The organism is Pseudomonas sp. 43NM1, assembly GCF_002836905.1.
Classification (GTDB): Bacteria; Pseudomonadota; Gammaproteobacteria; order Pseudomonadales; family Pseudomonadaceae; genus Aquipseudomonas; species Aquipseudomonas prosekii.
Map to the genome: position 1 here is coordinate 1 of NZ_MKGS01000025.1, position 57671 is coordinate 57671.

A 57671-nucleotide genomic window follows, 5' to 3' on the forward strand; every position below is an offset into this window, starting at 1 on the left:
TGGCAACGGGGCGGGTAACGGAAGTCAAGGGCGTAGCGTCCAGGAAAATGTGATGCGCAAGGGCCGCGCATTCTACCCGTTGACGCACTGGTCAGGAAAACAGCTGTGTTGGGGATTTGTAATCGTCTTTTGAACGCCACGGGATTCCCGATGGTGAGGTTGTTTCCTGGGACCAAGCTTTCGTTTGATGAGGTTTTTGCCGGGAGAAGGATTCCCTGTAGTGAGGTTATTTGCTGGGACAAAGCTTCCGTTTGATGAAGTTTTTGCCGGGAGAAGGACTCACTGTAGTGAAGTCATTTGCTGGGACGAAGCTTCCTGTGGCGAGGGGGCTTGCCCCCGTTGGGTCGCGAAGCGGCCCCAGCGTCCTTTCAGAAACCGAGGGGTTTGAATCAGCGACTGCTGCGCAGTCGAACGCGGGCAAGCCCCCTCGCCACAGCAAGCCCTCTTCTCCACAGCAAGCCTCCCTCGCCACAGGTGTGGATGCAGTCTTTGCAGATCCGCAATGCTTGCTGGCTCAGCATGGTCTTCTGCAACTACACTGCCGATCCGCCTAAGGAGCCTCGCCATGCTGATTGTTGCCGACGAAAATATCCCGCTGCTCGATGCCTTTTTCCAGGGTTTCGGCGAAATCCGCCGGGTGCCGGGGCGTTCCATCGACCGCGCCACGGTCGAGCAGGCTGACGTTTTGCTGGTGCGCTCGGTGACCAACGTCAACCGCGCATTGCTCGAAGGCAGCAACGTCAAGTTTGTCGGCACCTGCACCATCGGCACCGATCACCTCGATCTGGATTACTTCAAACAGGCCGGCATCACTTGGTCCAGCGCTCCCGGCTGCAACGCCCGCGGCGTGGTCGATTACGTGCTCGGCAGCCTGCTCACCCTCGCCGAAATCGAAGGCGCCGACCTGACCCGCCGCACGTACGGCGTGGTCGGCGCCGGCGAGGTCGGCGGGCGTCTGGTCAAAGTGCTGCAAGGCCTGGGCTGGAACGTGCTGGTCTGCGATCCGCCACGACAAGCGGCGCAGGGTGGCGATTTTGTCAGCCTCGAGCAGATCATCGAGCAGTGCGACGTCATCAGCCTGCACACGCCGCTGAAGAAACACGGCGCGCAATCGACGTGGCACCTGTTCGATCACGCACGTTTGAATCAACTCAAGCACGGCGCCTGGCTGATCAACGCCAGCCGTGGCCCGGTGGTCGACAACGCGGCGCTGCGTCGCGTGTTGCTCGAACGCGAGGACCTGCAAGCGGTGCTGGACGTCTGGGAGGGCGAGCCGGAAGTCGATGCGGCGCTCGCCGAGCTGTGCGTGTTGGCGACGCCGCACATTGCCGGTTACAGCCTCGACGGCAAACAGCGCGGCACGGCGCAGATTTATCAGGCGTATTGCGAGTTTCTCGGTCAGGCGCCGCAGGTCAGCCTCGCCGATTTGCTGCCGGCGCCATGGTTGTCGCAGGTGACTGTGCACGCTGACAGTGATCCGGCGTGGGCGCTGGCGATGATTTGCCGTGGGGTCTACGACCCGCGCCGCGATGACGCGGATTTCCGGCGCAGCCTGGTCGGCACGGTGAGCGAGCAGCGCGCGGCGTTCGATGCGCTGCGTAAACATTACCCGGCGCGCCGGGAGATTGATGGGTTGCAGGTGCGGATTGAAGGCGATTCGCCGATGTTGCGCCAGATGGTGGCGGCATTGGGTGCAACGGCTGTCTGAGACCGGGTTAGCCCAATCGCGGGCAAGCCTCGCTCCCACAGGTTTTGCGCTGTAGGAGCGAGGCTTGCCCGCGAACGGCCGCACCACAATTCCCAATGTCCACCCATAAAAAACCCGGCCAACCTGGGCCGGGTCAAGAAGACGTTGGCTACATCACTTTTATTCGGCAGGCTTGATCACTTCTGTTCGGCAGGCTTGACTAAGCGCTTTTCCAGTTCGCGGCACGCGTCCTGGATCATGCCTTCAGTGATCGGTACTTCGCGGCCCTGCTCATCGATAATCGAGCAACCCAGAGACTGGTCGGGCTGTGTGCGGATCACTTCAATCTTGTCTTCGCTGCAGTGTTGCAAGGACATGGCCTGTCTCCTCATCAGGTTGTGTGCTTACTCTAAAACCGCCAAGTGACCGCGCTGTGACAACTCCCTGCGGTCCTTCCAGAGCGGCATTGACAGTCCACCAGAAATGCTCCGGCGTTACCACCGGCACTTTAGACCGATAGCATCTAGCCGCTAGCGTCGGCGGGCATAATTAACCTGACTCATTGTGATTTACAGAGTTCCACCTAATTAATAGTTCCGCCTAATTGATAGCTGCGCCTGATTGATAGCTGCTCCTGATTGATGGTCCTTAGGAACTGTATGTAACCGCTGGCCCCTGAAACCGCTGCAACCGCGAATCTGGATAACCCAATGCTCTCTTCCCGTCACCGCCGCGCACTTCGCCTGACCAGTCACTTCCTCGCGCCGTATCGCTGGCCGGCGGTTGGCGCGTTGCTCGCGCTGATCGTCACGGCCGGCATTACCTTGTCGATGGGGCAGGGCATTCGCCTGTTGGTCGATCAGGGGTTCATGACGCAATCGCCGCACCTGCTCAACCAGTCCATCGGCTTGTTCATGGTCTTGGTTGCAGGGCTGGCGGTCGGCACATTTGCACGGTTTTATCTGGTGTCGTGGATCGGCGAGCGAGTGGTCGCGGACATTCGTCGTCAGGTGTTCAACCATTTGGTGTACCTGCATCCGGGCTTCTATGAAGACAACCGCAGTTCCGAGATCCAGTCGCGGCTGACCGCCGACACCACGCTGTTGCAATCGGTGATCGGCTCCTCGCTTTCGCTGTTTCTGCGCAATCTGCTGATGGTGATCGGCGGCATCGTGCTGCTGTTTATCACCAATCCCAAGCTCAGCAGCATCGTCGTGATCGCATTGCCGTTGGTGATCGCGCCGATCCTGATCTTCGGCCGGCGGGTGCGTAGCCTGTCGCGCGAGAGCCAGGACCGGATTGCCGATGTCGGCAGCTACGTTTCCGAAACCCTCGGCCAGATCAAAACCGTGCAGGCCTACAACCACCAGGTTCAGGATGAAAAACGCTTCGCGCTGACTGTGGAAGAAGCGTTCGCCACGGCGCGCAAACGCATCGTCCAGCGCGCCTGGCTGATCACGCTGGTGATCGTTCTGGTGTTGGGCGCGGTCGGCGTGATGCTCTGGGTCGGCGGCATGGACGTGATCGCCGGGCGCATCTCCGGCGGTGAACTGGCGGCGTTCGTCTTCTATAGCCTGATCGTCGGCAGCGCCTTCGGCACCCTCAGCGAAGTCATCGGCGAGTTGCAGCGAGCCGCCGGTGCGGCCGAGCGAATCGCCGAACTGCTGCGCTCGGAAAACATCATCCAGCCACCGAGCACGGGGCTGGTGACGTTGCCCGAACGCGTGCAAGGCAATCTGCAACTGCAAGAAGTGCGCTTTTCCTACCCGTCGCGTCCCGAAAGCTTCGCCGTCGACGGCTTGAATCTGACCATCAATGCCGGCGAAACCCTTGCGCTGGTCGGGCCGTCCGGCGCCGGAAAATCCACCGTTTATGATCTGCTGCTGCGATTTTATGACCCCGCCGAAGGACGCATCCTGCTCGACGGCGTGCCGCTGACCCAGCTCGATCCACTCGACCTGCGCCGCTGCTTTGCGCTGGTCTCGCAAAACCCGGCGCTGTTTTTCGGCAGCATCGAAGAAAACATTCGTTACGGCAACCCGTCCGCCAGCCTCGCCCAAGTCCAGGAAGCGGCAAAAATCGCCTACGCCCACGAGTTCATCGAGCAAATGCCTAACGGCTACCAGACCCACCTCGGCGACGGCGGCCTCGGTCTGTCCGGCGGCCAGCGCCAACGCCTGGCCATCGCTCGCGCGCTGCTGGTCGACGCGCCGATCCTGCTGCTCGACGAAGCCACCAGCGCGCTCGACGCACAAAGCGAACACCTGATCCAGCAAGCCCTGCCAAGCCTGATGAAAAACCGCACCACACTGGTCATCGCCCACAGACTGGCCACCGTGAAGAACGCAGACCGCATCGCGGTAATGGACCACGGGAAATTGGTGGCGGTGGGCACGCATCAGGAGTTGGTGGCGAGTAATGCGTTGTATGCGCGGTTGGCGGCGTTGCAGTTCAGTGATGGTCGAGATGCGCAGCCCGACCCGCTAGCGACCAAGTAACCGACCAAGTAACCGACCAAGTAACCGTCTAAGTAACCGTCTAAGTAACCGACCAAGTAGCGCCAGAAACAAAAATGCCCGCATCAACCGATGCGGGCATTTTTTTGCGTTGCCGCGTCAGATCAAAACATCATTGATCGTCGAAGTAGCGTTCATGCCAATCCACCAGCGGCTGCGGCGAGTTGAGTTTCTGGCCGTAGATCACTGAGTACGACAACACGTTTTGTACGTATTGGCGGGTTTCGTCGAACGGAATGCTTTCCACCCAGACGTCGAAGCTCAGGTGGTCGGCGCCGCGCAGCCATTGGCGCACGCGGCCGGGGCCGGCGTTGTAGGCGGCGGAGGCGAGGACGCGGTTGCCGTTGAATTGGCTGTGGACCTGGCTCAGGTAGGCGGCGCCGAGCTGGATGTTTTTGTCCGGGTCGAGCACTTGCTGCGGCGAGGCCAGGGGAATGCTGAACTTGCGCGCGGTTTCCTTGGCGGTGCCGGGCATTAGCTGCATCAGGCCGCTGGCGCCGACGCCGGAGCGGGCGTCGTCCATGAAGGCACTTTCCTGGCGAGTGATGGCGAACACCCAGCTCGAATGCAAACCACGAACCTTGGCTTCACGCACCAGTGTTTCGCGGTGAGCCATCGGGAAACGAATATCGAGGTCGTCCCAATACTGCGCCTGACTGATGGTACGGATCGCCGGGAAATACCATTTCAGGTCGTAAGCCAGTTTGGCCTGCGCGACCATCTCGTCACGGTTGAAATGACGGCTGACGTGATACCACTCGCGACGGCCATCGACGATCTGCCCGCGCGCATGGAACTCCAGCGCGCGACGCACGCCCGGCGTATTGCGCACTTTATTGATCAGTGCCTGGCTGAGCACCAGCGGCTTGTTGTTCAGCGAATAAGACGATTGCGAGCGGTCGGCGGCGAGGAAACCGTAGAAATCACGTTCGCGCGCCAGGCCCTTGTACAGCGTCTGCGCTTCCGGGTTTTGCGGTTGCGCCAATTCCAGACTGCGGGCCTGCCAGTAGCGCCAGCGGTTGGTCGTGGCGAGGTCTTGCGGCAAGCGCCGGGTCAACTGATAAGCGTCGTCCCAGCGGGCGAGGCGCAGCAGCAGGCGCATGCGCCATTCGGACACGGTGTTGTCGCGCAGTTCCGGGTCGTACTTGGTCATCATGTCCAGCGCGCGCGGGTCGAAACGCTTGGCCAGGGTCAGGCCGATTTCCCGGGCGATCGCGACTTTCTCGTCGCGGGAGAAATGCATGCTGCTGGCATAGCCGTCGAGCATGGCCATGGCTTTGTCCGGATCCTGGCGCGCGAGACGGCGCAAGCCGAGGCTGACAATGTCGGACATCGGCTCGTCGGCCGGGATAAAACGCGAAGGCTGATTGAGCTGTTCCGGTTTTTGCGCCACGTCCACCAACAAGCGTCCGCGCGGGGCGAGGGTGGTCAGGCCGCTGACCAGGCTGTTGGCCAACGGATAGTTGCGTGCCTGAGCGGCAAGCTTGGTGCGTTCCCAGCGTTTCTGTTCAGTCAGTTGACCTTCGGCGGCCCAGATGCCGAACAGGCCATCGCACGCGGCGGGCAGCGATTTGCCGGTCAGCCAGAGTTTTTCGGCATTGGCATAACCAGCGGTTTTCTGGTTATGGCCAATCTGATACTGCGCGTTCAGGCAGTCGAGCTCGGTGAAGTTGAGCTTGGGATCGTAATACTTGACGAAGGTCGCCCAGTCGCCGCGATCGGCCAGCCAGCGCAACCAGCGCAGCTTCATCCAGTTGGCCTGGGGCAGGTCACCGTGCTCGGCGAGGAATTTCTCGATTTCGGCGTTGCTCGCCGATTTCAGGCGCGCCGTCAGTTCGTCATAGGCCAGGTACGGCTCAAGCGGATAATCGCTGAGCGCCTGGCTGTAACGGAAATACGGGCCTGTGTCGCCCTTGGCCAAGGCACGCTTGGCTTCATCGTAATACTGGCGTTGGGTTGACAAATCCACGGCCTGGACTGATTGGGCGGCAGTGGCGGAAAGAAGCAAACACGAAAAAAGACTGAAAAGGCGACTGCGCATGAGACATCCGGGCAGAAAAATCATGACAAGTGCCGACATCATCAGCACTGAATAATCTGTAGCTTAGCCTTTTGCCAGCAACGGGCGAAAGCTTTGCTGGCCTGTCAGCGCAAGATCGCAACATTTGTTATGCAGAGTGCTTCGAAGGTGAAATTGCCGGCCTTCTGAAGCCTCAAGTCAGGTAGAATGCGCGCCCGGTTTTTGGAGAAGCTCATGACCCTGCTCAAATTCAGCGATGTGTCCCTTGCTTTCGGCTCTACGCCGTTGTTGGACAAGGTGTCCTGGCAGATCGCCCGTGGAGAGCGGGTGTGCATCATCGGCCGTAACGGCACTGGCAAGTCCAGCATGATGAAGCTCGTCAAGGGCGACCAGAAGCCCGATGACGGCTCCGTTTGGCGCGCACCCGGCCTCAAGATTGGCGAATTGCCGCAAGAATTGCCGGTAGCCGACGAGCGGACCGTGTTCGACGTAGTGGCTGAAGGCCTGGACGGTGTTGGCGAACTGCTTGCGCAGTACCACCACCTGAGCCAGAACATCGTCACCGACGCCGATCTGGACAAATTGATGCACGTCCAGCACGACCTCGAAGCCCGCGACGGCTGGCGTTTGCAGCAATTGGTCGACAGCACTTTGAGCCGTCTGCAATTGCCTGCCGACAAGACCCTCGCCGAATTGTCCGGTGGCTGGCGTCGTCGCGTCCTGCTGGCGCAGGCGCTGGTTTCCGAACCTGACCTGCTGCTGCTCGACGAACCGACCAACCACCTCGACATCGGCGCAATCGCCTGGCTCGAAGAAGCGTTGAAGGATTTCCAGGGCGCCGTGCTGTTCATCACGCACGACCGTTCCTTCTTGCAGAACCTCGCCACGCGCATCCTCGAACTGGATCGCGGCGGCCTGATCGACTGGAACGGCGACTACGCCAGTTTCCTCGTGCACAAAGAAGCCTCGCTGGCCGCTGAAGACACCGCCAACGCGCTCTTCGACAAAAAGCTGGCCCAGGAAGAAGTCTGGATCCGCCAGGGCATCAAGGCGCGCCGCACCCGTAACGAGGGCCGCGTCCGCGCCCTGAAAGCATTGCGCAATGAGCGCAGCGAACGTCGCGAGCGCACCGGCAAAGCCAATATTCAGCTGGACACTGCCGACAAGTCCGGCAAGCAGGTCATGGTCCTTGAGAACGTCAGTTTTGCTCATCCGGGCGGCCCGTTCCTGATCAAGGATTTCTCGATGGTCCTGCAGCGCGGCGACCGTATCGGTCTGCTCGGCGCCAACGGCACCGGCAAGACCACCTTGCTGAAACTGATGCTCAATGGTCTGCAACCGACCAGCGGCACAGTGGAAGAGGGCACGCGCATCGACGTCGCTTACTTCGACCAGTTGCGCCATCAGCTCGATCTGGAAAAAACCGTGATCGACAACGTGGCTGAGGGTCGTGACTTCATCGATATCGATGGTCAGAGCCGTCACGTGTTGAGCTACCTCGGCGACTTCCTGTTCAGCCCGCAGCGTGCCCGCACGCCGGTGAAAGCCTTGTCCGGTGGTGAGCGCGCGCGTCTGTTGCTGGCCAAACTGTTCAGCAAACCGGCAAACCTGCTGGTACTCGACGAACCGACCAACGACCTCGACGTGGAAACCCTCGAACTGCTGGAAGAGGTCTTGCTGACTTTTAACGGCACTGTGCTGATGGTCAGCCACGACCGGGCATTCCTCGACAACGTGGTCACCAGTACTCTGGTCTTCGAAGGTGAAGGCAAGGTTCGCGAATACGTTGGTGGTTATCAGGACTGGCTGCGTCAGGGCGGTTCGCCGCGTCTGTTGGGCGTCACCGAGAGCAAATCCGGCAAGGCTGACTTGAACTCTGCAGTGGTCACGGCCGAAGTGGCGCCGGTGCCTGCAGTGGAAGCGCCAGTGGCGAAGAAGAAGCTCAGCTACAAGTTGCAGCGTGAGCTGGAGATGTTGCCGGCGCAGATCGAAGCAATGGAACAGCAGATTGCGGCGGTTGAAGCACAGATGGCCGATGGCGGTTTCTACCAGCGCCCGGCCACCGAGACAGCGGCAGTGATTGCTCAGCTTGAGCAATTGCAGGCTGAACTCGAAGTCATGGTCGAGCGTTGGGCCGAGCTGGATGCCTGATTGACCCTGCAATAAAAAAGCCCGGCGTTCAGAGATGAACGCCGGGCTTTTGCTATGCAATGCGATCTACAGGAAGAACATAGATCCAATGTAGGAATGAGCCTGCTCGCGATGAGGCCTGACAGTCAATTTGGTGTTGACTGTCAAGACGCCATCGCGAGCAGGCTCACTCCTACAGGGTTTAGTGTTATCAGCTTTTGACCAGGCGCACCGCGAGCACATCGCAAGGCGCACCGTGCAGCACGTCGTTGGCGGTGGAGCCAAGCAGCAAGGCCAGGCCGTGTCGCCCGTGGCTGCCGACCACGATCAGGTCGCAGGTCTGTTCCTTGGCCAGGTGATGGATTTCCTGGCGCGGCTGGCCGTAAGTCAGGTGGCTGTACTCTTTGGACAGTTCCGGGTATTTCACGATCAGCCGGTCAAGGCGTTCCTTGGCCTGATCGAACTGTTGCTGTTGCAGTTGTGACAGGTCCATAGGTACGTCGCCGCCGAAGGCCATCGCCATCGGCTCGACAATGTGCACCAGGGACAATTTCGCGCCGTTGCTTACCGAGAGCTCGCGAGCGCGGTGGATTACAGGATCGCACTCTTCGGTTAGATCTACGGCGACCAGAATATGGTGGTAGGGCATGAGGTGCTCCTCCTGAGGATTGCAATGTTGGTAAGTATGGCTGGTTTCAAGCGCAATGGTTCCAAAGTGACACATCGCGCTCATCAAGAATCGGGAGTACAGATATGACGGTCTGGATAGTGGTGTCAATCCTGCTGGTAGTACTGAGTCCGCTGGCATGGTTGCGGCCGTCCCGCCATCAGAGCGGCCGCATGGCGTTGCGCATGGAAGCGCGGCGCATCGGGCTGGCCATGCAACTGGCGCCGCAGGAGTGGCCGCACTGGCTCAGCCAGGAGCCGCCGAGCCCGTGCGCGCAGTACCATCGGCCGCGGCGAGGCAACCATCCGAAGTGCTGGAGTTATTGGCAGAAAGCGCCGGGCGTGTGGGTCAATCAATGGCAGGAAGCTTGTGAAGATCCGCTGCTGCTCAATCATTTCGAAAAATTGCCGGACAACGTCTACAAGGTCGAAGCCGACAAGCAAATGATCACGCTGTACTGGGGCGAGAAGGGCGAAGCCGAGGTGTTGCAGCACATCGATGCAACGCTGAAAGCCCTCGCCTGACACCGTCGCAATCTGTAGCAGCTGCCGAGCCTGCGAGGCTGCGTTCGGCTGCGCAGCAGTCGTCATCGTGTTCTGAGATTACGACGACTTCGTCGCCGAACGCAGCCTCGCAGGCTCGGCAGCTGCTACAGGGTTTTGTCCATTTAGTGGGCAATAAAAAGCCCGACATCATCATCGGGCTGGGTTGGCCAGGCAGGCCGGAAACCTTTTTGTGGCGCTGATCTTGTGCCAGGCATTCGCCATTCGCGCTCAGTTTTTGCTGATCGTCCCGCCAGCGTAGCTGCTTCCTCACCGCTTGCCGCGAATTAGGGCGACTTTTCTAACTATTGATTCTATGAATGGCTTGGCATGCGACAGGCTGTCGCAGACGCTGCGGTTGTGGAAGTGACCGGAAAGTCGCGTTTCAACCCGCATTTTGGGCGATTGACAATTGCCGGAAATTCCGTGAAGGTGGCGTACCCAAATCAAACGGGCGTATGAATTGAGCGTTTGTCTGTCAGAGCGCTCCTACAGAATCCCGACTATCGCGTTGGCGGGTGTGCCGGGTGGATTGGCGTTAGCATCGACGAAAAGCGTCCTGCCAAGCCATTCGCCTGCGTCCGACGTGTACTGTTCAGCTTCCATATCGTGGAGATCAGTTGATGATTTACGAAGGTAAAGCCATCACGGTTAAGGCTCTTGAAAGTGGCATCGTCGAACTGAAGTTCGATCTCAAGGGTGAGTCCGTCAACAAGTTCAACCGTCTAACCCTGAATGAATTGCGTCAGGCCGTAGACACCATCAAGGCAGATGCTTCGATCAAGGGTGTGATCGTCAGCAGTGGCAAGGACGTGTTCATCGTCGGCGCCGACATCACCGAATTTGTCGAGAACTTCAAGCTGCCTGATGCAGAGCTTGTCGCTGGCAACCTCGAAGCCAACAAGATTTTCAGCGATTTCGAAGACCTCAACGTCCCGACGGTCGCCGCGATCAACGGTATCGCCCTCGGTGGCGGTCTGGAAATGTGCCTGGCGGCGGACTACCGCGTCATGTCGACCAAGGCCAAAATCGGTCTGCCGGAAGTCAAACTGGGCATCTACCCAGGCTTCGGCGGCACTGTGCGCCTGCCGCGCCTGATCGGTGCCGACAACGCCATCGAGTGGATCGCCGCCGGTAAGGAAAACCGTCCTGAAGACGCGCTGAAAGTTGGTGCCGTCGATGCCGTGGTTGCTCCTGAGAAATTGCAGGAAGCCGCTTTGGAGCTGATCAAACGCGCCATCTCCGGCGAGTTCGATTACAAAGCCAAGCGTCAGCCAAAACTTGAAAAACTCAAGTTGAACGCCATTGAGCAGATGATGGCCTTCGAAACCGCCAAAGGTTTTGTGGCGGGTCAAGCTGGCCCGAACTACCCGGCGCCGGTTGAAGCGATCAAGACGATCCAGAAAGCTGCCAACTTCGGTCGCGACAAAGCGCTGGAAGTTGAAGCCAACGGTTTTGTGAAGCTGGCCAAGACCTCCGCCGCGCAGAGCTTGATCGGCCTGTTCCTGAACGATCAGGAGCTGAAGAAGAAAGCCAAGGTCTACGACGAAATCGCCAAAGACGTGAAGCAGGCTGCCGTATTGGGCGCCGGCATCATGGGTGGCGGTATCGCTTATCAGTCGGCCTCCAAAGGTACGCCGATCCTGATGAAGGACATCAACGAGCACGGCATCGAGCAGGGTCTGGCAGAAGCCGCGAAACTGCTGGTGGGCCGCGTTGATAAAGGTCGCATGACCGCGGCGAAAATGGCTGAAGTGCTCAACGGCATTCGTCCGACCCTGTCCTACGGTGACTTCGGTCATGTCGACCTGGTTGTTGAAGCCGTTGTCGAGAACCCGAAGGTCAAGCAAGCCGTACTGGCCGAAGTTGAAGACAAGGTCAAAGAGGACACCATCCTCGCGTCTAACACCTCGACCATTTCCATCACCTTGCTGGCCAAAGCCCTCAAGCGTCCGGAAAACTTCGTCGGCATGCACTTCTTCAACCCGGTGCACATGATGCCGCTGGTTGAAGTGATTCGTGGCGAGAAGTCCAGCGAGTTGGCCGTTGCCACCACCGTTGCCTACGCGAAGAAAATGGGCAAGAACCCGATCGTCGTCAACGACTGCCCGGGCTTCCTGGTCAACCGCGTGCTGTTCCCGTACTTCGGCGGTTTCGCCAAGCTGGTCAGCGCCGGTGTCGACTTCGTACGAATCGACAAGATCATGGAAAAATTCGGCTGGCCAATGGGCCCGGCATACCTGATGGACGTGGTCGGCATCGACACCGGTCACCACGGTCGTGACGTGATGGCTGAAGGTTTCCCGGATCGCATGAAAGACGATCGCCGCTCGGCCATCGACGTGCTCTACGAAGCCAAGCGCCTGGGCCAGAAGAACGGCAAGGGTTTCTACGCTTACGAGACCGACAAGAAGGGCAAGCAGAAGAAAGTCGCCGATCCTTCGGTGCTGGAAGTGCTCAAGCCGATCGTTTACGAGCAGCGCGAAGTCACTGACGAAGACATCATCAACTGGATGATGATCCCGCTGTGCCTGGAAACCGTGCGTTGCCTGGAAGACGGCATTGTCGAAACCGCCGCCGAAGCCGACATGGGTCTGGTCTACGGTATTGGTTTCCCTCCATTCCGTGGCGGCGCGCTGCGCTACATCGATTCGATCGGTGTTGCCGAGTTCGTTGCCCTGGCTGACCAGTACGCTGATTTGGGCGCGCTGTACCACCCGACCGCGAAGCTGCGTGAAATGGCCAAGACTGGCCAACGGTTCTTCGGTTAAGCGTCCCAACTTTTGAGCGAGAGTGAAATTTTATGAGCTTGAATCCAAGAGACGTCGTGATTGTCGACTTCGGTCGTACTCCGATGGGCCGCTCCAAGGGCGGCATGCACCGCAACACCCGCGCCGAAGACATGTCGGCGCACCTGATCAGCAAATTGCTGGAACGCAACGTCAAGGTTGACCCGAACGAAGTCGAAGACGTGATCTGGGGCTGCGTCAACCAGACCCTGGAGCAGGGCTGGAACATCGCGCGCATGGCGTCGTTGATGACACAGATCCCGCACACCGCTGCCGGCCAGACCGTCAGCCGCCTGTGTGGCTCCTCGATGAGCGCTTTGCACACTGCTGCGCAAGCGATCATGACCGGCAACGGTGACGTGTTCGTCGTCGGCGGCGTCGAGCATATGGGTCACGTGAGCATGATGCACGGTGTCGATCCGAACCCGCACATGTCGCTGTACGCGGCAAAAGCCTCGGGCATGATGGGCCTGACCGCAGAAATGCTTGGCAAAATGCACGGCATCACTCGCGAACAACAGGACGCTTTCGGCGTGCGCTCGCACCAGCTCGCTCACAAGGCGACCCTGGAAGGCAAGTTCAAAGACGAAATCATTCCGATGCAGGGCTACGACGAGAACGGTTTCCTGAAACTGTTCGACTACGACGAAACCATTCGTCCGGAAACCACCCTGGAAAGCCTGGCGGCTCTGAAGCCAGCGTTTAACCCTAAGGGCGGCACCGTGACAGCCGGTACTTCGTCGCAGATCACCGATGGTGCTTCGTGCATGATCGTGATGTCGGCGCAGCGTGCACAGGACCTCGGCATTCAGCCGATGGCGGTGATTCGCTCGATGGCAGTGGCGGGCGTGGACCCGGCAATCATGGGTTACGGCCCAGTGCCAGCGACGCAGAAAGCCCTGAAACGTGCGGGCCTGGGGATCAACGATATCGACTTCTTCGAGCTCAACGAAGCTTTCGCTGCACAGGCTCTGCCAGTGCTGAAAGATTTGAAAGTGCTCGACAAGATGAACGAGAAGGTTAACCTGCACGGCGGCGCAATCGCCTTGGGTCACCCGTTCGGTTGCTCCGGTGCACGTATCTCCGGCACGTTGCTGAACGTTATGAAGCAGAATGGCGGCACCTTCGGCGTAGCTACCATGTGCATTGGTCTCGGCCAAGGCATCTCTACCGTCTTCGAACGCGTTTAAGCGTCTCGTTGATGGAAGCCGGGGCCAAGTGCCCCGGTTTTTGTTTTTCTGAAATTATTTTTTATTTTTATTTGAAAAGATTTGAGCGAGGGCCGAAGCATGCCGATACAACCTGGGCTCTACCAACATTACAAAGGTCCGCAATACCGTGTATTTAATGTCGCGCGGCATTCCGAGACCGAAGAAGAAGTGGTGTTCTACCAAGCCCTGTATGGCGATTACGGCTTTTGGGTGCGTCCCTTGAGCATGTTCCTGGAGTCGGTCGAGGTTGACGGCGAACAGGTCCCACGCTTTGCTTTGGTGCAAGCCGAACCGAGCCTTTTTTCCAAGCCATAAGCTGAGTGCGCGCGATACCCTGCGCTTGACCTCACCTTGTAGCCACTATATATAGCGGTGCCGCGTCAGGCGCCAACCGCCTTTCACTTCTAGAATTCAGGAATTTTCTGATCCATGGGCAAATCGCTGGTCATTGTGGAATCCCCGGCTAAGGCCAAGACCATCAACAAGTATCTGGGTAACCAATACGTGGTGAAGTCGAGTATCGGCCATATCCGAGACCTGCCCACCAGCGGTTCGGCTAGCGCCAGCAAAGAGCCAGCCGCCAAGCGCGGCAAGGCTGCCGCGGGTGAAGGTCCGGTGCTCACGCCGAAAGAGAAAGCGCGCAAGCAGCTGGTCTCGCGCATGGGCGTCGATCCCGATCAAGGCTGGAAAGCCAAGTACGAGATCCTTCCGGGCAAAGAGAAAGTCATCGAAGAGCTGCGCCGGCTCGCCAAAGATGCTGACACCATCTATCTCGCAACCGACTTGGATCGCGAGGGGGAAGCCATTGCCTGGCACCTGCGCGAAGCCATCGGTGGTGACGACAGCCGCTACAAGCGCGTGGTGTTCAACGAAATCACCAAGAAGGCGATTCAGGAAGCTTTCTCCAAACCGGGTGAGCTCGATATCGACCGTGTAAATGCCCAGCAGGCGCGTCGTTTCCTCGACCGCGTGGTGGGTTACATGGTTTCGCCACTGCTGTGGGCCAAAGTCGCTCGCGGCTTGTCGGCCGGTCGTGTGCAATCGGTTGCGGTGAAACTAGTGGTTGAGCGTGAGCGTGAAATCCGCGCGTTCAACCCGGAAGAGTACTGGGAAGTTCACGCTGATCTCGGCACCGCGAAAGGCGCCACCGTGCGTTTCGACGTGGCTCGCGAGAAGGGCGAGGCGTTCAAGCCGCTCAACGAAACCCAGGCCATGGCCGCGCTGGAGAAGCTCAAGTCTTCCAGCTACAGCATCGTCAAGCGTGAAGACAAACCGACCAGCAGCAAGCCGTCGGCGCCGTTCATCACGTCCACTCTGCAACAGGCCGCGAGTAACCGCCTGGGCTTCGGGGTGAAGAAAACCATGATGATGGCTCAGCGTTTGTACGAAGCGGGCTACATCACTTACATGCGTACCGACTCCACCAACCTTTCGGTTGATGCCGTGGCGATGGCGCGTACTTATATTGAAGGCGAGTTCGGCAAGAAGTACCTGCCGGAGAACCCGAACGTCTACAGCAGCAAGGAAGGCGCACAAGAGGCTCACGAAGCGATTCGTCCCTCCGACGCCAACACCGAGCCAAGCAAGCTGTCGGGCATGGAGCGTGATGCCGAGCGGCTCTACGAGCTGATCTGGCGCCAGTTCCTCGCTTGCCAGATGCTGCCAGCGCAGTACCTGTCGACCACGGTGACCGTGGGTGCCGGTGATTTCGAGCTGCGTGCCAAGGGCCGCATCCTCAAGTTCGACGGTTATACCCGCGTGATGCCGCAAATCGCCAAGCCGGGTGATGACGACGTGCTGCCAGACATGGCTCAGGGCGACGCGATGAAGCTGATCAAGCTTGATCCGACCCAGCACTTCACCAAGCCGCCAGCGCGTTACTCGGAAGCGAGCCTGGTTAAAGAAATGGAAAAACGTGGCATCGGTCGTCCTTCGACCTATGCGGCAATCATTTCGACCATCCAGGATCGCGGCTATGTCGCGCTGCACAACCGTCGTTTCTATTCGGAAAAGATGGGCGACATCGTCACCGAGCGTCTGGCCGAGAGCTTCTCCAATCTCATGGACTACGGCTTCACCGCCGGCATGGAAGAGAACCTCGATGATGTGGCCCAGGGCGAACGCGACTGGAAAAACGTGCTAGACGAGTTCTACGGCGACTTCAAAAAGAAACTCGAAGTAGCCGAAAGCGCTGAAGGCGGGATGCGCGCCAACCAGCCGGTCATGACGGATATTCCGTGCGTGGTGTGCGGCCGTCCGATGCAGATTCGTACTGCATCGACTGGCGTGTTCCTCGGCTGCTCGGGCTACAGCCTGCCGCCGAAGGAGCGCTGCAAGGCCACCGTCAATCTGGTGCCGGGCGATGAAATCGCTGCGGACGATGAAGGCGAATCGGAATCGCTGGTCCTGCGCGGCAAGCACCGTTGCCCGATCTGCAGCACGGCGATGGACGCTTACTTGCTGGATGAGAAGCGCAAGCTGCACATCTGCGGTAATAACCCGGATTGCGACGGCTACGAGATCGAAGAAGGCAACTACCGGATCAAGGGCTACGAAGGTCCGAGCCTGGAATGTGACAAGTGCGGCAGCGAGATGCAGCTCAAGACTGGCCGTTTTGGCAAGTTCTTCGGTTGCACCAACCCGACGTGCAAGAACACCCGCAAACTGCTGAAGAGCGGTGACGCGGCGCCGCCGAAGATGGACCCGGTGAAGATGCCTGAGCTGAAATGCGAAAAGGTCAACGACACCTACATCCTGCGCGACGGCGCTTCCGGCCTGTTCCTGGCGGCGAGCCAGTTCCCGAAAAACCGCGAGACGCGTGCTCCGCTGGTGATCGAGATTGTGCCGCACAAGGATGAGATCGATCCGAAGTACCACTTCCTCTGCGAAGCACCGAAGAAAGATCCGGACGGCCGTCCAGCGGTTATCCGCTACAGCCGCAAGACCAAAGAGCAATACGTACAGACCGAAGTCGACGGCAAGCCTACTGGCTGGAAAGCGTTCTACGACGGCGGCAAGTGGACTGTTGAAGACAAGCGGACCCCCGCGAAGGCGTAAACAGCCGCTGCACTGAAAAGGCCGCATGATGACCCTCGGGTTTTCATGCGGCCTTTTTGTTTTGGGCTTGCGGTCGGCAGAGCTGATCCACGACACTGTCCGACCTGCGTGAAGCAATTATTTCGTTGTGGAGGCTGCCGTCATGGCCCACGAACTCTATACCCGTACCAACCAGAAGATTTATTTCGCCGGCCTGTCGCTTGAAGCGCTGGCCAGGGCCGAAGAGGGGCGGGCGATGAACTCGCTGGCGCTGATCCAGGCCGGGCGCGAATCCGCGCTGTTTCACCTGTACGGTGCGTTGCTCGGGTTGTGCCATGAAATCGCCGGTTTCTACCGTTTACCTCAAGCCAATGCGCCCCGGGCCGAGATGCTGTTGACCCGAGAAGTGCTGGACGCCATTGCCATTCCGGAAATGGCCGAGATGATCGAGTTGGCGGGTAATCCGGAAACCTGGCTGGCCAAATTGCTCGCGGCCCACGCCGCTCTTTTCCAGCCGCCACGGGTGCCACACAAACCCAAGGGCGATGTGACGCAGCCGCTGATCATGGCAGTCAATTTGGACGAAGAAGAGGCACCGCAAGAGCTGAGTCGCGAGGAGTTGGAGAGCTGGCGCCAGAACCTCAAGAGCTTGGCAATTCGCTTCCGTGAAGGTTTGAACGAGTGCTAAGGGACTGACGATGTAATGGAGCAGCCGTTCGGCTCTCCATTCAGGGATGAGCGCAACAGATATTTCTTCGCAATGACTGCTGGTCAAGATACCGAGCGAAGCCTGGCCGATGCCTATATAATCCCCGCCTTTCGTGGAGAACAGACCTTTATGCCAACGTCCTTTCTAGAAATTGTCGAGTTACCAGACGGCCGAATCGAGCTGCGCAGGGCCGAGGACGAGGGTTCTCTGGTTACTTTGGATTTCTCCGAGGATGCCAAGGCGTTCCTGCAAGGTAATCATGTGGAAGTCGCCAAGGCGATGCTGAGTGTCGGCGTGCAGATGGCCGGTCGCATGGTTGATGGTGAATTCAACAAAGATGAAGAGCCGCGGATCCTGCACTGATCCCGCTCGTCGGTTACTGCTGATCCCGTCTCAAGTCGGCTTCTCTATCCTTGGAGAAGCCCGGCGCCGTTTCAGGCGCGCATGCTGGTCAATCAACCCAAGCGAATATTCAGGCTCTGAGCGTCCCCAATGCGGGCGGCGCTGATCAACTGCTGCCGTGTGGCTGTGTTCAGCGGGTTTAGCCAGCTGACTACCGTGTGACTGCGGCCCAGTCGCAACGCTTCGCACGTCAGCTGTTGCGCACTCTGAGCGCCGCGCGGTTGCAGCAGCAGAATGCGTTCGCGGTTCAGCCCGGCGTCCCGCAGCCAGGCCTGGGTCAGGCTGGCGGGCGGGGCGATCAGCGTCAGCCATCGTGCGTCCTGGTCCTGGCTCAATTCTCGGAGAATCGGCGCCAGAAGATTCAGGCAGCTCCCTGCTGCACCACGCAGCGACAGCTCGCTGAAAACATCGGGCTCGGCGCTCCAGGGCGACTCGACCACGTCTTTCAGGATCGGCGCCAGCGGTTGGGCCATGAACGCCTCGAACAACGGCAATTGGGCTTGCTGTGGTGTATGTGGGAACTGCATAAAGCCTCCTTTAGCGGCGAATCACGCCGACACTCAAGCCTTCGATCACCAGTTCCTGATCTTTCAGGTTGACTTCAATTGGGGCGAACTCAGGGTTTTCGGCAATCAGCCAGACCTTGCTGCCATCACGCTTGAAGCGCTTGACGGTGACTTCATCGCCAATCCGCGCTACCACGATCTGGCCATTGCGGGCTTCACGAGTGGTGTGCACGGCCAGCAGATCGCCGTCGAAAATGCCGACGTCTTTCATGCTCATGCCGTGGACTCGCAACAGGTAGTCGGCACGGGGATGGAAGAAGGTCGGATTGATGTTGCAGGACTCTTCGATGTGTTGCTGCGCGAGGATCGGCGCGCCGGCGGCGACACGGCCAATGATCGGCAGGGTCGATTCGTCAGCCTTGGCTTCGAAACCGGGAATACGAATACCGCGAGAGGCGCCAGGCGTCATCTCGATCGCGCCCTTGCGAGCCAGGGCCTTGAGGTGTTCTTCGGCGGCATTGGGCGACTTGAAACCCAGTTCCTGGGCGATTTCCGCACGAGTAGGCGGGTAGCCGTTATCGTCGAGGCAGCGTTTGATGAAGGCCAGAATCTCTGCTTGGCGTGGCGTCAGCTTTAGCATATTGATCGCTCTGTCTTTTTATACAGTGACTGGGATTATATACAGTGAATTGCGCTTGGCAATGCCCGTTTTTTTGCGCGCCGCTGGACGGTCGTTTACCCGGCCCGTTGAAGCGTTGCGGTTGTATGGTTAAATAGCTGACCGACCATTCCCAAAACGAACCCTCAGGCTTGACAATGCCTGGGCTGAAACGTATGTTTCAAACAAGTGTTTGTCAGGCGGAGTAGCCATGGCCCAGTCGGAAACCGTTGAACGCATTCTCGATGCTGCCGAGCAGTTGTTCGCGGAAAAAGGTTTTGCTGAAACCTCGTTGCGTTTGATTACCAGCAAGGCTGGGGTCAATCTGGCGGCGGTGAATTATCATTTCGGCTCCAAGAAGGCGCTGATCCAGGCGGTTTTCTCGCGCTTCCTCGGACCTTTCTGCCTCAGCCTCGATAAAGAGCTGGAGCGCCGTCAGGCCAAACCGGAAAACAAACCGACCCTCGAAGAGCTGCTGGAAATCCTCGTCGAGCAAGCCCTCGTCGTGCAGCCTCGCAGCGGCAATGACCTCTCTATCTTCATGCGTTTGCTCGGTCTGGCGTTCAGTCAGAGCCAGGGTCACTTGCGGCGTTATCTGGAAGACATGTACGGCAAGGTCTTCCGTCGCTACATGATGCTGGTCAACGAAGCCGCTCCGCGTATTCCGCCGATCGAACTGTTCTGGCGCGTGCATTTCATGCTCGGCGCTGCCGCGTTTAGCATGTCCGGGATCAAGGCTTTGCGCGCGATTGCCGAGACCGATTTCGGCGTCAATACCTCCATCGAACAAGTGATGCGCCTGATGGTGCCGTTCCTCGCTGCTGGCATGCGCGCCGAAACCGGCGTGACCGACACGGCCATGGCCACCGCGCAGCTTCGTCCGCGAAGCAAATCGGCACCGCTTGCCGCCAAGGTTTAACCGCACACGGGTGGGCGCGGCAGCTGACATCCGCTAAGCTAGCCGCCCATGCCGACTCTCGTTCTGAACCCGCTTTCCATTGTTGTCGCCGACCTGCCGGGCACCGCCCAGGGTGGCGATTGCGTGCGAACCGGGTTTTTCGTTTTCAAGGAATCTCTATGACTGCTGGCCTGCAAGGCTCGTTGATGGTGGACGTCGCCGGTACCTGGCTGACGGCCGAAGATCGCCAATTGTTGCGTCAGCCCGAAGTGGGCGGCCTGATCATTTTCGCGCGCAATATCGAGCATCCACGCCAGGTCCGCGAATTGAGTGCGGCGATCCGCGCCATCCGTCCTGACCTGTTGCTCGCGGTGGACCAGGAGGGCGGTCGGGTTCAGCGTCTGCGTCAAGGCTTCGTGCGTTTGCCGGCGATGCGCGCGATTGCCGACAATCCCAATGCCGAATACCTCGCCGAACAGTGCGGCTGGATCATGGCCACTGAGGTTCTCGCCGTCGGCCTCGACCTCAGCTTCGCGCCGGTGCTGGACCTCGATTATCAACGCAGCGCCGTGGTCGGCACTCGTTCGTTTGAAGGCGATCCCGAGCGCGCAGCGTTGCTCGCTGGCGCCTTTATTCGCGGGATGAACAGCGCCGGCATGGCCGCCACCGGCAAGCATTTTCCGGGGCACGGTTGGGCGGAAGCGGATTCACACGTCGCTATTCCCAATGACGAACGCAGCCTCGAAGAAATCCGCGCCAACGATCTCGTGCCATTCGCGCGCCTGAGCAAACAACTGGCCGCCGTCATGCCGGCCCACGTCATCTATCCACAAGTCGACGCTCAGCCGGCCGGTTTCTCCCGGCGCTGGTTGCAGGACATCCTGCGCGGCGAATTGCAGTTCGATGGCGTCATTTTTAGTGACGATCTTTCCATGGCCGGCGCCCACGTGGTCGGCGATGCTGCGAGCCGCATTGAAGCCGCGTTGAGTGCCGGTTGCGACATGGGCCTGGTGTGCAACGACCGCGCCGCCGCAGAACTGGCATTGAGTGCCGCGCAACGAATGAAGGTCAAGCCATCGCCGCGTATCGCGCGGATGCGCGGGCAATCGTTCGCCGGCACTGAATACCGCCAGGACCCGCGCTGGCTCGCCGCTGTCGGCGCGTTGACAGAAGCTCAATTGATTGAATAAGGACTGCACGTTATGACGGTTTACGCGATTATCGGTGGCACCGGCCTGACCCAGCTCGAAGGCTTGAGCATTCGTCAGTCACTGGCGGTGGACACCCCGTACGGCGCGCCTTCAGCCGAGGTGCATATCGGCGAATACGCCGGCAAGGAAGTGCTGTTTCTCGCCCGCCACGGCCACCCGCATCGTCTGCCGCCGCATCAGGTCAACTACCGCGCCAACCTCTGGGCGCTGAAGCAGGCCGGCGCCGAAGCGATTCTCGCGGTCAACGCCGTCGGCGGCATCCATGCGGCGATGGGCACCGGGCATTTCTGCGTGCCACATCAATTGATCGACTACACCAGCGGACGCGAACACACGTTCTTCGCCGGCGACCTCGATAACGTCACCCACATCGATTTCAGCTACCCGTACAGCGAGCCACTGCGCCAGCAATTGATTGCCGCGCTGGCCGCCGAAGGCGTTGGCTACAGCAGTCATGGCGTGTACGCCTGCACCCAGGGTCCGCGTCTGGAAACCGTGGCGGAAATCGCCCGACTGGAACGCGACGGCTGCGACATCGTCGGCATGACCGGCATGCCGGAGGCGGCATTGGCGCGTGAGCTGGACCTGGCTTACGCCTGCCTGGCGCTGGTGGTCAACCCGGCAGCGGGCAAGTCCACGGCAGTAATTACCATGGCCGAAATCGAGCAGGCATTGCACGATGGCATGGGCAAGGTCAAATCGACACTGGCTCGCGTTCTGGCAGGTTGAGTCTTCACGGCCGGGGGCAATCTCCCGGCCGCTCCATTTCCAGCGGCGTTGATCCAATGACCACGTTAGTAGAGCATCTGCAAGCACGGCCCTGGACGCGGGCGTTCAGCCACAGCGCGCTGGAAAAGGCCCGCCGCTACGTCGCCGAAGGGTGGGTATCCATCGAGCAGTCGGTTGATCGTCTGGTGCTCGCGTCCTGCGAAGGCTCGAAATCCCTGCCGTATGACCAGTGCATTCAGCTTGAGCGCGATGACGATGGCACCCACCAGCTCTCCTGCGTTTGCAGTTGTCCCGTTGGCAGCAATTGCAAACACTGCGCCGCCGTCATTTATATCCTCACCGGCGATAACCTTGAGGCATCAGACGGCAGCGCTCAGGTTCAATTGAACCGTGAATTGCAACGCTGGCTCGACGATCTTCCAGACGCCACCAAACCCACTGATGAACCCTCGCAAAACACTGGCACGCGCTTGGTGTACAAGCTCAGACCGACAAAAGTCGCCGGCAAATTCACCCTCCAGGTGTTCAGGGTTCGTCAGCTCAAAAGTGGTGTGATGCAAGACATCACCGCGTTGTATTCGCTGTCCGATCTGTTGCTGCGTCAGCCCGGCTACTTGACCGAACTCGACCTGCGAATCGCCCGATTGGTGGTCGCCGTTCACTCCCATCACGCCCATTACGACGGCTATCCGTTGCAGGGCAGCAGTGGTGCCGAGCTGCTGGAGCTGTGTCTGCGTACCTCGCGACTGTTTTTTGATGTCGAACAACTGCAGGTCTTGTCTTCGGGGCAGCCGCGCACTGGCCAGTTCGCCTGGGCGGAACAATCCGACGGCAGTTTCCGTCCGCAGTGGAGCAGCGCAGAGGCGCCAGCAGAAACCATTCTGGCGCTGGAGCCTTTGTATTATCTGGATCGCGAGCGGCTGCAAGTCGGGCCGCTATTCAACAAAATGGACGAAAAACTCGCCTGCCACTTGTCGTTGGCCCCGGACATTCCGGCGCTTCAGGCGATGCAATTCAGCCACCGACTCAACGCCGTTTCGCAGTTTGTGACGCCACCGCACGCGCTGACCGAACGCGTCATCGATGACGTATTTCCTCAGCCTCACCTGACCCTCGCCAGCGGCAAACGCTATGTGCGTTGGCAGCATGAGCCCGAACACCGCGCCGCGTTGGCATTCACCTACAACGGCCACCCGGCGTCGGACCGAAACCCCGAAGTGCTGGTGCTCGCGGGCACGGAAACCCAGCGCATCCAGCGCAAACCTGCGGTAGAAAAAGTGCTGCGCAACGCCTTGCAGAAATACGGTTTCAAAAAGGCTACGCGCAAAAGCAATCTGGACCGTCCCGGCGAGATGTTTGCGTTACCGGATGATTCAGCATGGCTGGCTTTCGTTCAGGACGGGCTGCCGCTGTTGCGCGCGAAAAACTGGCTGATCGATATCGAAGAGGGCTTCGACTTCAATTTGCAAGCGGTGGACGATTGGTACGCCGAGGTCGAGGAAGAGGCCGGGCATCAGTGGTTTGATCTGCAACTGGGCATCGTCGTCAACGGCGAGCGGCACAGCCTGCTACCGATTTTGCTGCAACTGATCCGTCGTCAGCCGCAACTGCTCGACCCCGCGAGCCTGGCCAAGCGCAACGATGACGAACAGCTGTTGATTGAGCTGGGCGGTGTCGGCTTCGGCGCCAAGTCGCTGAGCAAAGTTGCGTTGCCTTACGGCCGAATCAAACCGCTGATGGCGACGCTCGGCGAGTTGTACCTGGGTTCGCACGACGGCGATTCATTGCGTCTGACCGCGCCGGATGCGGCGCGCCTCAGCGGGCTCGAAGGGTTGCCGCTGGTGTGGCAGGGCGGTGAGCGGCTGCGCAGTTTTGCGCAGAAGTTACGTCAATCGACCCATGCGCACGTACCGGCGCCCCCCGGGCTCAACGCGACGTTGCGCCCGTATCAGCTCGAAGGGCTGAACTGGATGCAAACCCTGCGCGAGCTCGAAGTCGGCGGCATTCTGGGCGACGACATGGGGCTGGGCAAAACCCTGCAGACCCTCGCGCACCTACTCACCGAGAAGCATGCCGGTCGCCTGGATCGCCCGGCGCTGGCGGTGATGCCGACCAGTCTGATCCCCAACTGGCTCGATGAGGCGCAGCGTTTTACCCCACAGTTGAAAGTCTTGGCGCTGCACGGCGCGGCGCGGCAAAAAGATTTCGACCACCTCGCCGAATACGATCTGGTATTGACCACCTACGCGCTGCTGCCGCGCGATTTGCAGATTCTGCAAACGCAGGTCTGGAGCGTGCTGATCCTCGACGAAGCGCAGAACATCAAGAACCCGCTGAGCAAAGCCGCACAGGCTGCCCGTGATCTGCAAGCGAGCCAGCGTTTGTGCCTGTCCGGCACGCCGCTGGAAAATCACCTCGGTGAGTTGTGGTCACAGTTCCACTTCTTGCTGCCCGGTTGGCTGGGCGACAGTAAAACCTTCAATCGCGACTACCGCACGCCGATTGAGAAACACGGCAACAGCCAGCGGATGCAGCACCTGACGGCGCGAATCAAACCGTTTCTGTTGCGCCGCAAGAAAGACCAGGTCGCCACCGAATTGCCGCCGAAAACCGAGATTGTGCATTGGGTCGATCTCAGTGACGGCCAACGCGATGTCTATGAAACCGTGCGCGTGGCGATGGATAAAAAGGTTCGCGACGAAATCGCCCGCAGCGGCGTCGGGCGCAGCCAGATCATCATCCTCGATGCGCTGCTGAAGTTGCGTCAGGTCTGCTGTGATCTGCGTTTGATCAAGGCACCGCTGAGCGCCAAAGCCCTGCGTTCCGGCAGCGGAAAACTCGTCAGTTTGATGGAAATGCTCGAAGAGCTGCTCAGCGAGGGTCGCAAGATTCTGCTGTTTTCGCAGTTCACTTCGATGCTCGCATTGATCGAGGAAGAGCTGCAGCAGCGCGCTATCGGTTATTCATTGTTGACCGGCGATACCAGCGATCGGCGCACGCCGGTGAAGGATTTCCAGAGCGGTAACGTGCCGCTGTTTCTGATCAGTCTGAAGGCGGGCGGTACCGGTTTGAACCTGACGGCGGCGGACACGGTGATCCATTTCGACCCGTGGTGGAATCCGGCGGTGGAGAATCAGGCCACCGACCGCGCCTATCGGATCGGGCAGAACAAACCGGTGTTCGTCTACAAGCTGATCGCGCGCGGCACCGTGGAAGAGAAAATTCAGGCGTTGCAGCAGGAGAAAGCTGCGCTGGCCGGCGCGGTGCTCGAGGGCGGGACGACGGGTGGCTGGAAGTTGGAGCAGGGTGATATCGAGGCGTTGTTTGCGCCGTTGCCGGTTGCCAAGAGTTGATTGGGTTTCTTTAGTGATGGCCTGTTCGCGGGCAAGCCTCGCTCCTACAGGGTATGCGCCAATTTTGAAACCGCACATGGTCTGTAGGAGCGAGGCTTGCCCGCGAAGGCAATCTCCCCCGCGCCGCAAATCTCAACGCTTCTCCAACTTGTCCGGCAACGGCGCAAACAGCGCTTCAATATCATCGCTCTGCAGTTTCCAGTCGCCCGCCGAACGTCCATCCAGCACGCCCGCCGCGAGGTCGGACTTTTCCTTTTGCAGGTGCTGAATCTTTTCTTCGACGGTGCCGCGCGCGATCAGCTTGTAAACGAACACCGGTTTTTCCTGGCCAATGCGATACGCGCGGTCAGTCGCCTGATTCTCTGTCGCCGGGTTCCACCACGGATCGTAATGAATCACCGTGTCTGCTTCGGTCAGGTTCAGGCCGACGCCACCCGCCTTCAAACTGATCAGAAAAATCTGCCGCTTGCCGCTCTGGAAGTCCTTGACCGGCGCGCGGCGGTCACGGGTTTGTCCGGTCAGAATCGCGTATTCGACACCACGCTTTTTCAGCTCTTCTTCGATCAACGCCAGCATCGAAGTGAACTGCGAGAACAGCAGAATCCGCCGTCCTTCTGCGAACAGTTCTTCGAGCATTTCCATCAAGCTGTCGAGCTTGCCTGACGTGCCACCGCGCACCGGCAGCACGGCGTCGTTGACCAGACGCAAATCGCAACACACCTGCCGCAACTTCAGCAGCGCTTCCAGAATGATGATCTGGCTGCGGGCCACGCCTTTGCGGGTGATCTCGTCGCGGACTTTCTTGTCCATCGCCAGGCGCATGGTTTCGTACACGTCGCGCTGGGCTTCGTTGAGGTCGACCCAGTGGATGATCTCGGTTTTTGGTGGCAATTCGGTCGCGACTTGTTCTTTGGTCCTGCGCAGCAAAAACGGTTTGATCCGACCGTTGAGGTGCTGCAGCCGCACTTCGCTGCCGCGCTTTTCGATCGGCACGCGGTAATCGCGGTTGAAGCTTTTCACATCGCCGAGCCAGCCGGGCAGCAGGAAGTGGAACAGCGACCACAACTCGCCCAGGTGGTTTTCCAGCGGTGTGCCGCTCAGGCACAAACGCTGCCGCGCGTTCAGCTCGCGAGCAGCCTGGGCAGCCTTGCTGTTGGGATTCTTGATGTACTGCGCTTCATCCAGCACCAACACGTGCAGCGGCACGGCGGCGAGGGTTTCGACGTCCTTGGGCAACAGCGCATAGGTTGTGAGGATCAGGTCGTAATCGGCCAGATTGTCGAAATGCTTTTTGCGCGTGGCGCCGTACAACGCCAGCACTTTGAGCTGCGGCGTAAAGTGCGCTGCTTCATCGAGCCAGTTGGGGATCAGGCTGGTCGGCATCACCACCATGCTCGGCCGATCGAGCCGCCCGGCGATTTTCTCGCTGAGAATATGCGCCAGGGTTTGTAGGGTTTTTCCCAAACCCATGTCGTCCGCCAGAATCCCGCCGACTTCCAGTTGCCGCAGCGACTGCATCCAGCTCAAACCTTCGAGCTGATAGGGCCGCAACGTTGCGTTCAAGCCTTGCGGAGCGGTCGAGGTGAAGTCCTTGATATCGCGCAGGCGCTGAGCAAAGGTGCGAATCTGTTCGCCACCTTCCCACAACAGCGGCATGCCTTCGAGCGGGTTCAGGCGTATCGCGTCGGCCTTGCTCAGGCGTAGCGTGGTTTCGCCCGGGCCTTGCAGATAGAACTCGCCGAGCGTCGCCAGCACTGGTTTCAAGCGACCGAAGGGCAGGGCGACTTGCAGCGGGCCGTACTCGGAATTCGGCCGATTGGGGATGTTCACCAGAATCAGCTCGTCGTCGCGACGCCGGGCAAGACGTTCCGGATTGAGGATTTCGGTGTGCGAGCGCATCAGGTTCAACAGGATCGGCAGCAGGCTCAGGCGCTCGCCGTTGACGATGATGCCCAGTTCCAGATCAAACCAGTCGCGCTCCGGCGCTTGTTCGACAGTGGCGTACCAGTCGTCCACCGCGGTCAGGTCGAAACCGAAATCCTCGTCGATCTGCAGTTCCCAACCCTGGCTGCGCAGCTTCGGCAAGTCATTGAGGGTAAAGGTCAGCCAGGCACTGTCGTTGACCATCTCGAACAATTCGCCAGCGCTTTCCGGCAACGCTTTGCTTTGCCGGGTGGCGATCTTGAAGCCGAGAATTCGCAGCTGTTCCCGGTAGGCCTGTTCGACTTCCGGCTGGCGTTTTATCCGTAAGGTCTGGGTTTCCTGGCGAATCAGCACGTCGGCGTTCTTCTGCCCGGATACGTATTCATCCAGATAGCTGAACGACAGCGCCGCGCGATGCTGGATGTAGCGCTGCATCTTGCCGTTGCGCGGCTCGAACGCGCTGAACTCGATGCTCGCCAGCCACAGGCGCGGCAGCGGTTGCACGTTTTCCACCAGCACTTGCGGCGGCGCTTTCGGGCTGCGGTTTTCCAGAACCGCCTGGAGTTTTTCCAGCAGTTCGGCGTCTTGCGCGGCGGCGGGGTAGGCGAGGGTTTCCTGCACTTTGAGCAGCACCGCCGCGCAGTGTTTGCAGTTAGTGCGCACCGGGCACGAGCACGTCGCGTCGACCATCAGCAACGTCGCTTTGGCTGACTCGCGCAAACGAATGGTCTGACGGTAGACGTTGCCGCCCGAGCCTTCACACGCGGCGACGATGGTCGCGTCGCCGACCTCGACGATCCTGACGCGATTTTCCAAAGCGTAGCGGCGGCCACGCTCCAGGCTCTGCTCCTTGAATCGGCTGACCCAGGAAGGTGCCAGGGGTTTGCTCAGGGTCGCGGCCATAAAGAAGTCAATCAGTCCGGAATTTCATCGGGGACTGGCCGAGGTGCCGGGGCGGTCAACGAGGTGATCTTGATCAGCAGGCCGAGGTGGCCGTTATCGAGGAAATTCAGCTGGCCGTTCTTGGTGTGGCTTTCCTGTTTCAGGCGTTCGCTGGCGGTGACCAGGCCGTTGGCGTCGATCTGATTGACCCAGAAATCGGCATCGACGTCGGTGAAACGCCCGAGTTTCAGGCTCAGCGTGCCCTCGATCGGGAATTGTCCGAACTGTTCCGCGCCGTCGCTGATCGCAATCTTGTTTGGTTGTTCGCCGAGCGTCTGCTGCCAGGCCTTGTGCAGCAACACTGTGTAATCGTTGCTCGCGGTGAGTTTTTCCACTTCGCCGTTCAGGCTCGGCGTGCGCACGTTGTCCGGGCTCAGGCGTTGGGCGCCGCCCGACCAATCTTCCGGGGCGGCACGGCTGACAATCGCCGGCACGGCGTTTTGCCGGACCAGAATCATTTCGACTTGATACAAGTCGTCGGCAAACGCCGTGGGTGTGGCGACCAGTGCAACCAACAAGGTCAGTGAGCGAAACAGGCGCATGCGGCGTCCTTCAAGCAGTTTTCGGGAGAAGGCGCTCGAACAGCGCCTCAACAGTATTAAAGCGCTCTTCCGGGCGCTCCATCGGCACCATGAACTTGAACATCGTGGCACCTTCGAACTTGTAGCGTTTCGGTTGGCTCTGGATCAGTTTGATCAGGGTCAACGGGTCGACCGGAGTCTGCGCAGCGAACTCGATCCGCCCGCCCTGTGGGCCGCCATCGACTTTCTTGATACCCAGCTGTTCAGCCTGCAGTTTCAGCAAAGTGATGCGCACCAGATTCTTGGTCGGCTCCGGCAGCAAGCCAAAACGGTCGATCATTTCTACCTGCAAGTCCTTCAGGCCTTCCTCATCGGTGGCCGAGGCAATGCGTTTGTAGAGAATCAGTCGGGCGTGAACGTCCGGCAGATAATCCTCGGGAATCAGCGCCGGAACCCGCAAGTTGACTTCCGGGCCACCGCCCAGCGGTTGATCGAGGTTGGGCTGCTCGCCTTTGCGGATCGACTTCACCGCGCGTTCGAGCATTTCCATGTACAGGGTGAAACCGACTGCTTGAATCTGCCCACTTTGCCCGTCGCCGAGCAACTCGCCGGCGCCACGGATTTCCAGGTCGTTGGTCGCGAGGACAAAACCGGCGCCGAGGTCTTGGGTGTTGGCGATCGCTTCCAGACGTTTCTCGGCATCGGAAGTGATTTGCTGGCGCGGCGGCGTCAGCAGGTACGCGTAAGCCTGGTGGTGACTGCGACCGACGCGGCCACGCAATTGGTGCAGTTGCGCGAGGCCGAATTTGTCGGCGCGTTCGATGATGATGGTGTTGGCGCTCGGCACGTCAATGCCGGTCTCGATGATGGTCGAGGCGATCAGCACGTTGAAGCGCTTGTGGTAGAAGTCGCTCATCACCTGTTCGAGTTCGCGTTCGCGCATCTGCCCGTGACCGATGCCGATCCGCGCTTCCGGTACCAGTTCGGCGAGGTCAGCGGCGCATTTTTCGATGGTTTTCACATCGTTGTGCAGGTAATAAACCTGACCGCCACGCAGCAACTCACGCAGCAAGGCCTCTTTGACCGTGCTTTTGTTTTGCTCCATGACGAAGGTGCGCACCGACAAACGCCGCGCCGGTGGCGTGGCGATAATCGACAGATCGCGCATGCCCGACACCGCCATGTTCAGCGTGCGCGGAATCGGCGTGGCGGTCAGCGTAAGAATGTCGACTTCGCTGCGCAGGGCCTTGAGCTGTTCCTTTTGACGCACACCAAAACGGTGTTCTTCGTCGATGATCACCAGCCCGAGATTTTTGATTTTCACATCGTCGGACAGCAGCTTGTGCGTGCCGATGACGATGTCGATCTTGCCTTCCGCGAGTTCGGCGATCGCCGCATTCACTTCTTTGGCCGACTTGAAACGGCTCATCACTTCCACGCTCACCGGCCAGTCGGCAAAGCGGTCGCGGAAGCTGTTGTAGTGTTGTTGGGCGAGCAGGGTGGTCGGCACCAGAATCGCCACTTGGCGACCGCCATGCACCGCGATGAACGCGGCGCGCATGGCCACTTCGGTCTTGCCGAAGCCGACGTCGCCGCACACCAGCCGGTCCATCGGTTTCGGCGCGAGCATGTCGCTGCGCACGGCGTCGATGGTGGTCTGCTGGTCCGGGGTTTCCTCGAACGGGAACCCGGCGCTGAACGTCGCGTAATCGGCTTTCGGGTCGGCGAACGCATGACCTTCGCGGGCCGCGCGGCGTGCATAAATGTCGAGCAACTCGGCGGCGACGTCGCGCACCTGTTCGGCGGCTTTGCGTTTGGCTTTCTGCCACGTCTCGGAGCCGAGCCGGTGCAGCGGCGCCAGGGCATCGTCGCTGCCGGTGTAACGCGCGATCAAATGCAGGTTGGCCACGGGCACGTAAAGTTTGGCGCCCTCGGCGTATTGCAGCATCAGGAACTCGGCGGCCTGATCGTCGATTTCCAGCGTTGCCAAGCCGAGGTAACGGCCGACACCGTGGTCGATGTGCACCACCGGCGCGCCTTCGCGCAGTTCGGTGAGGTTCTTGATCACCGCGTCATTGTTGCCGTCAGCGCGTTTTTCGCGACGCCGACGCTGCATCACCCGCTGCCCGAACAACGGGCTTTCGGCGATCAATGCCAGCGCCGGGTCGTCCAGCACCAGGCCTTCATCCAGCGGCGCAATGGTAATCGCCAGGCGATCCTTGCTCGCGACAAAGTCCGGCCAGCTGTCGACAGTTTTCGGTCGCAGCTTCAGGCGTTCGAGCAGTTCCAGCAGCACTTCGCGACGACCGGCCGATTCAGCGGTAAATAGCACGCGACCGGGAAACTCGCTGAGGAAACCAGCCAGCGCCGCCAACGGCTGAGTCGCCTTGGCTTCGATGGCCAGGTCCGGCAACGCATGCGCCGGGAAGCGCTCGCGGCCGACGCCGGTTTCGACATCCTGTTGACTGGCGACCACGCGCGGCCAGTTCTTCAGCCGCGCGAAGCAGTCTTCTACCGGCAGGAACAATTCCGCTGGCGGCAATAAAGGACGCGATGGATCGACGCGGCGCTCTTCGTAGCGATTGCGCACGTCGTTCCAGAAGTTCTCGGCGGCTTGCTCGATGCCCGGCAGCGAAAACACTTGGGTGTCTTGCGGCAGGTAATCGAACAGCGTCGAGGTTTCATCGAAAAACAGCGGCAGGTAGTACTCGATACCGGCCGGGGTAATCCCGCTGCTCAGGTCCTGAAAGATCGGGCAGCGGCGGAAATCGACGTCAAACCGCTCGCGGAAGCGCGCCTTGAAGCGGGTGACCGCGTCCTTTTGCAGCGGGAATTCCCGCGCCGGCAACAGTCGCACCGTGTCGACTTTGTCGATGGAGCGCTGGTTGTCCGGGTCGAAGGTGCGCAGGGTTTCGATTTCGTCGTCGAACAGATCGATGCGGAACGGCAGTTTGCTGCCCATCGGGAACAGATCAATCAGCGAGCCGCGCACAGTGAATTCGCCGTGCTCGTACACCGTGTCGACGTAGCGATAGCCACTGGCCTCAAGCCGCGTGCGCATCTGCTCGACATCGAGCTTCTGCCCGACGTCCAGCACCAGGCTGCTGCCGAGCAGGAACTTGGTCGGCGCCAGGCGATGCAGGGCGGTGGTGATCGGCACCACCAGCACGCCATGCGTCAGTTCGGGCAGCCGATACAGGCTGGCGATGCGCTGGGAAATGATGTCCTGGTGCGGCGAGAACAGGTCGTAGGGCAGGGTTTCCCAATCGGGAAAATGCAGTACGGGCAAATCCGGGGCGAAGAAACTCAGCTCCTGTTCCAGCCGTTCGGCACTTTGGCTGTCGGCGGTCAGCAGCAGGGTAAAGCGCTTGGCAGCGCTGGCAGCCTCGGCGATGGCCAGGCTGAGGGCGGCACCGGGCAGGTTGCCCCAGTGCTGTTTACCTGCCGCAGCAGGGAGTAGCGGTAGACGCAGAACGGGCACGGAAGGTTGAGCTCCAAGCGTTGCGACAAAGTCGGTAATTGTAGCGGCCTCGGGTGCCGGCTGTCAGTTGCAGATCTGTCTATATCGCGGGTTGGACGAAATGTAGTGGTAAAGACAAAATCGAGCGGTTTTTCGTTCAAAAATGCTGATTATGTAGTGGCTAAAACAACACGCGTTACGGAAGGTTACGGACAAGGCAGCGCTGTCCCCAAAAAATTGACGACGCTGGAGGCCGCGGTTTTATTGGGCTTCAGGGCAGCGTAATTTTTTTGAACGGGATTTTGTTACTGCTTGCGCGACAGGCGCGCATTGCTACGAGAGGCAGTCGGCGGCATAATGTAGCCCCTTTTTTCTGCCCCTACATAGTGGAAGGTTCCCGTGACTCAGAAGCCCGACCAGTGTCTTGGTGAATGGATCGACCGTGAAGCACTCGCAGAAGCGATGATTCCGCTTATCGGTCAGCTCTACCGCAATAACAACGTGGTGAGCTCGATCTATGGCCGCAGCCTGATCAACCAGTCTGTCATCGCGATTCTCAAAGCTCACCGCTTTGCTCGCCATCGCTCTACCGACGACAGCGAACTCTCCGTCCACGAAACATTCCCTCTGCTGAAAGCCATGAGCGAGCTGAAGCTCGGCGCGGCTTCGGTAGACTTGGGCAAGTTGGCGTTCAAATTCCGTAACGATGGCAATGGCCGCAGCGCCGAGCAGTTCGTGCGTGAAGAAATGGCTGACGTTGTTGGCCAGCAAAACGCTACGGCGCGCAAAGGCACCGACGTTGTCCTGTACGGCTTCGGTCGTATCGGCCGTCTGCTGGCGCGCATCCTGATCGAGAAAACCGGTGGTGGCGACGGCCTGCGTCTGCGCGCCATCGTGGTCCGCAAGGGCGCCGAAAATGACCTGGTCAAGCGCGCCAGCCTGCTGCGTCGCGATTCGGTTCATGGTTCCTTCAACGGCACCATCACCATCGATGAAGAAAACAACACCATTACCGCCAACGGCAACCTGATCCAGGTTATCTACGCGAAAAACCCGACTGAGGTGGATTACACCCAGTACGGCATCAAAGACGCGCTGCTGGTGGACAACACTGGTGTGTGGCGTGACGCCGAGGGCCTCGGCCAACACTTGGCTTGCCCGGGGATCGACCGCGTTGTGTTGACCGCGCCTGGCAAAGGCAAGCTGAAGAACATCGTTCACGGCATCAACCACGGCGAAATCACTGCTGACGACAAGATCGTTTCTGCCGCTTCCTGCACCACCAACGCCATCGTGCCGGTGCTCAAAGCAGTCAACGACAAGTTCGGCATCATCAATGGTCACGTTGAAACGGTTCACTCGTACACCAACGACCAGAACCTGATCGACAACTTCCACAAGGGCGATCGCCGTGGCCGTAGCGCCGCGCTGAACATGGTTATCACCGAAACCGGTGCTGCCACCGCTGCTGCCAAGGCCTTGCCTGAGCTGGCCGGCAAGCTGACCGGTAACGCGATTCGTGTTCCAACGCCTAACGTGTCGATGGCCATTCTCAACCTGAACCTTGAGAAAGCCGCGACCCGCGAAGAGATGAACGATTACCTGCGTTACATGGCGTTGCACTCCGATTTGCACAAGCAAATCGACTACGTCAACTCTCAGGAAGTGGTTTCCACCGACTTCGTTGGCTCGCGCCACGCAGGCGTGGTGGACGCTGAAGCGACCATCACCCAAGACAACCGCGTTGTTCTGTACGTTTGGTACGACAACGAATTCGGTTACAGCTGCCAGGTGGTTCGCGTGATGGAAGACATGGCCGGGGTCAACCCGCCAGCCTTCCCGCGCTAAGCCTTAGCCGCACATGAAAACGCCCCGATTAGTCGGGGCGTTTTTGTTTGTGGCGTTTGTCTGGCTAGGGTGTGTCGCCTCGGCGGGCCTCATCGCGGGCAAGCCTCGCTCCTACAGGTTATGCGCGAATATTGATATTGCACGCGACCTGTAGGAGCGAGGCTTGCCCGCGAATACGATCTACCTGGCGCCACCAACCACCGCCGCTTGCGCAGTCCGCAGTTCATGTCGATTGCCTTTGAACAACACCAACGTCGCAATCAACCCCAACACTGCCGCGCCACTGAGCCAGATCCCCGGCGCAGCTTTGTTGTCCAGCACGTGAATCAGGTAGGTACACGCCGCCGGGGTGAAACCGCCGAACGTTGCGGTCGCCAGACTGTAGGCCAAAGAGAAACCGGTGGTACGCACTTCTACCGGCATGATCTCGGTCAGCGCCACGACCATCGCGCCGTTGTACGAACCGTACAGGAACGACAACCACAACTCGACGATCAGCAAATGGCTGAAGCTCGGGTTCGCCACCAGCCACGACAGCGCCGGATAAGCCGTGAGGATCGCCAGAATGGTCGCCGCGAGCAGTAAGGGTTTACGCCCGATCTTGTCGGACACCGCCCCCATCACCGGCAACCAGAAGAAGTTCGAAAGACCAATGCACACCGTCACCAGCAGCGCATCCAGGTCCGACAGGTGCAGCTCGGCTTTGCCGAAGGTCGGCGTGTAAGCCGTGATCAGGTAGAACGACACCGTGGTCATGACCACCAGCGCCATGCCGGCGATGACGATGCCAAAGTTCTGACCGATCGAGCGGATGATTTCCTGCAGGGTAGGGCGATGTTTGCGCGCCTCGAACTCAGGTGTTTCCTCCAGCGAGCGGCGAATCACGAAGATCACCGGCACGATCATGCAGCCGATCAGGAACGGCACGCGCCAGCCCCATTCACCCATTTGGTCAGGGCTGAGCCAGTGGTTCAGACCAACGCCAATCAAACCGGCAAACACCACCGCCGCTTGTTGGCTGGCGGACTGCCAACTGACGAAGAAACCTTTGCGCCCCGGCGTGGAAATCTCCGCCAGGTACACCGAGACACCGCCCAGTTCGACGCCCGCCGAGAAGCCTTGTAGCAAACGCCCGAACAATACCAACAGCGGCGCGGCCACGCCCAGCGTCGCGTAACCGGGTACGCAGGCAATCAGCACGGTGCCGGCGGCCATCATTGCGAGGGTGATGATCAAACCTTTGCGGCGGCCGTGACGGTCGATGTAGGCGCCGAGGAAAATCGCGCCCAGCGGACGCATCAGGAACCCGGCACCGAAGGTCGCCAGGGACAGCATCAAGGATGCAAATGCGCTGTCGGCAGGGAAGAAGGTCTTGGCAATGGCAGTGGCGTAAAAGCCGTAGACCATAAAGTCGAACATCTCAAGGAAGTTACCGCTGACAACGCGAAAGATCGCTTTGCCTTTGCCCGTTTCGCTGGACATTTGAACGCTCTCACTTTGGCTGTCTTATTGAAATCCCTGGTCTTGACGCCTCCTGACTGCCGGGCTCAAGCACGCAGGCGCTTACCGAACAGTTTTGTAACGATATGTGTATGAAGATAGATAGGCAACCACTAGTTAGCTTGCTGCTTAAACGTTATAGCCATTACGCGGCATGAATTCAGCAGTTGAGCGCATTAGCCCCTGTAGGAGCGAGGCTTGCCCGCGAAGGCGGTGTGTCAGATTGAGCGCCTTCGCGGGCGAGCCTCGCTCCTGCAGGACGGGCATAATGGCCGGCCTTGGCGTTGTGTCTGGGTATTGAGGGGAAGTGAACGTGTTGAAACGCAAGGGTATTTTCATGGTGCTGTGCGGTGCCCTGTCCGGCTGCGGCAATGGCGATTCCATGGAAAGCCTCAGCGGCCCGACCATGGGCAGCACCTATTCGATCAAGTACGTACGAAAAAGCGACTCGCCGGCGCCGAAACACGTCCAAACCGAAGTGGAAAAAATTCTCGCCGAGGTTGACCGGCAAATGTCCACCTACCGCAGTGACTCGGACATCGAACGCTTCAACGCTCTGCCCGCCAACAGCTGTCAGACAATGCCCGCGCCAGTCCTTGAATTGGTCCGCGTCGCCGAACAGCTGTCACGCCAAAGCGAAGGCTCCTACGACCTGACCGTCGAACCTTTGCTCAACCTCTGGGGTTTCGGCCCGCAGGCCCGTGACGAAAGAGTCCCGACCGCCGAAGCGCTCGCTGAGGTGATGCAACGCATCGGCTACTCGCACCTGCGCATCAGCGGCGATCAGCTGTGCAAAGACGCCGCCGTCGAAGTCGATTTCAACAGCATCGCCGCCGGCTACGCGGTCGATACCATCGCGGCAAAACTGCAAAGCCTCGGTATCCACAATTACCTCGCCGAAGCCACCGGCGAGCTTAAAGCTGCCGGGAGAAAGCTCGATGGTTCAGCGTGGAAGATTGCCCTGGAAGAGCCTCGCGACGATCAGCAAGTGGCGCAACGCATCATCAACGTCGACGGTTACGGCGTCTCGACTTCCGGCGATTACCGCAATTATTTCGAGCAGAACGGCCGGCGTTATTCCCACACATTCGACGCCCGCAGTGGCGCACCGATTACGCACAATCTGGCGTCGGTCACGGTAATTAATCCTTCAACGTTGATGGCCGACGGCCTATCGACGCTGTTGCTGATTCTCGGCCCTGAACGTGGTTGGGACTACGCGCAAAAACATCAGATTGGTGCATTCTTTGTGATTCGTGCCGATACAGATTTTGTCACCCGGACCACCCCTGCATTCGAACGCCTCCGCGGCGGTAAAAGCGAATGATCACGGCGATTTGCGCATTGAAGACTGGCGTTGTAGCGCCGGCAAAAGTAGCCTGTGACGCGACCAAGGGTTAATGTGCGCGGCGTCGACGCTTCTATAGACTGTGTCCCGGGTTCTGCACTGGCCCAAAATTGTTCCTTCACGCCGCAGATCGGCGTGATTTAGCCGCAGGTGCCGATGGCGCCGCGGCCTGTTCTGAGGAGTACGCATGGCTGTCTACAACTACGACGTGGTGGTGCTGGGTTCCGGCCCGGCAGGAGAAGGCGCGGCAATGAACGCCGCCAAAGCAGGGCGCAAAGTGGCGATGGTCGACAGCCGTCGCCAGGTCGGCGGCAACTGCACCCACCTCGGCACCATCCCGTCCAAGGCATTGCGTCACTCGGTCCGGCAGATCATGCAGTTCAACACCAACCCGATGTTTCGGGCGATTGGTGAGCCGCGCTGGTTCTCGTTTCCGGACGTGCTGAAAAGCGCTGAAAAAGTCATTTCCAAACAAGTCGCATCGCGTACCGGCTACTACGCCCGCAACCGCGTCGACGTGTTCTTCGGCAGCGGCAGTTTTGCCGACGAGCAAACCATCGAAGTGGTTTGCGCCAACGGTGTGGTTGAAAAGCTTGTCGCCAAGCACATCATCATCGCCACCGGCTCGCGCCCGTATCGCCCGGCGGACATCGATTTCCATCACCCGCGTATCTACGATAGCGACACCATCCTCAGCCTCGGCCACACCCCGCGCAAACTCATCGTTTACGGCGCTGGCGTAATTGGCTGCGAGTACGCCTCGATCTTCAGTGGTCTGGGTGTGTTGATTGAATTGGTAGATAACCGTGGGCAGTTGCTGAGCTTCCTCGACTCGGAAATCTCCCAGGCGCTGAGTTACCACTTCAGCAACAACAACATCACGGTTCGCCACAACGAAGATTACGAACGTGTCGAAGGCGTGGACAACGGCGTGATCCTGCACCTCAAGTCCGGCAAGAAGATCAAGGCCGACGCCTTGCTCTGGTGCAACGGCCGTACCGGCAACACTGATGCGCTGGGTCTGGAAAACATTGGCGTGAAGGTCAATGGCCGCGGGCAGATCGAAGTCGATGAAGCCTATCGCACCTGCGTGCCGAACATTTACGGCGCCGGTGACGTGATCGGCTGGCCAAGCCTGGCGAGTGCCGCGCACGACCAAGGTCGTTCGGCAGCGGGCAGCATCGTTGATAACAACAGCTGGCGCTTTGTGAATGACGTGCCAACCGGGATTTACACGATTCCGGAGATCAGCTCGATCGGCAAAAACGAGCAAGAGCTGACCCAGGCCAAAGTGCCGTACGAAGTGGGCAAGGCGTTCTTCAAGAGCATGGCGCGCGCGCAGATTGCCGGCGAGCCTCAGGGCATGCTGAAGATTCTGTTCCACCGCGAAACGCTGGAAGTGTTAGGCGTGCACTGCTTCGGTTATCAGGCGTCGGAAATTGTTCACATCGGTCAGGCGATCATGAGCCAGCCGGGCGAACTGAATACGCTGAAGTATTTTGTGAACACCACGTTCAACTACCCGACCATGGCCGAAGCCTATCGGGTAGCGGCGTACGATGGCCTCAACCGGCTTTTTTGAGCGGCTCCGGCCGGTGGCCTGAGCCGGCCGGGGAGACCGATTTCAGCAATTCTCGAGCGTGGCAGTGGCCAAACCGGGAAAGTCTGTAATCAGGCTGTCAACGCCGAAGTCGGCGAGTCTGCGCATCAGCGCGGGCTCGTTGACTGTCCACACCGACACATGCAGGCCCTGGCGCTGCGCCTTCTGCAGGCGTTCCGGGGTACACAGCGTCCAGTTCAGCGCAAGAAATTCACAGCCATAGCTTTGCGCGACCTTCAACGGGTCGAGCCAGGCGTACTCGGCAACCAAACCGCGCGACACATCCGGCACCAGATCCAGCGCCGCTTTCAACACTTCGCGTGAACTGGAGGTGATGGTGACCTTGTCGAGCAAGCCATGACGCACGGCCATTTCGCGGATCGCCAGCACCGTAGTCGCGGCGCGCGTGCGTGAAGCGCTTTTGACTTCGAGCTGCCAATGCTCGAAAGCGCATTTCTCGAACAATTCTTCCAGCGTCGGAATCGGGCACGGCTTGATCCAGCCCGGGCCGCCCTTGCGCGCGTCGTAGGTCACCAGATCCTTGGCCGAATGCTCGACCACTTTGCCGCGCCGGTCAGTGGTGCGCTTGAGTGTCGGGTCGTGAATGACCATCAACTCGCCGTCCATGGACAGGTGCAGGTCCAGTTCGCAACGGCGCACGCCGTGCTTGAGACATTCCTGAAAACTGGTCAGGGTGTTTTCCGGTGCTTCGCCTTTGGCGCCGCGATGGCCGTAGATGAGGGTCACGGTTCTTCCTTAATTAAATGCCGGATTCGTTTTGTTCACGGGCCAGGCGTCGTTCCTGGGCCTGCTTCTGCAAGATGTAGCGCGCGAGCAACTGGCGCTGGGCATCGGTCGGGTATTCGAACTCGGTGCCAACGTCGTAACCATCGCCCTTGCTGTCGCAATGCGTGACGCGCGCGCGCAGCAGCAAACCGAGCGCTTGTGGCATCAGCACCATTTTCACTGACAGATGCGCGCCGACCGCAATGGGCGTCGGGTGCTGAAAGTCGATGCCGCCCTCGGAGATAATCACCGGTTGCGGTTCGCCGATCTGCCCGAGCACGGTCAGGGCGACTACTTGGCTGAGCAGGTCGATGCGTTTGTTCTGGGATTTCAAGAATGCCGCAATGGCGCGGTCGCGCTCACTGATCTGGCGCAACAGGTGCTGCGACTCGAATTCACTCAGGTGCAATTCACTGAGCAAGTTGAAGAGCGGGGAAGCATCCTGCAACACTTCCTGGCCTGCGGCTTCGGGAGCGGACAGGGACCGAATTTCCAGTGCGATCGCATCTTCGATACGGTAGTATTCGCGGCGATCTTCTTCATCTAATGTCGACATGGCGAACCCATGGTAGCGGCGGTGGTCTGAGTGTAAAGCTGGTTACCGACCCCCGCCACAAGGACGTTCCTTTTCCCTCCGAACAAGCCCCGACATGTTCAGACCTCTCTTCGTATTTATTGGCACGCGTTATACCCGTGCAAAGCGTCGCAATCATTTTGTGTCGTTCATTTCCCTGACTTCAATGATCGGGCTCGCCCTCGGCGTGGTCGTGATGATTGTCGTGCTGTCGGTCATGAATGGCTTCGATCATGAGATGCGCACCCGCGTGCTGGGCATGGTGCCCCACGCGACCATCGAGTCCGGTGAACCGATCAACGACTGGCAGGCCCTGGCCACCAAGGTCAAACAGAACCCACAGGTGACGGCCGTAGCGCCATTCACCCAGATGCAGGGGCTGCTGACCAATAACGGCAAGGTCTCCAAGGTGTTGCTCAATGCCATCGACCCGACGCTGGAGCGTCAGGTTTCGATCATTGATAACTTCATGAAGCAGGGCAAGCTCGACGACCTCACGCCTGGCAGCTTCGGCATCGTCATCGGTGACAAAGCGGCGGCCAAGCTCGGCGCGGCCATCGGCGACAAGCTGACGTTCGTTGCGCCGGAAGTCACCGTGACCCCGGCCGGGATGTTCCCGCGGATGAAACGCTTTACCGTGGTCGGCATTTTCCATGTCGGCGCTGGCGAGCTGGACGGTTACCTCGGCGTGACCAATCTGCAGGATCTGGCCCGGCTGCATCGCTGGAAACCGGATCAGGTGCAGGGCATTCGTCTGAAGTTCGACGACCTGTTCCAGGCGCCGCGCACCGCGTGGAACATCGCCCAGCAACTCGGCGAAGACCATTACTACGCGCGTGACTGGACCCGCACCCACGGCAATCTGTATCAGGCGATCCGCATGGAAAAAGCCATGATCGGCCTGCTGTTGTTGCTGATCGTTGCGGTCGCCGCGTTCAACATTATTTCCACGCTGGTGATGGTGGTGAATGACAAGAAAAGCGACATCGCGATTCTGCGCACGCTTGGCGCCACGCCCGGTTCGATCATGGCGATTTTCATGGTCCAGGGCACGGTGATCGGGGTGGTCGGAACGCTGATCGGCGCGGTGGTCGGGATCTTCGCGGCGCTGAACGTCAGCGCGGCGATCTCGGCCCTCGAAGGCTTGATCGGGCATAAATTCCTGAATGCCGACGTGTACTTTATTGATTACCTGCCGTCGCAAGTGCAGAGCCAGGACGTGTTGATGGTCTGCGCCGCCGCGTTGGTTCTGAGTTTCCTCGCCACCCTGTATCCAGCCTGGCGTGCCGCGCGCACCCAGCCTGCGGAGGCGCTACGTTATGAGTGAGTCGGGCATGAGTGAAAAAGCAATCTTGAGCTGCCGCAACCTGGGCAAATCCTACGAGGAAGGCCCGGAGTCGGTAGAAGTGTTGGCCGGTCTGCAACTGGAGTTGCACCCGGGCGAACGCGTGGCCATCGTCGGCACCTCGGGCTCGGGCAAAAGTACTTTGCTCAACCTGTTGGGCGGCCTCGATACGCCGACCAAGGGCAGCGTTTGGCTGGACGGCGAAGAGCTTTCGGCGCTGAGCGAGAAAAACCGTGGCCTGCTGCGTAACCGATCCCTCGGGTTCGTCTACCAGTTTCACCACTTGCTGCCGGAATTCACCGCGCTGGAAAACGTCTGCATGCCGCTGCTGATCGGCAAGACCGCCATCCCGGAGGCGCGTCAACGTGCAACGGCGTTGCTGGAGCGGGTAGGGCTGGGTCATCGCTTGCAACACAAACCGTCCGAATTGTCCGGCGGCGAACGTCAGCGTGTGGCCATCGCCCGCGCCCTGGTAAACAAGCCGGGGTTGGTGATGCTCGATGAGCCGACCGGCAACCTCGACTCGCACACCGCGCAGGGCATTCAGGATTTGATGCTGGAACTCAGCACCTCGATGCGCACCGCGTTCCTGGTGGTGACTCACGACATGAACCTGGCTCGCCAGATGGATCGCGTCCTGCATTTGCAGGAAGGTCGCCTGACGCCCATCTGATTGACCGAAACCCGGCGCGGCTGAAAAGCCCGTCGGGTCTTTTATTTTTATACGGTGCCCCAGCGAATGTTCAGACCGTTATCGATCTTCATCGGCGCGCGCTATACCCGCGCCAAGCGCCGCAATCGCTTTGTTTCCTTCATCTCGATGACCTCGATGATCGGCCTCGCCCTCGGTGTGCTGGCGATGATCGTGGTGCTCTCGGTGATGAACGGTTTCCAGCGCGAAATGAGCTCGCGGATCCTCGGCATGGTGCCGCACGCGACCATCGTCGGCGTCAACCCGATCGACGACTGGCGGCCGGTTGCAGCCGCAGCGATGAAAAACCCCGAAGTCACCGCTGCCGTGCCGTTCACCGAAATGGAAGGCATGTTCTCCTATAAAGGCTCGATGCAGCCGATCCAGATCAGCGGCATTGATCCGGCGCAGGAAGGCAAGGTGTCGATCGTTACGCAACATATCGTCCAGGGGCGTCTCGACGATCTGAAGCCGGGCGAGTTTGGCGTGGTGGTCGGTGAAATCACCGCGCGGCGTTTTCGCTTGAATGTCGGTGACAAACTCACCCTGATCGTCCCGGAAATCAGCAGCGCACCGGGCGGCATCACGCCGCGCATGCAGCGCCTGAACGTGGTGGGCGTGTTCAAGGTCGGCGCCGAGCTTGATGGCTCGATGGCGCTGATCCACATGGCCGACGCGGCGCAGATGCAGCATTGGCAGCCGAATCAGGTGCAGAGCGTACGCCTGGCGGTGAAGGACTTGTACGCTGCGCCGCAAGTGTCACACAACGTTGCCACGGGCCTCGGCGCCGCTTACAAGGCTGACGACTGGACCCACACCCAGGGCAGCCTGTTCAGCGCGATGAAAATGGAAAAAACCATGATCGGCCTGTTGCTGCTGATGATCGTCGCGGTAGCGGCGTTCAACATCATCGCGACGTTGATCATGGTGGTGAACGACAAGGGCGCGGACATCGCGATTTTGCGCACCATCGGCGCGACACCACGCCAGATCATGGCGATATTCATGGTGCAGGGCACGGTGATCGGGATTGTCGGCACATTGATCGGCGGCGTGCTGGGCGTGATTGCGGCGCTGAATGTCAGTGAATTGGTGGGTTGGCTGGAGCGCGTGAGCGGGCAGCATATCTTCAGTTCGGACGTGTATTTCGTCAGCAATCTGCCGTCGGAATTGCAGGGCGGCGATGTGTTGTTGATCTGCTCGGCGGGGTTCATTTTGAGCTTTCTGGCGACGGTGTACCCGGCGTGGCGCGCGGCGAAAATCGAACCGGCTCACGCCTTGCGGTATTCGTAAGCCTTAACAGCGCTTTCGCGAGCAAGCTCGCTCCCACAGTTGATCGAGTTGGGCCGCAGATTCATGGCCAACTCCTATCCCTGCGGGAGCGAGCTTGCTTGCGATGAGGTCGGCCCAGCTGGCCTCAATCCTTCCTTGGCAACTCGATCACAAACCGCGTCCAGCCATTTGCCGATTCGCAACGAATCAACCCGCCGTGCGCGCGAATGATTGACTGAGTAATCGCCAAACCCAACCCCGCATGCTCGCTACTGCCTTCCTGCCGCGCCGGATCAGCCCGGTAAAACCGGTCAAACAGGCGCGGCAACAATGCCGGATCAATCCCGCTTCCAGTGTTTTCAACCTGCAACGTCAAGCCATCGGATTGCTCGACGATCCTCACTCGAACCTCGCCGCCAACCGGGGTAAACCGCAACGCATTGTCCAGCAAATTAGACAGCGCCCGGCGCAACATGCTGCGGTCCCCGAGCATTCGCGCCGAGCCCTCGCGACTCAGCCGCACCTGCGCGTCCTCGGCCAGCGGCGCAAAAAACTCCAGCAACACATCGGTTTCTTCTGCCAATTCCAACCGTTCACGTTTGGGCATCAGCAAACCGTGGTCTGCCTTGGCCAGGTACAACATGTCGTTGACCAGTTGCGCCATCCATTGCAGTTCTTCAAGGTTGCTGTGCAGCGCTTCGCGGTAATCCTCGAGAGGTCGCGGGCGGGTGAGGGTGACTTGCGTGTGTGTCAGCAGGTTCGACAGCGGCGTGCGCAGTTCATGGGCGATGTCGGCCGAGAACGCTGAGAGCCGCTGAAAAGAGTCGTCGAGACGTCCGAGCATGGCGTTGAAGTTGTGGGCCATTTCCGCAAGTTCCGGCGGCATGTTCTCTTCGGGCAAGCGTGCGTTGAGCGATTGAGCGGAAACCCCACTGGCAACCACGCTCATGCGCCGCAACGGACGCAAACCGCTGCGCGCCGCCCACGCTCCAAGTAGCGCCGTGGCCAACGCCGACAGGCCGACCGTCAGCCAGATCAGATTCTGCATGCGCTGCAGGAAGTGCTGGTGATGCGTGATGTCCAGCAGCAGGGTCAATTGCGGCGAATCGGCTTTGTCCGCAAACAGCGGCGCGTTGAGCACGCGATAGTCGGTGCCGGCATCGTTGACCGTGGACAAACCAAGCTTCTGCGGGAGTTTTTGCGGCAATTTCGACGAGCTGTCAAACCAGCGTTGGCCATCGCTGCCGGTAATGCGCAGCGACAAATCAGCCTGGCGGCTCAGCTCATCCTGCAATTTGACTTCGCTTTCGCTGGACTGGATATCCTGCAAGGCGCGGCGTAAACCGATCAATTTGCCATTGAGCAATTGCTGATCCAGTTCGACAAAATGTGCCTCGCTGGCGCGGCTGAACAGCACCCCGGCGAATAACGAAACCACCGCTGTACACGCCGCGAACAGCAGCGCCAGGCGATTGCTCAAGGACAGTCGGCGCATCAGGCGTCACGCTCTTCGAGGACGTAACCCATGCCGCGCACGGTGTGGATCAGTTTGTTCGGAAAGTCGTCGTCAATCTTCAAGCGCAGGCGACGGATCGCGACTTCGATGACGTTGGTGTCGCTGTCGAAATTCATGTCCCACACTTGCGAAGCGATCAGTGACTTGGGCAGCACTTCGCCCTGGCGGCGCAGGAGCATTTCCAGCAGGGCGAATTCCTTGGCGGTCAGGTCGATGCGCTGGCCATTGCGTTCGACGCGGCGGCGGATCAGGTCGAGGCGCAAATCGGCGAGTTGCAACGAGGTTTCCTGCGGCGCGGCGCTGCCCCGGCGCAACAGACTGCGGACTCGCGCGAGCAACTCGGAGAAGGCAAACGGCTTGACCAGATAGTCGTCGGCGCCGAGCTCGAGGCCGTGGACCCTGTCCTCCACCGCGTCGCGCGCCGTCAGAAAAAGTACCGGCGTATCTAGGCCGGCGCCGCGCACCGCTTGCAGAATCTGCCAGCCATCGCGACCGGGCAGCATGACATCGAGGATCAACAAGGCGTATTCACCACTCAGCGCCAGTTGCTGGCCGCTGTTGCCGTCAGCCACCAGCTCGGTGGTAAAACCGGCCTCGGTCAGGCCTTGGCGCAAGTAATGGCCGGTTTTCGCTTGGTCTTCGACGATCAGCAGTTTCATTGATAGCTCTGTTTATTGATGGCTCTGTTCATTGGTAAGTCGGTTTAAGTGGAACGAGCGCTTTATACCGTGGCTGGCCGAGATGCTGGCCAACCTGACAAAGTTGTAATCTGGCCGTCAGGTTGCGGGCAGGCATGTCAGTTTAGAGTTTTCCACAGGCTGAACCTTATCTTGTTGGAGTACGACTATGTTTTTGCGCAATCGTCTGGTGCTGGGCGCGTGCTTGCTGGCGCTGAGCTTCGGGCTAGAAGCGTCACCCGCGCAGACTTACGACTTCGGTCAACCGGCGTCAGCGGCCAAAGCCCAGCGCAGTGTCGAAGTGGTAATGGGCGATATGTCGTTCGATCCGAAGGCCATTGATATCAAGGCCGGTGAGACGATTCGCTTTGTTCTGGTGAATAAGGGCCAATTGCTGCACGAATTCAACCTTGGAGACGCGACGATGCATGCCGCGCACCAGCAGGAAATGTTGAAGATGCAGCAGAGTGGCATGCTGACGCCTACCGCCATGAAGGAAATGGACCACAGCGCGATGGCCGGTATGGACCACGCATCACCAGAGCACGGCATGCAGCACGACGACCCGAACAGCATATTGGTGCCGCCAGGTAAAACGGCCGAGTTGACCTGGACTTTCACCAAGGCCACCAGCCTCGAATTTGCCTGCAACATCCCGGGACACTATCAGGCGGGCATGGTCGGCAAATTGACTGTCAGTCAGTAAGCACTCAAAGGCGCGCGCAAAGGCTGATAGAATCCGCTGATTCTTCAGTCAGGTTTCCGCCATGCATCCCGCAGCCGAACACTCGCCGCTGGGCAAATCCAGCGAATACATCGCCACGTACACGCCGTCCTTGCTGTTCCCGATTCCGCGCACCGCGAAATGGGCGGAGTTGGGGCTGACCGCAGAAACCCTGCCGTATAAAGGCGTGGATTTCTGGAATTGCTTCGAGCTGTCGTGGCTGCTGCCGTCGGGCAAGCCGGTGGTGGCCATTGGTGAATTCACGATCCCGGCGGATTCACCAAACATCATCGAATCCAAGTCCTTCAAGCTGTACCTCAACTCGCTGAATCAGACGCCGTTTGCCGATACCGCGAGCCTCGAAGCGACGCTGGTCAAAGACCTGTCGGCCGCTGCCGGCAAGCCGGTTGGCGTGCGTATTCGCAGCTTGCGCGAGGTTGAAGCGGAAGGCGTCGTGGCGTTGCCGGGCGTGTGCATTGATGACCTGGATATCAGCGTCAGCAACTACGTGCAGCCGCGCCCGGAACTGTTGCGTTGCGATGCTTCGCGGATCGTCGAGGAGAGCGTGCACAGCCATTTGCTCAAATCCAATTGCCCGGTCACCAGCCAGCCGGACTGGGGCAGCGTGGCGGTGGAATACCGTGGCGCAGCGCTGGATCATGCGAGTCTGCTCGAATACATCGTCAGCTTCCGCCAGCATTCGGACTTCCATGAACAGTGCGTGGAGCGGATTTTCCTCGACTTGCAGCGTTTGTTGAAACCACAGAAATTGACCGTGTATGCGCGGTATGTGCGTCGTGGTGGGCTGGATATCAACCCGTATCGCAGCACTGAAGACGTGCAGTTGCCGAACCATCGTCTCGCCCGGCAATAACAGATCACGGTAGGGGCGAGCCTGCTCGCGATAGCGCTGGGTCAGTCAGAATCTTTGCTGACTGGAAGAACGCTATCGCGAGCAGGCTCACTCCTACGAGGACTGCGTCGCGCATTGCGCATATGAAAAAGCCCCGCTATTGCTAGCGGGGCTTTTTTGCATCTGGCGGGTTCAGATCCCGATGTTGCCCAGCGTCAGCACGATGTTGCGCAAGGTGCCGGCAATGGCGGGGTGTTCGAGTTCGAAGCGCTCGACGGCCAGATTTACTCCGTCAGACAGGCTTGAATCCTGAGTTTTGGTTTCCAGTTCGATCTCGGCTTCAATTTGCTGCATCAGCACATGAAGGTCCTCGCGCTCGGCTTCGGTCAGCGGCGGATTCTGTTCCAATTGCTCGCGCAGAGTATTGAGCTGTTCTTGCAGTTCGCGGGCAGGCATGGCGTTCTTCCTTTTATCGATAGGCACTGGCATAGACCGCAGCAGCGTGCCAAAGGTCTATGGCTGGGCCCTAGATTAATCCAGTCGCCGGCAAGCTGCATGCTTTCATCGGGATAAGCCTGAAGTCAGGGCTTTTCACCTTTGAGCCGGCGCAGGCTGATGTCCGCCAGACAGGTGTCGAGCTCGCCGAGGTGATCGATGACCGAATGCACGCCGAGGCTGAATAATTGCACGGTCGCATTGCCGCGCCGTTGTTCGCGATCCTTTTGGCTCAGCGCTTGCCATTCGTTTGGCGCCAACCCGCACAGCGAACCGCAGGACGCCAGGCCAATGGTCCACAAGCCGGCATTCAACCCCGCTTGGAGCAATCGTGGTTCGCCGCTGACCAGCACGCAGCCATCCAGACGATCGACGTTCAGCGCCATCAACGCTTGCCAGCAAGCATTCGGCGCGGGCCATGGATTGATTGTTGCTGGATGTTGCGATGGCTTGATCCACGCCGGCAGGTGAGCCGCCAAGGAGTGGCTGAGGGCAGGGGAGAGTTTATCGAGCCAGGCACACGGTATTTGCTGGCGCTGCAGACTGCGCAGGCTCTCCAGCGCACCAGGCGTGACCTCGGCAAACTCTTCGCCAGGCAAACCGGACTGCTGCGTGCGGGCGCCGAAATCCACCAGGCAACCACTGAGGCCAAACAGCACGGCGGTCAGGTTTGGCGCGGTGACTTGCAATGCTTCGGCTTGCGGCATATCAGCGTCCCTGAAATAGCGACAAGCCTAGGGAAGGACGGTGACAGTTGAGTGACAGTTCGCCGAATTGCTGGCCGTCGGCGGCGACTTCTGCACGCCGACTCGCGTGGTGCTGCCTAAACCGACTTTTCCGTCTTATACTAGCCGCCTTAACGCTTGGGCCGCGCGCCCGCGCTCGTACAAATCCAAGGAGTTTTCTATGCGCTGGAGCAATCAATTCGCTCAGCTTTGTGTGTGTGCCAGCGTGTTGCTGGTTCCGTTTGCTGCCCAGGCGGCTACGGAAGAGGATCCTTGGGAAAGCGTCAACCGCCCGATTTTCCAGTTCAACGATTTCGTCGATACCTATGCGCTGAAGCCTCTGGCTCAGGGTTATCAGTTCGTCACGCCGCAGTTTCTGGAAGACGGCATCCACAACATGTTCCGCAACGTCGGCGACGTGACCAACCTCGCCAACAACGTTTTGCAGGCCAAACCGGCTGCGGCTGGCGTTGACACTGCGCGTCTGATCTTCAACACCACGTTCGGCCTGCTGGGCTTCTTCGATGTCGGCACACAAATGGGCTTGCAGCGCAGCGACGAAGATTTCGGCCAGACCCTCGGCTACTGGGGCGTCGGCAGCGGTCCTTACGTGATGCTGCCATTGATGGGGCCAAGCACGTTGCGTGATGCGCCGTCCAAGTACGTCGACAGCTACACCAGCCCGTACCGCTACATCAACGACGTGCCAGTGCGTAACTCGATTTTCGGCCTGAACATCGTTGATACCCGCGCCAGCCTGCTGTCGGCCGAGAAGCTGATGAATGGCGACAAGTACATTTTCATCCGCAATGCTTACTTGCAGAACCGCGAATTCAAAGTCAAAGACGGCCAGGTCGAAGACGATTTTTGATTCTGTGCGGTAAAACAAGGAAGGCGGCCAATTGGCCGCCTTCTTCGTTGGTGCTTCAGGCTTATTTCATCTTCAAGATTGTAAGGCCGAGTTTCTGACTGCCGCCGTCCTGCGCCTTGACCCATACCACTTCGGTGTCGGCTTCAAGGCCGGTCAGCGCCGCGTGATCGGAATCGATTCGCACGCTCAGACGGTCGCCGACCTTGAACAGGCGGGGCGCCTCCACCTGCATGCCACTGCTGGAAAGGTCGATGCAGACGGCTGGCACCTCATCGCCCTCGTGAATCAGTGACACATCGGCATCGACTCGCATGCGGATGAAATCGCGCTTTTCGCTGTAGTCCCGATCGGTTTGACTCATGGGCTCGATCCTTCCATTGGGTTACGGTTTAGCCTGTTCTTATAACTCCCGGTGATTTGAGAAGTAAAGACGTCAAGCGACCATCGGCGTGTGCTTGAAACGCCCCGCGGATGGGAGTACCGTCTGCGCCTTAGAAGGGCACCTCTGGTGGACTTGTCTGTAGGGCGAACGCTCGAAAACAGTGCAACAGAGAGGCTAGAAAGCGAATCCAGTAGTAAGAGCCGGGTCAAATCCCCTGCCTGCTACGCCAACCTAATTCTGGCGCCGTTTGCCCACATGCCAAAAACCAGTGCCACGCTGCTGATAATCGATGATGACGAAGTAGTGCGCGCGAGCCTCGCCGCCTATTTGGACGACAGTGGTTTCAGCGTCCTGCAGGCCAGCAATGGTCAACAGGGTCTTCAGGTATTCGAGCAAGACAAGCCCGACTTGGTCATCTGCGATCTGCGCATGCCGCAGATGGGCGGACTCGAACTCATTCGCCAGGTCACCGAGCTGTCGCCGCAGACGCCGGTCATCGTGGTGTCGGGTGCCGGCGTGATGAACGACGCGGTCGAGGCGTTGCGCCTGGGCGCGGCGGATTACCTGATCAAGCCTCTCGAAGATCTGGCAGTGCTCGAGCATTCTGTACGTCGAGCCCTGGATCGCGCGCGCCTGATGCTGGAAAACCAGCGCTATCGCGACAAGCTTGAACGAGCCAACCGCGAACTCGAAGCCAGCCTGAACCTGCTCCAGGAAGACCAGAACGCCGGTCGCCAGGTGCAGATGAACATGCTGCCGGTCAGTCCCTGGACCATCGACGAGTTCCAGTTTGCGCACCAGATCATTCCGTCGCTGTACCTGTCGGGTGATTTCGTCGACTACTTCCGAGTCGATGAGCGCCGGGTCGCGTTTTACCTGGCGGACGTTTCCGGTCACGGCGCCTCTTCAGCCTTCGTTACCGTGCTGTTGAAGTTCATGACCACGCGCTTGCTGTTCGAATCCAAGCGCAACGGCACGTTGCCTGAATTCAAGCCTTCAGAGGTACTTGGTCATATCAACCGAGGCCTGATCAGTTGTAAGCTGGGCAAACACGTCACAATGGTCGGTGGTGTCATCGACGAGGAGACAGGTTTGTTGACCTATAGCATCGGCGGTCATTTGCCGTTGCCTGTGTTGTACACGCCAGACAGTGTTCGTTATCTGGAAGGGCGGGGTCTGCCGGTCGGCCTCTTCAATGAAGCCACCTACGAAGATCACGTAATGGAGTTGCCGCCGACGTTCAGCCTGACGCTGATGTCCGACGGTATTCTGGACCTCTTGCCAGAACCTACGCTCAAAGAGAAAGAAGCGGCGTTGCCCCAACGGGTCAAGGCTGCGGGCGGCACCCTGGATGGGTTGCGGCAGGTTTTTGGATTGGCCACGCTAGGGGAGATGCCGGATGATATCGCCCTGTTGGTGTTGAGCAGGAATCTTTAATGAGTACCGGTAGAATCCAGTTCGCCGAGCAGGACGGCACCTTCGTCCTGAAGTTCGTCGGTGAAGTTCGCCTGACCCTGTGTTCGGCGTTGGATGCGACTATTGAGCGGATCTTCACGGCGTTGAACTTCAACGCGATCGTGATCGACCTGACCGAAACCCGCAGCATCGACAGCACCACGTTGGGCCTGCTGGCCAAACTGTCGATCCTGTCGCGGCAAAAGGTCGGCCTGCTGCCGACCGTCGTCACCACCCACGAAGACATCACCCGTCTGCTGCAGTCCATGGGCTTCGAGCAAGTGTTCAACATCGTTGACCACCCTGTGCCGTGCCCTGAGTGCCTGGACGATTTGCCGGATCAGGATCAGTCCGAAGAAATCGTGCGGATCAAAGTGCTGGAAGCGCACAAGATTCTGATGGGGTTGAACGACTCCAATCGTGAGGCGTTTCATGATCTGGTGAATGCTTTAGAGCGTCACTGATTCCGAAATCGATGAGTCGTCGACCCCTTACGGTGTTCGACCCAAATCCTGTAGGAGCCGAGCTTGCTCGCGAAAGCGTCCTCAAGACCGCCAATCACACCACGAACACACAAAAAAGGGCGAACCCGTAAGGTTTCGCCCTTTTTGTATTGCGCTGAACTAGATCACAGCTTGGCTTGCAGCAACGCCTCAAGCTTTTCCTGATCGCGAGCAAACTGACGAATGCCCTCGGCCAGTTTCTCGGTAGCCATCGCATCTTCGTTGGACAACCAACGGAACTGCGCTTCATTCAGGCTCAGACGCGCTTCACCGGCATGGCCTGGCGCCAATTTACGCTCAAGCTTGCCGTTGTCCGCCGCCAGTTTCTCCAGCAGGTCCGGGCTGATGGTCAAACGGTCGCAACCGGCCAACTGCTCGATCTGATTGAGGTTACGGAAGCTCGCGCCCATCACGACGGTTTTGTAGTCGTTGGCCTTGTAGTAGTTGTAGATGCGCGTTACCGACTGCACGCCCGGATCATCCGCGCCGGTGTAGTCGTTGCCGTTGGCCTTCTTGTACCAGTCGTAGATGCGACCCACGAACGGCGAAATCAGGAACACCCCGGCGTCAGCGCAAGCGGCTGCCTGGGCGAACGAGAACAGCAGGGTCAGGTTGGTCTGGATGCCTTCCTTCTCCAGAATCTCGGCGGCGCGGATGCCTTCCCAGGTCGAGGCGATCTTGATCAGTACGCGGTCACGACCAACGCCGGCCTTGTCGTACAGTTCGATCAGACGGTGCGCGCGCTTTAATACGGCGTCAGTGTCGAACGAAAGACGCGCGTCCACTTCGGTGGAAATGCGCCCTGGTACTACGTTGAGGATTTCTTTGCCGACAGCGACACCAAAGCGGTCGCTGGCCAGGCCTACATCACCCTTGCAGTCGTGAACGCAAGCGTTCAGCAACTCGGCATAACCGGTGATGGCCGCAGCCTTCAGCAGCAGGGAAGGGTTGGTGGTAGCGTCCACGGGTTTAACGCGAGCGATTGCTTCGAAGTCGCCAGTGTCGGCAACGACGGTAGTCATTTGTTTAAGTTGTTCCAGCTTGGAAGTCATGGGCGTGCTCTGTCCTATGGGTCTGATGACATTACCCGAGCGCTGACAGCCACTCAAGGGCGTACGTGCGTATCGAAGGGCCCAGCGGCAACAACCGGGAAACGGCTGTTTGAATGGCGAGGCGCGGTATCGGTAAATACGATGCCAAATCGGCGCACAGGTTCAAGTCAACTGACCGTTAACGCCCCTCAAGCAACTCCGCCGCTTGATCCAGCAACGCCAAAGGCTCCTTTGCCTTGTGAATATCCACTGACAACAACTGGCGAAACTTGCGCGCCCCCGGGAACCCGGTGCCCAAGCCCAACACATGACGAGTGATGTGGTGCATCGAACCGCCGGCCTCAATGTGCGCGGCAATATAAGGACGCAATTGCGCCAGCGCCTCTGCGCGCGTGATGACCGGCGCCGTGCTGCCGAACAACTGCTGATCCACTTCAGCCATCACGTAAGGATTGTGATAAGCCTCGCGGCCGAGCATCACGCCGTCGAACGTCTGCAAGTGCTTGTGACAGGCTTCCAGCGTCTTGATTCCGCCGTTGAGAATAATCTCCAGCTCCGGGAAATCCTTTTTCAACTGCGCCGCCACGTCATAGCGCAGGGGCGGAATGTCGCGATTTTCCTTCGGCGACAGGCCTTCCAGAATCGCAATTCGCGCATGCACGGTAAAACTGCTGCAGCCGGCATCGCGAACCGTGCCAACAAAATCACACAACTGCTCGTAGCTGTCCCGGCCGTTAATGCCGATACGGTGCTTCACCGTCACCGGAATCGACACCGCATCACGCATCGCCTTCACACAATCAGCGACCAACTGCGGATGCCCCATCAACACCGCGCCGATCATATTGTTCTGCACCCGATCACTCGGGCAGCCGACGTTCAGATTGACCTCGTCGTAGCCGTGATCCTGAGCCATGCGCGCGCAAGCGGCCAAGTCGAGAGGCACGCTGCCGCCCAGTTGCAATGCAAGTGGGTGTTCGGCTTCGTTGTGACGAAGGAAGCGCTCGTGGTCGCCATTGAGGAGCGCGCCAGTGGTGACCATTTCGGTGTAGAGCAAGGCATTCTTCGACAGCAGCCGTAGGAAAAAACGGCAATGTCTATCGGTCCAATCCATCATCGGCGCAACGGAAAAACGTCGTGACAGCGGGGCGGGCGTGGCGGTGATTGGGGGCATTGGGATCTGGAATTGGGGTATGGCTGAGAGGCGCGCAGTTTATCAGGATTGAGTCGCTGAAGCGGGGGCTCTGTTCAGCGAGATCCTCAACACGCTTAACGAGTCATCGATGGCCCGGACGCGTCGGCTACCGTCGAACTGCCGCAATTAACAAAGGAAGAAGTCTTCAACCAGCGCTGATCCGGATAATACGAAAACAGCAGTTGCCCGCCCTTCATCGAGTCAATCAACCGATGAGCAATCGCCGGTCGCACTGCCGGGCAACCCAGGCTTCGGCCGATTCGGCCATTGGCGCGGGCCAGCACTGGGCTGACGTACGGCGCGCCGTGAATCACGATTGCGCGGTCGAACGCGTTGTCATTGAAGCCAGGTTCCAGGCCTTCCATACGTAACGAATAGCCGTTTTGTCCGACGTAACTCGATTGGGTGCGGTATAAGCCAAGGCTGGTGGCGAAGCTTTCGTTCTGGTTGGAGAACTTGACTGCCATGTTTTCGCCGCTGTTGCGGCCATGGGCGACGAGTTCATGAAAGAGCAACTTGCGCTTCTTTAAATCGAACACCCAAAGGCGTTGTTCGGTCGAAGGCAATGAATAGTCGATGACGGCGAGTCGCTGGACTGGCGCGGCGCCTCGGGCGATGCTGCATTGGGAGGCGCGTACGGCCAGGCCAATGACTTTTGCGTTAGCGCCAGGGGCCGCTTTGGCGAGGGCGGCGGCGAGAGAATCGGCGTAGGCTGCTGGTATTGACGTTGCCGCCAACAGCAGGACCGAGCATAGAAAGCCAAAGCGGTTTAGCGCCATAGAGATGTCTCATCAAGTTATTTCGAGTTTAGCAGTGCAAACGCCATGTGCTGAGCGCAGGAGATTAAGAATTATCCATGGGGCAACTATCAAGGTTATTCGTCATAAGCCATGCCTTTTTTATGGTCTTTCTGATCGGCGGCACGGCGCACGCGGAAACTTCGTCGATTGAGGGGCAAAATCCGCCGATCAGCATGATCGAGGCGATACCGGACGATAACGTCGCTCAAGAGATTCGCGCGACGCTGGAGCCGCTGATTTCCGCGTTCCCGCCGTTGCAAACACGGCCGAAGCATCAGCGCATCGACGTTAACCGTGTAGTGCTGGATTTCTATACGCATCGCCAGTTTCGCGCGGCGTGGACTAATCCTGACGATGTAGCGCAGTTGTTGAAGAGTCTTGACGACACGCAGATCGACGGACTCGAGCCTGCGGACTTTCGAAGTAACGATCTGGTCATGGCGCAGGCATCGATGCAGAACACTGCGCCAACACCTGCGCAACAAGCAGCTTTCGATCTTGCGGCGACTCGCACTTACCTCACGGCGTTACTGCAATTACGCCGCGGCAAAGTTGATCCGGCGCGGTTGGACATGCACTGGAATTTCGACATTGCCGGTGCCGATCCTCGGGATGACGTGAACAACTTCTTCAACGCGCTGGACACTCACGATGTTGCCCGAGCGTTTGCCGAGGCGCCGCCGCAAGAAGCGGTTTACGTAGGGCTGCGTCAGGCATTGGCGCAGTTGCGGCAGATTCGTGACCGCGGTGGCTGGCCGAAAGTTACTGACGGGCAATCGCTCAAGCCAGGCATGGATGGCGCAGCCGTTGCGCAACTTCGAGCGCGTCTGGCAGCGGGCGGTTATCTGGACACCAGAACCAGCAAAAACAACACGTACGACGATGCGGTTATCGCCGCGGTGAAGAAGTATCAAACGGAACAATATCTGGGCGCAGATGGTGTTGCCGGGGCAGCCACCCTCGCTGCGTTGAACGTGCCGGTACAAGCGCGTATCGATCAAGTCAGGGTCAACATGGAACGCGCGCGTTGGCTGCTGTACAAGCTGCAGGGCACTTTTGTAATCGTTGATATTGCCGGGTACAAAGTGGCGCTGTATCGCGATGGTCAACCCATCTGGCGTTCACGGGTTCAGGTAGGCAAGCCGTATCGAAGTACGCCGATCTTCCAGGCTGAAATTACTTACGTCACTTTCAACCCGACCTGGACCGTTCCGCCGACGATTCTGAAAGAAGACGTGTTGCCGAGAATTCTGAACAACCCGAACTACCTCAGTGCCAATCGGATTCGGCCGCTGGATCGGGAAGGTAACTTGCTGGACCCATCGACCATCGATTGGAGCAACCCGCGCGGCATCACTTTGCGCCAGGACGCCGGACCGGAAAACTCGTTAGGCCAAGTGGTTATCCGCTTCCCCAATGATTACGCGATCTACTTGCACGACACCCCGCACCGCGAGCTGTTTGCGAAGAATGTTCGCGCCACCAGTTCGGGCTGTATTCGGGTAGAAAACCCGTTGCAGTTGGTTGAGTTGCTGTTCAATGACCCGGTGCGCTGGAGCAGTGCCGGTATTCAAAAGCAATTGGCCAATGGCCGGACGGAAAATATTCGACTCCCGGTGAAAGTGCCGGTTTTGTTGGCCTATTGGACGGTGGATATGGGCAGCAATGGCCGCGTGGCATTCAAGCCGGATGTGTATGGCTACGACAATCCGGTGCTGAAGGCGCTGAACTTGCCAGCGAAGTTACCGCCTCTGGATTTGCAAGCAGCAGTAGGGCAGAACACTCACTAAATCTTGTGGGAGCGAGCAGGCTCGCTCCTGCATTGAAAAGCGTTCGGGCTTAGAGATCCAAGCCTTCTTGCACTACCGAAAGCAAGTTCACTTCCGTCAGCGCAATCGCATCAGTCTGTTGCCCGGTTTGTTCGATCGATTGCAGCCACCAATGCGACCCGCCGTGTTCGTCAACCGTTCTCAGCAGAGGGATTTCCTTGTCCTTCAAATGAATTTCGACACGACCCTGACCGTCGGCGGTGAACCGCACAATCGGCACGAACGTAATGTTGTGGTGATTGCCTTCAATCACCAGTTGGTCGATCGAATAAGCATAAGTTGCGCCGTTGAGATGACGTTCAAACACGTGCGTAGGATTGCGCCGCATGCTCAGGCCGGCTTCAAGCAGAGGCTTCAGCCAGGCTTCGATCTGGTGATACATTTCGTACACTTGGCCGGGCCAACTGTCGATCGCCTGATCGGTAGCGGTGGTCGCGTCCGCGTCGGTGTGCCGGGTTTCTTTCAGTTTTGCGGCGAGTTCTTCTGCCTTGCTCATGTCGATTCCCTGTCGTGATCCAAGTGTGATCATAGCGTTACCAAAGTAATCCACGTTTTGCCTTGCGTCATGCGATTGAAACACCGACATGGCAAAAACCCCTGTGGTCGATCGTCGGCCAAGGATCAAAACCATCATTATTCCCAAGGAGTGGGTCTATGAAAAAGCTGTATGCAGTTGTCGCCATGTTGGCAATCACGTTCGGGCAGATTGGCCTGAGCCAGGCGCGGACGTCGCAACATGGCAAACCTCAGGCTGAGTCAGTGGCGGGGGTGTTTGATTACTATTTGCTGACGCTGTCCTGGTCGCCAACGTTCTGCCTCACCCACAAAGACGATTCGCAGTGTTCCGGCAAAGGCTACGGTTTTGTGCTTCACGGGTTGTGGCCGCAGTACGCGAATGGCGGCTGGCCCGAGTCGTGCCCACCAAAAATTGCACTGTCACCTGCTGAACAAAAGCGCGGCCTGACGCTATTTCCGACACCAAAGTTGCTTGAACACGAATGGGCCAAGCACGGAACATGCAGCGGTCTTGGAGCCACGGGTTATCTGGACGCGGCAGACAAGGCAGTTGGCGCGGTGAAAATCCCGGAAAAACTGCAGCCGTTCAGTGGCACGGTTTACTTGCCTGCGCAGAAAATCGCCGACCTGTTTCGCGAAAGTAATCCGGGCATTTCAGCGGACGGTATCGCGGTTATTTGCAGCGGCCCCGAGTTGTCGGAAGTGCGCGTGTGCATGGGCAAGGATCTGCAGTTCGGCGCATGTGGCAAAGGTGTGAAAACTCAATGTCGCGCGGGCGATATCCGCGTTCCGCCATCGCGGTAATCGGTTGTTCGGATGGATAGATGGGCGTTATGGACGCCCATTTTTGCATTCAGGTTTGAACATCTTCGCGGCATCCCTCATCCTTGCGCGCTTGTTCAATGGATTGTCAGAAAAGCCTGCAAGGAGCTTGTTCATGAGCGGAAAACCCGCCGCCCGCCTTACCGACCCCACCGCTTGTCCACTGCCGGGTCACGGCACCAATCCCATCGCCAGCGGTTCTCCCAACGTCAATTTCGACGGCCTCGCGGCTGCGCGCCTGACGGACAAATCTGCATGCGGCAGCCCGATCACCGGCGGCGTATCGGCGACGGTATTCATCAATGGCCTGAACGCCGCAACACTCGACAGCACCGGCGGCCACGGCAATGTGGTGATCGGCGGCTCGGGCACGGTAATCATT

The 57671-nt window shown here is 59.2% G+C and carries 48 protein-coding genes (1 of these 48 running past the window's edge); 28 read left to right on the top strand and 20 right to left on the bottom strand.

Annotated elements, in window-relative coordinates; all coding sequences use genetic code 11:
* The first annotated feature begins 565 nt into the window (after window positions 1–565).
* A complete protein-coding gene (gene pdxB, locus BI292_RS04500; RefSeq protein WP_101207133.1) occupies window positions 566–1708 on the top strand; it encodes a 4-phosphoerythronate dehydrogenase PdxB in 1143 nt (380 codons plus the stop codon).
* 176 nt (window positions 1709–1884) lie between these two features.
* On the opposite strand, the gene BI292_RS04505 is transcribed toward pdxB, so the two are convergent.
* Window positions 1885–2064, bottom strand: a complete 180-nt coding sequence (locus tag BI292_RS04505; RefSeq protein ID WP_092270786.1) for a PA1571 family protein — start codon at window positions 2062–2064, stop codon at window positions 1885–1887.
* A gap of 333 nt (window positions 2065–2397) precedes the next feature.
* Here BI292_RS04505 and BI292_RS04510 point away from each other — a divergent pair, with 333 nt between their 5' ends.
* Window positions 2398–4185 (top strand): ABC transporter transmembrane domain-containing protein, encoded by a 1788-nt coding sequence (locus BI292_RS04510; protein ID WP_101207134.1) that lies wholly within the window; start codon window positions 2398–2400, stop codon window positions 4183–4185.
* Window positions 4186–4315: 130 nt separating this feature from the next.
* Here BI292_RS04510 and BI292_RS04515 read toward each other — a convergent pair whose 3' ends face one another.
* Window positions 4316–6244 (bottom strand): transglycosylase SLT domain-containing protein, encoded by a 1929-nt coding sequence (locus BI292_RS04515; protein WP_101207135.1) that lies wholly within the window; start codon window positions 6242–6244, stop codon window positions 4316–4318.
* A gap of 213 nt (window positions 6245–6457) precedes the next feature.
* Here BI292_RS04515 and BI292_RS04520 point away from each other — a divergent pair, with 213 nt between their 5' ends.
* The gene (locus BI292_RS04520; protein ID WP_101207136.1) at window positions 6458–8374 is read left to right on the top strand and encodes an ATP-binding cassette domain-containing protein; all 1917 of its coding nucleotides are present in this window, start codon (window positions 6458–6460) and stop codon (window positions 8372–8374) included.
* A 190-nt stretch (window positions 8375–8564) separates the two neighbouring features.
* On the opposite strand, the gene BI292_RS04525 is transcribed toward BI292_RS04520, so the two are convergent.
* The gene (locus tag BI292_RS04525; protein WP_092270773.1) at window positions 8565–9002 is read right to left on the bottom strand and encodes a universal stress protein; all 438 of its coding nucleotides are present in this window, start codon (window positions 9000–9002) and stop codon (window positions 8565–8567) included.
* 104 nt (window positions 9003–9106) lie between these two features.
* Between BI292_RS04525 and BI292_RS04530 the strand changes: the two genes are divergently transcribed.
* The 7 genes from BI292_RS04530 to BI292_RS04560 all read left to right on the top strand — a co-directional run bounded on the left by BI292_RS04530 (window position 9107) and on the right by BI292_RS04560 (window position 17670).
* Entirely contained in the window at window positions 9107–9544 is a 438-nt protein-coding gene (locus BI292_RS04530) for a hypothetical protein (RefSeq protein ID WP_092270770.1), read from the top strand.
* 641 nt (window positions 9545–10185) lie between these two features.
* On the top strand, window positions 10186–12333 hold the full coding sequence (fadB, locus tag BI292_RS04535; RefSeq protein ID WP_092270767.1) for a fatty acid oxidation complex subunit alpha FadB: 2148 nt from the start codon (window positions 10186–10188) through the stop codon (window positions 12331–12333).
* A gap of 32 nt (window positions 12334–12365) precedes the next feature.
* Entirely contained in the window at window positions 12366–13541 is a 1176-nt protein-coding gene (gene fadA / locus BI292_RS04540) for an acetyl-CoA C-acyltransferase FadA (protein ID WP_007944141.1), read from the top strand.
* A gap of 99 nt (window positions 13542–13640) precedes the next feature.
* Window positions 13641–13877 (top strand): DUF1653 domain-containing protein, encoded by a 237-nt coding sequence (locus tag BI292_RS04545; RefSeq protein ID WP_092270764.1) that lies wholly within the window; start codon window positions 13641–13643, stop codon window positions 13875–13877.
* Between the two features lie 114 nt (window positions 13878–13991).
* Window positions 13992–16619, top strand: coding sequence for a type I DNA topoisomerase (topA, locus tag BI292_RS04550; protein ID WP_092270761.1), 2628 nt, complete (start codon window positions 13992–13994; stop codon window positions 16617–16619).
* A gap of 142 nt (window positions 16620–16761) precedes the next feature.
* Window positions 16762–17286, top strand: coding sequence for a DUF6586 family protein (locus tag BI292_RS04555; protein WP_101207137.1), 525 nt, complete (start codon window positions 16762–16764; stop codon window positions 17284–17286).
* A gap of 150 nt (window positions 17287–17436) precedes the next feature.
* Window positions 17437–17670, top strand: a complete 234-nt coding sequence (locus BI292_RS04560) for a hypothetical protein (RefSeq protein ID WP_092281450.1) — start codon at window positions 17437–17439, stop codon at window positions 17668–17670.
* A 92-nt stretch (window positions 17671–17762) separates the two neighbouring features.
* Here the strand turns inward: BI292_RS04560 and sulA are convergent, their stop codons facing one another.
* Window positions 17763–18236, bottom strand: coding sequence for an SOS-induced cell division inhibitor SulA (gene sulA / locus BI292_RS04565; RefSeq protein ID WP_092270755.1), 474 nt, complete (start codon window positions 18234–18236; stop codon window positions 17763–17765).
* Window positions 18237–18246: 10 nt separating this feature from the next.
* A complete protein-coding gene (gene lexA, locus BI292_RS04570) occupies window positions 18247–18855 on the bottom strand; it encodes a transcriptional repressor LexA (RefSeq protein ID WP_092270751.1) in 609 nt (202 codons plus the stop codon).
* Window positions 18856–19084: 229 nt separating this feature from the next.
* Between lexA and BI292_RS04575 the strand changes: the two genes are divergently transcribed.
* The 4 genes from BI292_RS04575 to BI292_RS04590 all read left to right on the top strand — a co-directional run bounded on the left by BI292_RS04575 (window position 19085) and on the right by BI292_RS04590 (window position 25064).
* Window positions 19085–19792: a TetR/AcrR family transcriptional regulator gene (locus BI292_RS04575; protein WP_092270749.1), complete on the top strand. Its 708-nt coding sequence runs from the start codon at window positions 19085–19087 to the stop codon at window positions 19790–19792.
* 158 nt (window positions 19793–19950) lie between these two features.
* On the top strand, window positions 19951–20961 hold the full coding sequence (nagZ, locus tag BI292_RS04580; RefSeq protein WP_101207138.1) for a beta-N-acetylhexosaminidase: 1011 nt from the start codon (window positions 19951–19953) through the stop codon (window positions 20959–20961).
* Window positions 20962–20973: 12 nt separating this feature from the next.
* Window positions 20974–21711: an S-methyl-5'-thioinosine phosphorylase gene (locus BI292_RS04585; RefSeq protein WP_092270743.1), complete on the top strand. Its 738-nt coding sequence runs from the start codon at window positions 20974–20976 to the stop codon at window positions 21709–21711.
* Between the two features lie 56 nt (window positions 21712–21767).
* Complete coding sequence (locus BI292_RS04590; protein WP_101207139.1) at window positions 21768–25064, top strand: DEAD/DEAH box helicase; 3297 nt, start codon at window positions 21768–21770, stop codon at window positions 25062–25064.
* Between the two features lie 132 nt (window positions 25065–25196).
* On the opposite strand, the gene BI292_RS04595 is transcribed toward BI292_RS04590, so the two are convergent.
* From BI292_RS04595 to mfd, 3 genes are read right to left on the bottom strand one after another with little or no spacing between them, the layout of a single operon-like run.
* Window positions 25197–27890, bottom strand: coding sequence for a DEAD/DEAH box helicase (locus BI292_RS04595; RefSeq protein WP_101207140.1), 2694 nt, complete (start codon window positions 27888–27890; stop codon window positions 25197–25199).
* Window positions 27891–27901: 11 nt separating this feature from the next.
* Entirely contained in the window at window positions 27902–28471 is a 570-nt protein-coding gene (locus BI292_RS04600) for a CsiV family protein (protein ID WP_101207141.1), read from the bottom strand.
* 10 nt (window positions 28472–28481) lie between these two features.
* The gene (gene mfd, locus BI292_RS04605) at window positions 28482–31931 is read right to left on the bottom strand and encodes a transcription-repair coupling factor (protein WP_101207142.1); all 3450 of its coding nucleotides are present in this window, start codon (window positions 31929–31931) and stop codon (window positions 28482–28484) included.
* A gap of 378 nt (window positions 31932–32309) precedes the next feature.
* Between mfd and BI292_RS04610 the strand changes: the two genes are divergently transcribed.
* On the top strand, window positions 32310–33758 hold the full coding sequence (locus BI292_RS04610) for a glyceraldehyde-3-phosphate dehydrogenase (RefSeq protein ID WP_092270728.1): 1449 nt from the start codon (window positions 32310–32312) through the stop codon (window positions 33756–33758).
* A 180-nt stretch (window positions 33759–33938) separates the two neighbouring features.
* Here BI292_RS04610 and BI292_RS04615 read toward each other — a convergent pair whose 3' ends face one another.
* Window positions 33939–35240: an MFS transporter gene (locus tag BI292_RS04615; RefSeq protein WP_101207143.1), complete on the bottom strand. Its 1302-nt coding sequence runs from the start codon at window positions 35238–35240 to the stop codon at window positions 33939–33941.
* Window positions 35241–35595: 355 nt separating this feature from the next.
* On the opposite strand from BI292_RS04615, the gene BI292_RS04620 reads away from it, so the two are divergent.
* Both BI292_RS04620 and sthA read left to right on the top strand, forming a co-directional pair.
* A complete protein-coding gene (locus BI292_RS04620; protein ID WP_101207176.1) occupies window positions 35596–36585 on the top strand; it encodes an FAD:protein FMN transferase in 990 nt (329 codons plus the stop codon).
* 208 nt (window positions 36586–36793) lie between these two features.
* On the top strand, window positions 36794–38188 hold the full coding sequence (gene sthA / locus BI292_RS04625) for a Si-specific NAD(P)(+) transhydrogenase (protein WP_092270719.1): 1395 nt from the start codon (window positions 36794–36796) through the stop codon (window positions 38186–38188).
* A gap of 42 nt (window positions 38189–38230) precedes the next feature.
* On the opposite strand, the gene BI292_RS04630 is transcribed toward sthA, so the two are convergent.
* Together BI292_RS04630 and BI292_RS04635 are read right to left on the bottom strand one after the other, a co-directional pair.
* Complete coding sequence (locus BI292_RS04630; RefSeq protein ID WP_092270717.1) at window positions 38231–38953, bottom strand: glycerophosphodiester phosphodiesterase family protein; 723 nt, start codon at window positions 38951–38953, stop codon at window positions 38231–38233.
* A 13-nt stretch (window positions 38954–38966) separates the two neighbouring features.
* On the bottom strand, window positions 38967–39548 hold the full coding sequence (locus BI292_RS04635; protein WP_092270715.1) for a PilZ domain-containing protein: 582 nt from the start codon (window positions 39546–39548) through the stop codon (window positions 38967–38969).
* A gap of 94 nt (window positions 39549–39642) precedes the next feature.
* On the opposite strand from BI292_RS04635, the gene BI292_RS04640 reads away from it, so the two are divergent.
* The 3 genes from BI292_RS04640 to BI292_RS04650 all read left to right on the top strand — a co-directional run bounded on the left by BI292_RS04640 (window position 39643) and on the right by BI292_RS04650 (window position 42895).
* Complete coding sequence (locus BI292_RS04640; protein WP_101207144.1) at window positions 39643–40893, top strand: lipoprotein-releasing ABC transporter permease subunit; 1251 nt, start codon at window positions 39643–39645, stop codon at window positions 40891–40893.
* A gap of 7 nt (window positions 40894–40900) precedes the next feature.
* A complete protein-coding gene (gene lolD / locus BI292_RS04645) occupies window positions 40901–41584 on the top strand; it encodes a lipoprotein-releasing ABC transporter ATP-binding protein LolD (RefSeq protein WP_167370415.1) in 684 nt (227 codons plus the stop codon).
* 66 nt (window positions 41585–41650) lie between these two features.
* Window positions 41651–42895 (top strand): lipoprotein-releasing ABC transporter permease subunit, encoded by a 1245-nt coding sequence (locus BI292_RS04650; protein WP_092270706.1) that lies wholly within the window; start codon window positions 41651–41653, stop codon window positions 42893–42895.
* 124 nt (window positions 42896–43019) lie between these two features.
* Here BI292_RS04650 and BI292_RS04655 read toward each other — a convergent pair whose 3' ends face one another.
* Both BI292_RS04655 and BI292_RS04660 read right to left on the bottom strand, forming a co-directional pair.
* Entirely contained in the window at window positions 43020–44369 is a 1350-nt protein-coding gene (locus BI292_RS04655) for a heavy metal sensor histidine kinase (RefSeq protein ID WP_101207145.1), read from the bottom strand.
* Complete coding sequence (locus BI292_RS04660; protein ID WP_101207146.1) at window positions 44369–45049, bottom strand: heavy metal response regulator transcription factor; 681 nt, start codon at window positions 45047–45049, stop codon at window positions 44369–44371. Before BI292_RS04660 ends, BI292_RS04655 begins: the two co-directional genes overlap by 1 nt.
* Window positions 45050–45236: 187 nt before the next feature.
* Between BI292_RS04660 and BI292_RS04665 the strand changes: the two genes are divergently transcribed.
* Both BI292_RS04665 and queF read left to right on the top strand, forming a co-directional pair.
* Entirely contained in the window at window positions 45237–45773 is a 537-nt protein-coding gene (locus BI292_RS04665; protein ID WP_101207147.1) for a plastocyanin/azurin family copper-binding protein, read from the top strand.
* 61 nt (window positions 45774–45834) lie between these two features.
* The gene (gene queF / locus BI292_RS04670; protein ID WP_101207148.1) at window positions 45835–46665 is read left to right on the top strand and encodes an NADPH-dependent 7-cyano-7-deazaguanine reductase QueF; all 831 of its coding nucleotides are present in this window, start codon (window positions 45835–45837) and stop codon (window positions 46663–46665) included.
* 171 nt (window positions 46666–46836) lie between these two features.
* Here the strand turns inward: queF and BI292_RS04675 are convergent, their stop codons facing one another.
* On the bottom strand, window positions 46837–47100 hold the full coding sequence (locus BI292_RS04675) for a DUF4404 family protein (protein ID WP_092270691.1): 264 nt from the start codon (window positions 47098–47100) through the stop codon (window positions 46837–46839).
* Window positions 47101–47225: 125 nt separating this feature from the next.
* A complete protein-coding gene (locus tag BI292_RS04680; protein WP_101207149.1) occupies window positions 47226–47846 on the bottom strand; it encodes a phosphatase in 621 nt (206 codons plus the stop codon).
* A 199-nt stretch (window positions 47847–48045) separates the two neighbouring features.
* On the opposite strand from BI292_RS04680, the gene BI292_RS04685 reads away from it, so the two are divergent.
* Window positions 48046–48735, top strand: a complete 690-nt coding sequence (locus tag BI292_RS04685; RefSeq protein ID WP_092270685.1) for a VacJ family lipoprotein — start codon at window positions 48046–48048, stop codon at window positions 48733–48735.
* 61 nt (window positions 48736–48796) lie between these two features.
* Here BI292_RS04685 and BI292_RS04690 read toward each other — a convergent pair whose 3' ends face one another.
* Window positions 48797–49096, bottom strand: coding sequence for a PilZ domain-containing protein (locus BI292_RS04690; protein WP_101207150.1), 300 nt, complete (start codon window positions 49094–49096; stop codon window positions 48797–48799).
* Between the two features lie 276 nt (window positions 49097–49372).
* On the opposite strand from BI292_RS04690, the gene rssB reads away from it, so the two are divergent.
* Both rssB and rssC read left to right on the top strand, forming a co-directional pair.
* The gene (rssB, locus tag BI292_RS04695; RefSeq protein WP_092270679.1) at window positions 49373–50554 is read left to right on the top strand and encodes a two-component system response regulator RssB; all 1182 of its coding nucleotides are present in this window, start codon (window positions 49373–49375) and stop codon (window positions 50552–50554) included.
* Complete coding sequence (rssC, locus tag BI292_RS04700) at window positions 50554–51036, top strand: anti-sigma factor antagonist RssC (RefSeq protein WP_092270676.1); 483 nt, start codon at window positions 50554–50556, stop codon at window positions 51034–51036. The genes rssB and rssC overlap by 1 nt, the downstream gene beginning before the upstream one ends.
* A 164-nt stretch (window positions 51037–51200) precedes the next feature.
* Here the strand turns inward: rssC and tal are convergent, their stop codons facing one another.
* From tal to BI292_RS04715, 3 genes are all read right to left on the bottom strand, one after another.
* Window positions 51201–52127 carry a transaldolase gene (gene tal, locus BI292_RS04705; protein ID WP_092270673.1) on the bottom strand — a complete coding sequence of 309 codons (927 nt, stop codon included), beginning with the start codon at window positions 52125–52127 and terminating at the stop codon, window positions 51201–51203.
* A 178-nt stretch (window positions 52128–52305) separates the two neighbouring features.
* The gene (dusA, locus tag BI292_RS04710) at window positions 52306–53301 is read right to left on the bottom strand and encodes a tRNA dihydrouridine(20/20a) synthase DusA (protein WP_101207151.1); all 996 of its coding nucleotides are present in this window, start codon (window positions 53299–53301) and stop codon (window positions 52306–52308) included.
* Between the two features lie 95 nt (window positions 53302–53396).
* Complete coding sequence (locus tag BI292_RS04715; RefSeq protein WP_101207152.1) at window positions 53397–54101, bottom strand: murein L,D-transpeptidase catalytic domain family protein; 705 nt, start codon at window positions 54099–54101, stop codon at window positions 53397–53399.
* A gap of 77 nt (window positions 54102–54178) precedes the next feature.
* Between BI292_RS04715 and BI292_RS04720 the strand changes: the two genes are divergently transcribed.
* Entirely contained in the window at window positions 54179–55912 is a 1734-nt protein-coding gene (locus BI292_RS04720) for a murein L,D-transpeptidase (protein ID WP_101207153.1), read from the top strand.
* Between the two features lie 49 nt (window positions 55913–55961).
* Here BI292_RS04720 and BI292_RS04725 read toward each other — a convergent pair whose 3' ends face one another.
* Complete coding sequence (locus tag BI292_RS04725; RefSeq protein ID WP_101207154.1) at window positions 55962–56447, bottom strand: hypothetical protein; 486 nt, start codon at window positions 56445–56447, stop codon at window positions 55962–55964.
* A 158-nt stretch (window positions 56448–56605) separates the two neighbouring features.
* Between BI292_RS04725 and BI292_RS04730 the strand changes: the two genes are divergently transcribed.
* Both BI292_RS04730 and BI292_RS04735 read left to right on the top strand, forming a co-directional pair.
* Window positions 56606–57271, top strand: coding sequence for a ribonuclease T2 (locus BI292_RS04730; RefSeq protein WP_101207155.1), 666 nt, complete (start codon window positions 56606–56608; stop codon window positions 57269–57271).
* A gap of 133 nt (window positions 57272–57404) precedes the next feature.
* On the top strand, window positions 57405–57671 hold the 5' portion of the coding sequence (locus BI292_RS04735; protein WP_092270655.1) for a PAAR domain-containing protein. The gene runs 231 nt beyond the window's last position; only the first 267 of its 498 coding nucleotides appear in the window; its start codon is at window positions 57405–57407; the stop codon falls past the right edge of the window.

Excerpts from the sequence above, each read along its gene's own strand:
- pdxB (WP_101207133.1), top strand. The coding sequence starts at position 566 with ATGCTGATTGTTGCCGACGAAAATATCCCGCTGCTCGATGCCTTTTTC.
- BI292_RS04505 (WP_092270786.1), bottom strand. The coding sequence starts at position 2,064 with ATGTCCTTGCAACACTGCAGCGAAGACAAGATTGAAGTGATCCGCACA.
- BI292_RS04510 (WP_101207134.1), top strand. The coding sequence starts at position 2,398 with ATGCTCTCTTCCCGTCACCGCCGCGCACTTCGCCTGACCAGTCACTTC.
- BI292_RS04515 (WP_101207135.1), bottom strand. The coding sequence starts at position 6,244 with ATGCGCAGTCGCCTTTTCAGTCTTTTTTCGTGTTTGCTTCTTTCCGCC.
- BI292_RS04520 (WP_101207136.1), top strand. The coding sequence starts at position 6,458 with ATGACCCTGCTCAAATTCAGCGATGTGTCCCTTGCTTTCGGCTCTACG.
- BI292_RS04525 (WP_092270773.1), bottom strand. The coding sequence starts at position 9,002 with ATGCCCTACCACCATATTCTGGTCGCCGTAGATCTAACCGAAGAGTGC.
- BI292_RS04530 (WP_092270770.1), top strand. The coding sequence starts at position 9,107 with ATGACGGTCTGGATAGTGGTGTCAATCCTGCTGGTAGTACTGAGTCCG.
- fadB (WP_092270767.1), top strand. The coding sequence starts at position 10,186 with ATGATTTACGAAGGTAAAGCCATCACGGTTAAGGCTCTTGAAAGTGGC.
- fadA (WP_007944141.1), top strand. The coding sequence starts at position 12,366 with ATGAGCTTGAATCCAAGAGACGTCGTGATTGTCGACTTCGGTCGTACT.
- BI292_RS04545 (WP_092270764.1), top strand. The coding sequence starts at position 13,641 with ATGCCGATACAACCTGGGCTCTACCAACATTACAAAGGTCCGCAATAC.
- topA (WP_092270761.1), top strand. The coding sequence starts at position 13,992 with ATGGGCAAATCGCTGGTCATTGTGGAATCCCCGGCTAAGGCCAAGACC.
- BI292_RS04555 (WP_101207137.1), top strand. The coding sequence starts at position 16,762 with ATGGCCCACGAACTCTATACCCGTACCAACCAGAAGATTTATTTCGCC.
- BI292_RS04560 (WP_092281450.1), top strand. The coding sequence starts at position 17,437 with ATGCCAACGTCCTTTCTAGAAATTGTCGAGTTACCAGACGGCCGAATC.
- sulA (WP_092270755.1), bottom strand. The coding sequence starts at position 18,236 with ATGCAGTTCCCACATACACCACAGCAAGCCCAATTGCCGTTGTTCGAG.
- lexA (WP_092270751.1), bottom strand. The coding sequence starts at position 18,855 with ATGCTAAAGCTGACGCCACGCCAAGCAGAGATTCTGGCCTTCATCAAA.
- BI292_RS04575 (WP_092270749.1), top strand. The coding sequence starts at position 19,085 with ATGGCCCAGTCGGAAACCGTTGAACGCATTCTCGATGCTGCCGAGCAG.
- nagZ (WP_101207138.1), top strand. The coding sequence starts at position 19,951 with ATGACTGCTGGCCTGCAAGGCTCGTTGATGGTGGACGTCGCCGGTACC.
- BI292_RS04585 (WP_092270743.1), top strand. The coding sequence starts at position 20,974 with ATGACGGTTTACGCGATTATCGGTGGCACCGGCCTGACCCAGCTCGAA.
- BI292_RS04590 (WP_101207139.1), top strand. The coding sequence starts at position 21,768 with ATGACCACGTTAGTAGAGCATCTGCAAGCACGGCCCTGGACGCGGGCG.
- BI292_RS04595 (WP_101207140.1), bottom strand. The coding sequence starts at position 27,890 with ATGGCCGCGACCCTGAGCAAACCCCTGGCACCTTCCTGGGTCAGCCGA.
- BI292_RS04600 (WP_101207141.1), bottom strand. The coding sequence starts at position 28,471 with ATGCGCCTGTTTCGCTCACTGACCTTGTTGGTTGCACTGGTCGCCACA.
- BI292_RS04615 (WP_101207143.1), bottom strand. The coding sequence starts at position 35,240 with ATGTCCAGCGAAACGGGCAAAGGCAAAGCGATCTTTCGCGTTGTCAGC.
- BI292_RS04620 (WP_101207176.1), top strand. The coding sequence starts at position 35,596 with ATGGTGCTGTGCGGTGCCCTGTCCGGCTGCGGCAATGGCGATTCCATG.
- sthA (WP_092270719.1), top strand. The coding sequence starts at position 36,794 with ATGGCTGTCTACAACTACGACGTGGTGGTGCTGGGTTCCGGCCCGGCA.
- BI292_RS04635 (WP_092270715.1), bottom strand. The coding sequence starts at position 39,548 with ATGTCGACATTAGATGAAGAAGATCGCCGCGAATACTACCGTATCGAA.
- BI292_RS04640 (WP_101207144.1), top strand. The coding sequence starts at position 39,643 with ATGTTCAGACCTCTCTTCGTATTTATTGGCACGCGTTATACCCGTGCA.
- lolD (WP_167370415.1), top strand. The coding sequence starts at position 40,901 with ATGAGTGAAAAAGCAATCTTGAGCTGCCGCAACCTGGGCAAATCCTAC.
- BI292_RS04650 (WP_092270706.1), top strand. The coding sequence starts at position 41,651 with ATGTTCAGACCGTTATCGATCTTCATCGGCGCGCGCTATACCCGCGCC.
- BI292_RS04655 (WP_101207145.1), bottom strand. The coding sequence starts at position 44,369 with ATGCGCCGACTGTCCTTGAGCAATCGCCTGGCGCTGCTGTTCGCGGCG.
- BI292_RS04660 (WP_101207146.1), bottom strand. The coding sequence starts at position 45,049 with ATGAAACTGCTGATCGTCGAAGACCAAGCGAAAACCGGCCATTACTTG.
- BI292_RS04665 (WP_101207147.1), top strand. The coding sequence starts at position 45,237 with ATGTTTTTGCGCAATCGTCTGGTGCTGGGCGCGTGCTTGCTGGCGCTG.
- queF (WP_101207148.1), top strand. The coding sequence starts at position 45,835 with ATGCATCCCGCAGCCGAACACTCGCCGCTGGGCAAATCCAGCGAATAC.
- BI292_RS04675 (WP_092270691.1), bottom strand. The coding sequence starts at position 47,100 with ATGCCTGCCCGCGAACTGCAAGAACAGCTCAATACTCTGCGCGAGCAA.
- BI292_RS04680 (WP_101207149.1), bottom strand. The coding sequence starts at position 47,846 with ATGCCGCAAGCCGAAGCATTGCAAGTCACCGCGCCAAACCTGACCGCC.
- BI292_RS04685 (WP_092270685.1), top strand. The coding sequence starts at position 48,046 with ATGCGCTGGAGCAATCAATTCGCTCAGCTTTGTGTGTGTGCCAGCGTG.
- BI292_RS04690 (WP_101207150.1), bottom strand. The coding sequence starts at position 49,096 with ATGAGTCAAACCGATCGGGACTACAGCGAAAAGCGCGATTTCATCCGC.
- rssB (WP_092270679.1), top strand. The coding sequence starts at position 49,373 with ATGCCAAAAACCAGTGCCACGCTGCTGATAATCGATGATGACGAAGTA.
- rssC (WP_092270676.1), top strand. The coding sequence starts at position 50,554 with ATGAGTACCGGTAGAATCCAGTTCGCCGAGCAGGACGGCACCTTCGTC.
- tal (WP_092270673.1), bottom strand. The coding sequence starts at position 52,127 with ATGACTTCCAAGCTGGAACAACTTAAACAAATGACTACCGTCGTTGCC.
- dusA (WP_101207151.1), bottom strand. The coding sequence starts at position 53,301 with ATGCCCCCAATCACCGCCACGCCCGCCCCGCTGTCACGACGTTTTTCC.
- BI292_RS04715 (WP_101207152.1), bottom strand. The coding sequence starts at position 54,101 with ATGGCGCTAAACCGCTTTGGCTTTCTATGCTCGGTCCTGCTGTTGGCG.
- BI292_RS04720 (WP_101207153.1), top strand. The coding sequence starts at position 54,179 with ATGGGGCAACTATCAAGGTTATTCGTCATAAGCCATGCCTTTTTTATG.
- BI292_RS04725 (WP_101207154.1), bottom strand. The coding sequence starts at position 56,447 with ATGAGCAAGGCAGAAGAACTCGCCGCAAAACTGAAAGAAACCCGGCAC.
- BI292_RS04730 (WP_101207155.1), top strand. The coding sequence starts at position 56,606 with ATGAAAAAGCTGTATGCAGTTGTCGCCATGTTGGCAATCACGTTCGGG.